Origin of the sequence: Bradyrhizobium sp. USDA 223 (genome assembly GCF_044909005.1) — a bacterium.
GTDB classification, from domain to species: Bacteria; Pseudomonadota; Alphaproteobacteria; order Rhizobiales; family Xanthobacteraceae; genus Bradyrhizobium; species Bradyrhizobium yuanmingense.
On sequence record NZ_JBIYDR010000001.1, the window covers coordinates 2,835,246 to 2,889,615 of the forward strand.

Consider the following 54,370-nt stretch of genomic DNA (forward strand, 5'->3'; position numbering starts at 1 on the left):
TCCCTGCAACAGCGAGACATTCTGCTTTACATAGTGATGAGTATAGCCTGCCATGACTGCTGCGCCCGTCTCTCAGCTTGCCGGCGAGTAGCGCTCTCTGGAACGGCTCCTGCACCGCATAGAGCGCCTTCCCTTTTGCCTTCGGCAGGTCACCCGCGAAATCCCGCAGGAAGGCCTCTTCGGAAAGGCCTCCCTCGTCGCCGTCAAACACGATTCCAGCCCATGCCGGTGGAGTCGGATAGGTCTTAGCGAGCGTGGTGTAGTCTTCGCCAGCGTCCGCCGCGCGCGCCGCTACATAGACCAGCGCGAGACGTTCGGATGAACGCCAGCTTTGGTGACGATCATGCCGGAAAAGGAATGACCGGCCAGAACCGTTAGGCCAGCGGCCGCGCAAGCACGCGCTCGCCCGCAGCCACCGCCTCAGGAAGTGTGGTCAGCGGGTTTTGCACGGAGGTGACGTTCAACCCTACCGCCTGTAAGCGCGGAATGACTTCCGACCAGCTGGAGCCGTCGGCGAACGAACTTGATCGCGGCTCAGTCGGTGATGTGCAGTAGAGCATCGACGTCAGGCGAACGGACGATGGTGCCGTCGCGTACAAATGCTTCGTGATTGGTCTCAATGCTGTTGTGGTCATAAAGATAGTTGACCATGATCCCGAAGGATTCTTGAATCGCACGCAGAGCGGTATTGCCGAGCCAATTGATGCGCTCGAGCCGTGCGCCGTTGCCGAGGTGAAAACGCGCCACGGGGTCGATGCGTATCGAGGGCTTCCGTGTCAGATAGCTAGCGCAGAGCCGCAGCAAGGGCACGCGCAGCTTCTCGCTCTGCGCCGGGTCATTCCACCAGCTATCGCTCTCCAGTTGCGATAACAGCGCCGCATCGGGATCACTTGCATTTGCAAGCCGATTAGCGAGCCATTGCCGAAATCCCGGTACCGGCGATAGGGTGGAAAAACGCTTCAGCTGCGGAAACTCCGACTGCAGCTCTTCAACGACCTGCTTGATCAGGAAATTGCCGAACGCCACGCCGCGCAGTCCGTCCTGACAATTGGAGATCGAATAGAAGATCGCGGTGTCGGCGCGGGCGGCGCGCTGCCGCGCGATGGCTTCACCGTCGTCCTGCGACAACAACGGCTGCACGGCCGTGGCCAGTCCTTCCACCAAAGCAACCTCGACGAAAATCAGTGGCTCGCCTGGAAGTGCGGGATGAAAGAAGCCAAAGCAGCGCCGATCGGGTGCAAGGCGCCGGCGCAGGTCGTCCCAGCCCTTGATTTCGTGCACGGCTTCGTAGGCGATCAGCTTTTCCAGCACCGCGGCCGGTGTCTGCCAGTCGATGCGCCGCAACTCGATGAAGCCGCGGTTGAACCACGAGGCGAACAAATGCTTGAGGTCCGCGTCGAGCAACTTCAGTTCGAGGTCAGTGCGCATGTATGAAGCAATTTCGCTGCGCATTGCGATCAGCGCGCTGATCCCGCCGGGTGCCATGTTGATTCGCCGCAGCACTTCCTGGCGCGGCGGCTCGGCAGCACGCGCGAGTGCGGCCGCGGCTTCTGCGGTGCCTTCGGCGAGGTAGCGCTGCGCCGCCGCGCGCAAAGCGGGGCCGTGAGGATGAAATTCCGTGGCGAGATAGCGCTGAAAGCAGCGGCGATCGTTGTCGTGGAGTGCGCCAAGCAGCTCGCGCAATTGCCGCGCGACCAGCGCTCCTGAGGCCTGGCTGCGCTCGGAGAGCAGCGATGCTGCGAGCTGCTTCGCGCGATCGAGGGGCGGCATTGTCGTGCTGGATGGATCGTTGAAAGTTCGGCGGATTGCGGACATGACTATTCCTCCTCAAGCTTGGGCGGTGACGGCGCGGCGGAACTTGGCCGGTGGCATGTAGAGTCCGCTCGAGGCGGCCACGAGATCATCGATCGTCTTGGCGGCGAGCAGATCGCGCGTCGCCGTGCCGACGTCGATGCCAAGGTCTGCCGGAAACATCACGATGCCGCGACGGCGAAGGCTCTCGGTTGTGTCAGGCGATTGGCGCTTGCCAAATTCGGTGTCGCCGGCGATCGCGCGCAATGCCGCCTCGCGATCTTGCGGTGATCGGCAGCGCAACAGGTTCGCAACGGCCTTCTCGGTGATGACATGACTCACGTCGTCGCCATAGATCATCACCGGCGGCAATGCGAAGCCGGCGGAGGCGGCCAGATCGAACGCGTCCAGACGCTCGACAAAACTGGGCGTGCCGTTTGGCTGATGGGTCTGCACCATCTGCACCACAAGCTTGCGCCCGCGTAAGGGATCGCCTGCTTCCTGACCGGCGCGAAGCCAGGTGGGGCTGTCGTGGCGACGACCGCGTGCATCCGCACCCATGTTCGGCGCGCCGCCGAAGCCTGCGATCCGGTCTTTCGTGGCCGTCGAACTGTTGCCTCGCGCGTCGATTTGCAGCGTGGCGCCAACAAACATGTCGCAGGCATATTGTCCGGCGACCTGCGCCAGTGCCCGGTTCGACCGCAGGCTGCCGTCGGCGCCGATCGGGAATATATCGGCGTGCTTTGCGACGTAGCGCTCCATACCGAGCTCGGAGCCGAAGCAATAGACGCCGTCGACGAAGCCGGCTTCGATCGCCGGGATCAGGGTCGGGTGCGGGTTGAGCACGAATTGGCTCGCGATCTTGCCCTTCAGGCCACGCCGGGCGGCAAATGTCGGGAGGATCAGCTCGATCGCCGCGGTGGCGTAACCGATGCCGTGGTTGAGCCGCCGGACCTCAAATGACTCATAGACCGCAGCAATCGCCATCATCGCCATCAGCACGTTCTCGTCCCTTACCTTGGCGGGGTCGCGCGTGAACAGAGGCTCGATCGCGTAAGGCTTTGGGCTCGGTATGACGAAATCGACCCAGTCGCCGGGGACGTCTACTCGCGGCAACCGGTCAACGATCTCGTTGACTTGCGCCACGACAATGCCGCCGCGAAAGGCCGCGGCTTCGGCGATGGTCGGCGTGTCTTCGGTGTTGGGACCGGTGTAGAGATTGCCGTTGCGGTCGGCCTTGTCGGCGACGATCAGCGCCACGTGCGGCGTCAGGTCCACCAACATCCGAGCATAGAGCTCGAGATAGGTATGGATTGCGCCGATCTTCACCGTGCCGATGCCGACCAGTTCGGCAAGCTTGCGGCTCTGCGGACCTGCGAAGGCAAAATCGAGCCGATTGGCGACACCGCGCTCGAACACGGCGAGATGATCGGGCAGCGCCAGCACCGACTGCACCATGTGCAGATCGTGAATCTGCGCCGGATTCACGCTCGTCAGGGCGGCGGCAAGAAAATCGGCCTGCTTCTGATTGTCGCCCTCGATGGCAACGCGGTCGCCCGGCTCGATGATCGCTTCGAGCAACTCGGTCGCGCGCTCGGCAGGGCAGAGCTTTTCAGAGCAGATCGTGGCGGCCCGAGCTAGCCTCGCGGAGCGATCCGCTCCCCGTCGTGATGTGGCGTGCATGATGAACCTCCTTCGCTCGACGCTGTCTTCGATGCAGAAGTTAGGTGACCAGCATTGATTATAGAAACGATATTTTGTAATGTTATTGATTATGGATTTGGATCAATTGACATGCTGGAATTCGAGCTTTTGCGTTCCTTTGTTGCCGTCGCGGATTGCGGCGGCTTCCACCGCGCCGCCGAACGGCTCAATCTGACGCAGTCGACCATCAGCCAGCAGATCAAGCGATTGGAGCTTGAAACCAAACGTCCGCTGTTCCGGCGCACGACCCGCAGCGTCGCGCTGACCGACGATGGAGAGATGCTGCTGGGTGACGCCCGTCGTCTGTTGCAACTCGAGGAGGCGGCCCGCCATCGCCTGTCAGCGCCGCGTTTGTCAGGAACCGTGCGTCTTGGAGTGGTCGAGGAAGTCGCCGGCGGCTCGCTGCCATCGGCGCTGGGACGCTTCGCCATGTTGCACGCGAGCGTGAAGCTCGAGGTGCAGATCGGCGTTAGTGCGGAATTGATTGAGCAGTTGAACAAGGGACGACTCGACGTCGTGTTCGCTAAGCGTCCGCTCGGTACGTCGCGTGGGCGCCTAGTCTGGCGCGAACCCATGGTTTGGGCCGCCGCCGACGCGTTTGATCTGGTTCCGGGCGCGGTGCTGCCGCTGGCGCTCTATCGCGAGCGGTCAGTATCGCGTGAGGCAGCGCTCGCCGCGCTAAATGACAGCGAACTGACGTGGGAGATCATCTATACCAGCCCCAGCCTGACAGGTGTGCGCGCGGCGGCGCTCGCTGGTCTCGCCATCACGCCGCTTCCCGCGAGCGCGGTCATTGCAGGTTTGCGCATTCTGGGATCGCAAGAGGGCCTGCCGCGCCTTCCTGACCTTGAGTTCGCAATCTATGAGAAAGCCCGGCCCGAAAAGGCCGCGGCGGCGCTGGCCGCAGCGCTTCTGGCACTTGGGCAATCGCCAGCGCGCCCGACGATTTAGCGCCATACGTTCCGTTGCGGGTCCAACCCCAGGGTGCAGATTGGTTCATCTCGCAATGATGAGGATCCGTCAGGCGGTATTGAGCGCATCGGTCTCATGACGGCTCTGGGTCCACAAGCAGTAATGCTCTGGCAGATCAGAGTATCTCCGCTCGTCCTCAGGAGCGAACATTGCCTTTATGAGTACACCCCCTAGCCCGTATGAGCACGCGCTAGCCCGTGAGTTGCCGAAGGCGCTGCAGTCACACCATATATGAGGTCGAGGACACTGGCTCCGGACGTGAGTTCCGGTTGTCCTTGTGAGACGCCGTAGCTCGCCCGTATCCGCGCCGGAGGTGTTCCGACACCGCGCGATGCCGGGAATAAGGCCGTTTTGATCTCGATCGGTCAGTCTCAAGCAAAAATCAAGCGCATCTCAAGGACAAAGCGTCTCACCAACCCAGTCTCTGAGCATGCTCTCGGCGACAAATGTTGGAGTCGGTGTCGCGAGAGTCCGCTTGCGGAGCGCGATACCAAGCGCAGTCACCAGATGCACGGCTCGGATCTTGGTCTGCGGCCGGAACTGCCGGCCCAGTTTCGACAGGTGCTCGCATGAAGAGACGAGAGTTCATCTTATTGATTGGTGGAGGACTGGCCTGGCCTGCGATCGCACGGGCGCAGGGCGGAACCAAGCTGCATCGTATCTTCTGGGTCTCGACTGAGTCCGAACCGGATCCCTTCCTGGACGGCTTTCGCGAGGGAATGCGCGCGCTGGGATACGTCGAGGGCAGGAACGTAACCTTCGAGACGCATTATGCTCCTGGAAATCCGCAGGCACTGCGCAAGATCGTCTCCGAGTTGCAGCGAGCGGATATCGACCTCGTGGTCTCGAGCGGTCCGGCGACACGCGCCATGACTGCGGTCACCGACGTCCCCGTGCTGTTTGCATTGAGCGGTGACCCCGTCGCTTTGGGTGTGGTGAAGAGCCTTTCTCATCCCGGCACCAATTTCACCGGCAGCACATTCCTGTCGCTCGAGCTGGCAGGAAAGCGCGTTGAGCTGCTCAAGGACATCTATCCAAAGCTGCGAAAACTGGCGGTGTTCTCGAACACGGATCATCCGGGAGAGCCGCTGGAATGGCGCGCGACCTTGGAGTCGTGCCGAAATCTCGGCATTGAGGCAACCTACGTTCCGTTCTCCGGCGCTCGCGAAATCGAGAACGGGTTGATGGCTGCCGGCAAGGTGGACGCGGATGCTCTCCTCGTGTTTCCCGATGCTGTGACGCTGGTGCATCGTGCGAAGATTGCGGAGCTTGCAATCGCGCGCCGGCTTCCCTCGATGTTTGGCTGGTCTGAATATTGTGACGCTGGAGGTCTCCTGAGCTACGGCGCAAACCAGCGCACGACCTATTTTCGGCTTGCCAATTACGCCGATCGCATCCTGCGCGGTGAAGATCCGTCAGATCTTCCGGTGATACGTCCCGAGAAGTTTGAACTGGCAGTCAATATGAAGACAGCCAGGCTTCTGGGTATGGATCTGGATGTGTCGTCGATCCTGTTTCGCGCCAGCAAGGTGATCTCCTGAGCGTAGTTATGACGGACGGTGCTGCGCAGCCCTCTTCGTGTACGATGCCCCCGCGTCGCTCGCTGTTCTGCAAGTACTTCGCAACGTTGTTTGTCGCTGCGGTCGTGCCTCTGATACTCGGCGCGGCCGTCGAGGCTTCTTTCGGTTACCGAGACCAGCGCCGCCAGATCAGCGCGGTGCTGCAGGCCGATGCTCGCTCGGCGTCCGACAGGATCGAGGCGTTCAGCGAAGGCATCCGCGATCAGCTGGGTTGGATGGTGCAGCTTCCCTGGGCTGCCGGAGACGATGCGCAACATAAGATCGATGCCTTGCGTCTCCTCCAGCAGGTGCCTGCGATACTTTCGGTTTCGCTTCTGGATGAGACCGGCACCGAACGGGTCTTTGTTTCGAGGCTGCTTCTGAACAGGACCGGGCGCGGCATCGATATGTCTGCGGATCCCGCTATTCTGGGCGCACGCGGCAACAAAGTCTGGTACGGACCGGTTGAGTACCGGCAAGATTCAGAGCCCTATATGAGGATCGCGGTTGCCGGGAGCCTGCCGGAAGCGGGGGTTGCGATCGCCGAGGTCAATCTGAAGCTGATCTGGGATGTCATCGCAGCTATCAGAATTGGCGAGACCGGCTACGCCATTGTTGTCGATAACTCCGGTCATCTGATCGCACATCCCGATATCAGTCTGGTTCTGCGCGGTCGCGCCAGCTCGGGCAGTTTCGGCCGGATCAAGCATCTCGTTGGCGAGACGAGCGGAGCGGCGGTGATAACCGGGGAGCGAGGCAACCCGGTGGTGGCGCTATCCGTTCGGGCCGCCGATGTGGGATGGACGGTGATCGCGATGCTGCCGACCTCGGAAGCCTTTGCATCAATTCGCGCAGCGTTGTGGCGATCGTCGATCCTCATTGCCTTCGGTGTGCTTGTCGCGCTGGCGCTCGCCTATTGGCGCGCGCACAGAATGTCCGGTCCGATCAAGCAACTGGAAGAGGGCGTGGAGCGGATCAGAACCGGACAATTCGAGCATCGCATCAAAATCTTCAGCGGTGACGAGTTGCAGCAGCTGGCGTTGCGTTTCAATGAAATGGCTTCTGAACTGGCGATCTCGCAGCAGAAATCTGCGCGGATCGAACGGCTGAAGCAGTTCCTGCCATCGCAGGTCGCCGAATTGGTCGAACATTCTCACGAACTGCTCGAAGGGCAGCGACGTGAAGTGGCTGTCATTTTTGGCGACTTGCGCGGCTTCACGGCGTTCTCCACGCGCAATGAACCCGATGTCATCATGGCCGTCATGCGAGAGTACTACGAGGCCGTCGGCGCCGTGACGACTCGTCACGAGGCAACGCTCATCGGCTTTGATGGCGACGGAGTCATGCTGCTGGTCAATGCCCCGATCGCATGCGAACAGCCGGCAACTCAAGCGGTCCGCCTCGCGATCGACCTGCAAATGACGGTTCAGTCCCTTGCCGGCAAATGGTGTGACGCCGGCCACGCGATCGGCTTTGGTGTGGGCGTTGCCATGGGACCGGCAACGGTAGGAACGGTCGGTTATAACGGTCGGCTGGACTACACGGCGATGGGAGCCGTGGTGAATTTGGCCTCGCGGCTCTGCAATCTCGCGAAGGACGCGCAGATCCTGGCTGATCCCACGATCGCTGGAAGGGTAAGCAATGGCGTTCCCTTGGCGTCGCTCGGACAGCGGACCATCAAGGGCTATGACCAGGCTCTCGAAGTCTTTGCTGTCGCACCTGCTGGCCTGCCGTTGAAACCGCGGGGCCCGGCACAACGCCGGCGAGAGAAAGAACCTCAGGACCACTGATACCCCGGCGTCCGGACGGCTACCCCCGTGTCGCCAGCACCACCGCGGCCAGCGTAAACACCAGCCCCGCGATCTGCCCTGGCCCGAGCGGCTCGCCAAGCGCGACCGCCGAGGCCACGACGCCGATCACCGGCACCGCCATGGTGCCGATCGCGGCGACCGAGGCCGGCAGGCGCGCCAGCGCTGCGAACCAGCTGACATAGGCGATGCAGAACTGCCCGACGACCGAATAGACCAGCAGCCACCAGCCAAGCGGCGTCACATGCGACAAATGCGTGGTCTCGATCAGGAGGCCAATGATCGAGATCGGCAGGCAGCCGATCCCGATCTGCCAGGCTGCCGCCGTGAGCGGCGGCAGGTGAATCGGGTACTTCTTCGAGAGCACGGTGCCGAGGGCAAAGCCGAACGCACCGACGAGTACCATGATGATGCCCGGCAGCTTTTCCGTGCTGGCGGCAAGGCCGTTGCCCCCCATGATCGAGGCAAGCCCTGCGAAAGCCAGCACCAGCCCAAGCGTGCGCAAGACCGTCGGCCGCTCCCCAAGCACCGGCCAGGCGATGATCGACGCCCAGACCGGCATCGTATAGGCGATCAGCGCCGCCTCGCTCGCCGGCAGCCAGAGCAGCGCCAGCCCCATCAGCACCATCCAGCCCGTGACGTTGAGCGCGGCTGCGGTGAGCAGGCGCGGCCAGATCACACCCTCTACGTGCAGGCTTTGCCGCCGGATCACCGCAAGCAGCGCCAGCAGCAGCGCGCCGAGCACGCCGGTGACCCCGCGCAGCGTCAGAGGCGGCAGCTCGGCGAGCAGGAATTTCGTCACCGGCCAGTTGAAGCCCCAGCCGATCGACGTGATCGCAAGGAACATCAGGCCGGCCGGGGCGATGCGCGGCCGCACGCCCGGCGTCGTCGAATCAAGCATGTCGGCTAGTCCGGCAAATCTGGCGGTCAGCTTGGCCCGGATTCGCGGGTCCCACCACCGCTTTGGCGGGCATGCCTGCCCTCACCGTCCGTAGGGCTACGTGAGTCCTGCTGACGCAATCCCATTGCTCAAAAATATACCTGCCCTGTGAACAGCGGGATGAAGGCCCCGCGTCATCACGGCATGCAAATTTTTTCAGTTGGGAATCCCTGAGGACTCACTGATACTTGGGTCCACGACAGGCGCGGCGAAGACCCTGTTATCCCCCACAATCCACCATATTTAGTATTTGATTCAGGAACTCGCACTAGTTCTTGACGGGCGCAACGGAGAGTCCTAGCTTTCGGTCCGTTCGGCGCGAGTGAGTTTGCGTCCCGCCGGCACTCCCCCAAAGGGTCTCGCAAATTTCAGCTCCGCCAGCCGGCCAAAGGCTGCGGATGAGGGCTTGTCTGCCCTCGGAATGCAGGCTCTTCGGGGCGCCAGAACGGGCCGGCAACAGGCTCGGATGGCATCGATGACGAAGTGACGTTGTGGGGCGTTGAACGCATGTCGCGCACATCCCCTTGGGGGCGGATGGGTGTGGACATGCCGGCGGGATGATCGATGCGACGCATCGAGCTCGCGCCGGGAAAAAACAGGGCCGGATCCACCGGCTGAACTGCGGAGCCCCGAGGCCGAACGGCTGAAGGCGCCGCGAATGCAATGACGACCCGGCACGCCCACAACGAGGGGCGGGACCGGTCAAAGAAAAGGACGGGGCAAGACCATGCGGATTGAGCGGCGCCACACCACTGCGGGACAGTCACCTTATGCGGGAATCGAATTCCGCCTGACCACGTCGGAGATTCGCAATCCCGACGGCTCGGTCGTGTTCAAGCTCGACAACGTCGAGGTGCCGACCGAGTGGTCGCAGGTCGCCTCCGACGTGCTCGCCCAGAAGTATTTCCGTAAAGCGGGCGTTGCCGCGCGCCTGAAGAAGGTCGAAGAGGAATCCGTCCCCTCCTTCCTGTGGCGCTCCGTGCCCGACACTGATGCCCTCGCCGCGCTGCCCGAGAAGGAGCGCTATGTCAGCGAGCTCTCGGCCAAGCAGGTGTTCGACCGCCTCGCCGGCTGCTGGACCTATTGGGGCTGGAAGGGCAAGTATTTCTCCACCGACGAGGACGCCCAGGCCTTCTACGACGAGCTCCGCTACATGCTCGCCATGCAGATGGTCGCGCCGAACTCGCCGCAATGGTTCAACACCGGCCTGCATTGGGCCTATGGCATCGACGGCCCCGGCCAGGGCCATTATTACGTCGACCCCTTCACGGGCAAGCTGACCAAGTCCAAGTCGGCCTACGAGCACCCGCAGCCGCATGCCTGCTTCATCCAGGGCGTCGGTGACGACCTCGTCAACGAGGGCGGCATCATGGACCTCTGGGTCCGCGAAGCCCGCCTGTTCAAATACGGCTCCGGCACCGGCTCCAACTTCTCGCGCCTGCGCGGCGAAGGCGAAAAGCTCTCCGGCGGCGGCCGCTCCTCCGGCCTGATGAGCTTCCTCAAGATCGGCGACCGCGCCGCCGGCGCTATCAAGAGCGGCGGCACCACGCGCCGCGCGGCCAAGATGGTCGTCGTCGACGTCGATCACCCCGACATCGAGACCTATATCGACTGGAAGGTGAAGGAGGAGCAGAAGGTCGCCGCCCTCGTCACGGGCTCCAAGATCAACCAGAAGCACCTCAAGGCGGTGCTGAAGGCCTGCGTGAATTGCGAAGGCTCGGGCGACGATTGCTTCGACCCCGAGAAGAACCCTGCCCTGCGCCGGGAAATCAAGCTCGCCCGCCGCAGCCTCGTGCCTGACAATTACATCAAGCGCGTCATCCAGTTCGCCAAGCAGGGCTACAAGGACATCCAGTTCGACACCTACGACACCGACTGGGATAGCGAAGCCTATCTCACGGTCTCGGGGCAGAACTCCAACAACTCGGTCTCGCTCAAGGACGACTTCCTGCGCGCGGTCGAGACCGACGGCGACTGGAATCTGACCGCCCGCACCTCGAAGAAGGTGACGAAGACGCTGAAGGCGCGCGACCTCTGGGAGAAGATCGGCTACGCCGCCTGGGCCTCGGCCGATCCGGGCCTGCACTTCAACACCACCATGAATGACTGGCACACCTGCAAGGCGTCCGGCGACATCCGCGCGTCCAATCCGTGCTCGGAATACATGTTCCTGGACGACACCGCGTGCAACCTCGCCTCCGCCAACCTGCTGACGTTCTACAACACCGAGACCAAGCGCTTCGACGTCGAAGGCTATGAGCACCTCTGCCGGCTCTGGACCATCGTGCTGGAAATCTCCGTCATGATGGCGCAGTTCCCGTCGAAGGCGATCGCCGAGCTCTCCTACGAGTTCCGCACGCTCGGCCTCGGCTACGCCAATATCGGCGGCCTGCTGATGACCATGGGCCTGCCCTATGACTCCAAGGAAGGCCGCGCGATCGCCGGCGCGCTGACCGCGATCATGACCGGCATCACCTACAAGACCTCCGCGGAAATGGCTGCCGAGCTCGGCACCTTCCCCGGCTACAAGAAGAACGCCGCGCACATGCTGCGCGTGATCCGCAACCACCGCCGCGCCGCCCACGGCCAGTCCAACGGCTATGAGGCGCTCAGCGTCAACCCGGTGCCGCTCGACCTCGTCTCCTGCCCGCAAGGAGACCTCGTCAGCCATGCCCAGGCGGCTTGGGATGCGGCGCTCGAGCTCGGCGAGAAGCACGGCTATCGCAACGCCCAGACCACGGTGATCGCGCCGACCGGCACGATCGGCCTCGTCATGGATTGCGACACCACCGGCATCGAGCCGGACTTCGCGCTGGTCAAGTTCAAGAAGCTCGCTGGCGGCGGCTACTTCAAGATCATCAACCGTGCGGTGCCGGCCGCGCTGCGCGCGCTCGGCTATCGCGAGAGCGAGATCGCGGAGATCGAGGCCTACGCCGTCGGCCACGGCTCGCTCTCCAACGCGCCCGGCATCAACGCCTCGACCCTGAAGGCAAAAGGCTTCACCGATGAAGCCATCGCCAAGGTCGAGAAGGCGCTGCCAACCGCGTTCGACATCAAGTTCGCCTTCAACAAGTGGACCTTTGGCGAGGACTTCATCCGCGACCAGCTCGGCATCGGCGCGGAAGCGATCGCAGCCCCCGGCTTCGACCTGCTCCAGGCTGTTGGCTTCACCAAGCGCGAGATCGAGGCGGCCAACGTCCACATCTGCGGCGCGATGACGGTGGAAGGTGCCCCGCACCTCAAGGCCGAGCATTATCCGGTGTTCGACTGCGCCAATCCCTGCGGCAAGATCGGCAAGCGCTATCTGTCGGTCGAGAGCCACATCCGCATGATGGCGGCGGCGCAGCCCTTCATCTCGGGCGCGATCTCCAAGACCATCAACATGCCGAACGACGCCACGGTGGAGGACTGCAAGTCCGCCTACATGCTGTCGTGGAAGCTCGCATTGAAGGCCAACGCGCTCTATCGCGACGGCTCCAAGCTCTCCCAGCCGCTCAACTCGCAGCTCATCTCTGACGATGAGGACGAGGACGATGCGGTCGAGCTGCTGCACGAAAAGCCGATGGCGGCGCGCGCCACGCATGTGGCCGAAAAGGTCGTCGAGAAGCTGGTCGAGCGCATCGTCGTGATGCGCGAGCGCGAGAAGATGCCCGATCGCCGCAAGGGCTACACCCAGAAGGCGGTCGTCGGCGGACATAAGGTGTATCTGCGCACCGGCGAATACGATGACGGCCGTCTCGGCGAGATCTTCATCGACATGCACAAGGAAGGCGCGGCGCTGCGCTCCTTCATCAACAACTTCGCCATCGCGGTGTCGCTCGGCCTGCAATACGGCGTGCCGCTCGACGAATATGTCGACGCCTTCACCTTCACCCGCTTCGAGCCGGCGGGCCCCGTGCAGGGCAACGACAGCATCAAGTACGCGACCTCGATCCTCGACTACGTCTTCCGCGAGCTCGCGGTGAGCTATCTCTCGCGCTTCGACCTCGCCCACGTCGATCCCAACGAGACGGGCTTTGACGCGCTCGGCAAGGGCGTCGAGGAAGGCAAGGAGCCGGACGAGGACGGCGGCCACCACGCCACAAAGCTGGTCTCGCGCGGCCTCACCCGCTCGCGGACCGACAACCTGGTCGTGATGCGCGGCGGCAGCACCGCCATCAGCCAGGGCAACGACAGCGCGCCCTCAGGCGGCAGCAAGGTCACGGCGATGGCGGCGCACGCCACCAGCGCCCGCCTCAGCGACGCCCTCGAAGGCGCCGTCGCCCTGAAGCAGGAAGTCCAGCACGATCTGTCGCCGACGGAGAAGCTGGAGCAGCTGCAGTGGAGCAAGGCCGGCAGCGCCGCGGTTGCGGCACCGACCAAGGCCGAGCGCCGCGCGGAGGCGAAGGCCAAGGGCTACGAGGGCGAGATGTGCTCGGAGTGCGGCAACTTCACGCTGGTGCGGAATGGGACGTGCATGAAGTGCGATACTTGCGGCAGCACGACGGGGTGTTCGTGAGGGGGTAGAGCGCGCCGATAGAAGCAGAACCCGAGCGTTGCAGCGATGGGCATAGTTGGTCCCCTACAAGTTGATCCCCTAATCGGGGCAAAGTAGGTCCCCTAGCCCCAATACGGTCACGGCAAAACGTGTCCCTAGAAAAATGTCCCTCGGCGCCGCCGGCGCCGAGGACTGAGAAAGGTTCGCGGCAGGCTTCGGCTTCGCCGCGAACTGGTTAACCGAACGAATCATGAATCATCTCTCTGAGACGCAGAGATCTCGCTTCTTGGGCGTCTTGGTTCGATGTGAACTGTGAAACCCGTTTGCGTATGTCTGAGCGTCAAGACCCGCCCCAGCTGACAGGGCTTCCTGTCCACCCGCCGTTGCCGTCGTTCAGCGTCACGGCTGGGCAAGAGATTCCAAAGCCGAAAGACTGGCAAGACTTCCAGCGCGGCTGCGTGGCCCTATTTCAAGCCGAGCTGAACGATCCGCACGCGCAGGAATACGGTCGCAATGGTCAAAAGCAGCTCGGGATCGATGTTCTTGGTCGGCGCGATGGGGTTCACGATCATTTCGTTGGCATCCAGTGTCGTCGATACGACAAGCCGCTGAAAAAGGCCGCGATACTGAAGGACTGCAGGGACGCGCTGTCGATCAAGGCAGGGCTCAAGGAAATTATCTTCGCCACGACCTGCCCCAGTGACGCCAGAGCTACGGACGCAGCTCTTGAAGTCGAAGCCGAGCTTCGCGCCGAGGGGCATGACCTAAAGGTCATCCTCTACTCTTGGTCCGACCTAGAGCTCAAGATCTGCCAGCATCAGGCGGCACTCCCGTACTTTTTCCCTGCCGCCATTGCATCGACCGCGGCTCAGTCGATGAAGCTTGATTCTGCGTCTGTCTTGGCAATCGCCGAGGCCGTGGCGCGCGTCCTCCCTGCCGCCCAAGCCCTTGTCCCGGCAGACGTGAAAGCGCCAACCGACAGCTCAGAGGACCCCGCGCTCCATGCCAAAATCGATCTTTGGCGGGACTTGTTCCGCACCAAGAACGCGTTCGTGCATGCGAAGGAAGGTCTGCTGGAGCTGAAGTCGAAGGAGGACCTGTCGGGCAAGCCGTGGGCTGATTTCAGGATCGAAACCAATCTTGGGTCCGTGGCAATCAACCTCGGAAGGCACGACGAGGCGGCTGCCCACTTTGAGAGGGCGTATTCGATCCGCCCTAACGATTGCAACGCCATCGCTAACCTCGCCTTGGCCAGAACGATCATGGGCCGGCACGAAGAAGCAATGGAGTTGGCCAAGGTCGCGTTGGATTCGACGCCCCGGTCCGATCAAGCCGTATCTTACCTGCTCCAGGCGGCCGCGCGCTCGTCATGGCAGGGAGATCCGGAGACGTTGATCCCTGTCGACCTTGTCGGCTCCGTTCACGCGGATTTGGGGCTCGCGGAGTTTCTGCGGAAGCGGAACGCGCCGGACTGGGCCGAGAGGACGAGGGAGTTGGCGCGCAACCATCTCGATCTGCCCGAGTTCAGGCGGCTCGATGCTATCGCCGTTCTTGAACTGGCGCTGGGACCCGACGTCTTTGTCGGGAAGCCGGGGATCGTCAGTCGCACGGATCTTGAGCGTGCCGCGGACGAAACCCTGGCTATGGCAGACGCCTGTCTAGCCAGTGCTTACGCTGATCAATATGACCTGATGGCGTACGTTAACAACGCCGCAGTCTTGCTTCGTTTGACGGGCCGTCAGGCCGATTGCGAAGCTCTCCTCGCCCGTGCGCTGCCGGCGCTCCCGGACCAGCCGCATCTGAGGCGGCTCTTGGCTCTGGCTCAAGCCGCGCAAAACCGGTTCGACGCCGCCGAGGTCACCCTCCGGAATGTTCAGGATCGTGAAAGTCGCTTGCTTGCAGCAGAGATGGTGGCCCGCCGAGACACCAGGGAGGCGATCAAGCTAGTCGAGGATATCGATGCCGCCGGCGAGGATCATCATCTGGCCGAATTGAAATGGCGCATCCTCGGAGACTTGGGCCTTCGGGTTAGGGATTACGCACGCGTAGATTCTGCCATCGCAGGGCTCGCCAGCTTGCCCAACGGAAAACTGCTGGCGGATCTCCTTCAGCTCCGGCGAGACGCCCAGACCGGCACCGATGAGAAGGAAAGGCATGCACGGCTGATTGAGCTTGCCTCCGGCGACTTCACCTTGGCCAACAACGTGTCGCGCTACCTGGTCGCTGACGAAATGCGGAATCAGGGCCTGCCGGCCGAAGCGGCCAAGCTCATCGAGCCAGTCGCTGATTTGCAGGTTCTGAATCCGGCGACCCGCCTGTACCTTAGCTGTCTAGTCGAAGCCCGCCGGGATGAGGCGTTTCGCGATTGTCTTGCGAGCGCCTCATCCGATGTGCGGAACGACCCCGAGATCCTTTGGCTGCTGGCCACCCATTCCTGGAACATCGGCGACTTGCCGGAGTCGCGCCGAGCGGTCGAAACGCTGCTACGCGCCCAGCCTGATAGTGCCGAAGCGCGGCTCCTGAAGATCGAAATCTCGCTGCGATCCGACAACGTCGACGAGGTGCTGCAGGAGCTTGAGCGGCCGATCGAGCGGCTCGCGATCAGCCGACTGAGCGACAAATTCCGGATCGCGAGCCTATTGGGTCATTTCGGCCACACGGAGCGGGCGGTCGCCTATGCCTACAAGCTGTTTCTAGAGAACAGGGAGGTCTCTCAAGCATGGCTTTGCTTCCACGGGCTGGTCCTGCAGGAAGGAACAAAGCTTGGGGAGGTCAAAGGCGCTTGGGACGTCGATGTCGTCGGCGAGAACACCGGCGTCGACATCGAGTACGAAAGCGGCGAGAAGCAGTTCATCGTCGTCGAACCAGACGGCGCGCTGCGTCGGCTCGACGAGGATTCGTGGGAGCCAGATCACCCGTTGGTCCAGGCGATCACTGGCCTGATCGTCGGGGCGCAGTTCACCAACCCGGTGAACGGTAAAGTCGGAACGATTCGGCTTGTCCGGCACAAGTATGTGGCCAAGCACCATTTCGTCCTCAACCACCACGAAGCGCGATTTCCAACGGTCGCCGCCATTCGGTCCATACCGGTCGATGTTTCGACACCTGAGGGCCTGGCGCCGTTGCTTGAGGAGCTCAAGGCAAAGCACGACTGGATCGAGCAGGAGCAGGAAAGCTACAAAAAGGCACCATGGCCACTGGCGGTCCTCGCCCAAAGGACCGGTTGTGACACCATCGATGTCGCAGAAGGTCTGGCGGCTCAAGAGCTCCGCCTGAAGGTGGCTTCCGGCACGCAGCGAGAGCGGAACGCGGCGGTGGCCGCGATTGTCGCAAACCTCGGCCAAGGCTGCGTCTTGGACCTTCATGCGTTCTGGACGTGTTGGCGGCTCGGTGCTCTTGGGTCTGTAGTCGATGTATGCGGCCTGGTTCACATCGCGCAGAGCACCATGGACCAGCTTCTGGCCCGGCGAGAGCGCATCAGTCATTCCGCCGAAAGGGGCTATAAGGGCGCCAGCTACCGCGACGGCAAAATGGCCATCACCGAGGTCGCCCCTGAGCACATCCAGCAGGCGCTTGCGGACATCGACCGGGCTATCGAATGGGCCAGGACGCATGCGGTGGTATGTCCGTTGGTCGTGCCTGAAAAGGCGCCACAGTCTCTTAGGGACTTCCTGCGGGACGGTCCGGGTGGCGTTTTCGACAGCTCTGTCGTCGCCCTGCAAAAGGGGCTCCTGCTGGTCACGGACGATATGCCGACCAGGGGATTCAGTGGTTGCTGCGGGATCGACCGCAACACTTGGCTGCAGCCGGTGTTCATGGTTGCTGCGGACCGCAACAAGATCAACGCCGAGACCTATACGCAGTGGACCGCGCATCTGATCGGCGCCGGGCACAACTACGTATGCGTATCGGGGCAGGTCCTCATACGTGCCGCCTTAATGGATGCGGACGCGGGCAAATGTCCGGGTTATTTCTTTGGGCAGGTCGTCAAAATGCTCGGTGGAGCGACGGCGGAAATGACGTCGCATATCCGGGTGGCAGCCGAATTTCTGCGGTATGCCTGGGGCAATCCATCAGCCCTTTCGTACCGAGAGAGCGCTACCGATATACTGCTTCAGCATCTCGTTCGGGAGCGGCCTCACGATCGCCGCGAAATTTTGCGCGCGGTTAAATATTGCGCGCGCGAATATCCCAGACTGGTCAGGTATCTGACGGCGTGGTCGCAAGGTCGTGGTGCTGACTCGCCTCGCAGTTCGGATTTACTCGAGGGCGCGACAAAAACGGTAAGCGATACGCGAAAGCAGACGTCGAAGAAGGAACTACGAAATCGCGACCGAGCATGGAGGGAAGCTCAGAAGCGGAAGCCGAGACCGGCCTAATGCTGCATGGCGACGATGGGGCTCGCGGTCACGCTAATCTTTCAGCTTGTAGGTGCCGTCCAGCCATCCCTGCAACAGCTCCTCGACCACAGCCGAGACGCTCGTCTTGTCGGGAATCACCTTGAGCTTGGTTTTGATGATCGTTTCTTCGTCGATCAGGACCTGCAAAGGAGCCTTTCCTTCGGGCGCACGCGGTCCGCTCCTGCTCTTACGTACCGTCTTCGGCTTGCCCGCCTTCGCCACCTGCAACCCCTGATTCGCCTGTCTTAACCATGATGCACGCCCCGTCCGACCCGGCAACAGGAGGTGCACATGTGCGCATGCACCCCGTTGACACGGAACCCCTGATAGCTTATTTGGAATTCCATGGAAACGGAAGAAGACGTCGAACTCGTTCAGCTGAATAGCGCCCAGGCGGAGCAATTCGCCCGGATCGAGCAGCTGTGGCCCGAGTTCGGCCACTCGCTGCAGGTGCTGGCCGCCTCCGACGGCGGCGGCATGGCCTGGCGGACCGTGGACGGCATCGAATACCTGACGCGCTACACGCGCCAGGACGGCAAGCAGAAGGTCAAATCCCTCGGACGGCGTAGCCCGGAGACCGAAGCCATTTTCGAGCAATTCGAGAGCACTGTGTTGAAGGCGCGGCGCGTGCGGCGGGAGCTGCGCGAGGACGTCCTGCTGTCCTGCAAGCTCGCGAAGGCCTACGGCGTGGCCCGGCTGCATGGGCGCCTAGCCGAGACCCTTGATTGGCTCTGGTACACGGGGGCCTCCAGCCGGATCTCGGTGTTCGGCGGCACCGCCCTGCTCGCCTACGAAAGCGGATCCGGGATCATAGCGCCGGCGGCGCTCGTCAAGGACAAGCACCTGCAGTTCGTGGCGCGGACCGAGGACCTCGATATCCTCAATCTGGACGAGATCGCGGAGGCCTGCGACGTCGACGACGAGGGCGCTACCTGGAAATACGACGATGACCGCTACCTGATCCGGACCAAGCTCGAGAGGCGGCTGCTGGCCGAGGTCTTCCTGCCGACCTACTTCGTCCGCCGGCTCGACGGCGACGCCCACGACGAGCTCAAGGGCATGCTTCGGGGGCCCGGGACCAAGGCGCTGACGTTCAGCCGGGACACCCGCCCGATCGAGCTAACCGCACTCGACCCGCGGACTTACGCGATCGCGGCCCATTGCATGCGCGACAGCGACCTCTGGGCCGAACGGGCCCAGTTCGCCTGCGAGCTGGTGAGACAGAGGTGGCCCGATGACTTCGATAGGGTTCAGGACATCATTCTCGACGCCGACCCAGACGTGCGCTGGAGCCGGCTCAGGGGGCCATAGTGGAAGCGGAAAGAGACGCAACCGCGTGATCGCTGTGGACGGCGTGTTGAAAACTCGGGGGCGCCGGGCGGGGCTCGGCTGTCGACGATTGCGAACGAGTCCTTGGAAAATTGTCGGGCCCAGAGAGCCGGGTTTTTCGAAAACGCTGATTCCGCGGCCTCGGACGTGATTAACGCGGCTCCCGCCCGGTTCTCGGGATTGCCGCCCGAATAGGTCGTCAAGCGGCAGAGGCGCCGAAAAACAAGATTCTTGCCCCGAGCGATCGTGCACGGTGAAACCAGCGAAAAAGGAGAAACCGACCTCCCAAACGAAAACCGCGGCCCCTGCAAGGACCGCGGCGATCGGGGAAACCAGAGAAGAACCTCGGAAGAGGAAACTCGGACCGGCCACCACCAAGTAACGCCCGCACCAGATCATCTCGGTGACTGGTTGGCAAGGCCGGTCCGAGGCGTCCTCCTCCACAGATCCACGTAATCCACCGCCCACGACCGGAAATCCGTTTTCCGGCGACGGCAGAGCTTTGCCCGGAGGCAAGCCACCGATGTCGACCGCGACGATCCACGAAACGTATTTCATGCCCGATCCGTCGCTGCGGGACCCGCGGCCGGAAGACGACGCGCAGCCGGAGATGCTGCCCAGCCTGTCCAGCCGCCCGATCTCGCTGCATTCGGCGATCTCGGTCCACGGCTGGGATTTCTTCGACGGACGCAAGGTCTGGTACGAAGCCGAACTCGAGCTGAAGTTCGCACTGGTCGCGAAAATGCGTCGCGACGTCCGTGCAGTCGAGGAGCAGCCGCCGCCCGTGATCTTCGTCAACGATCAGGGGGTCCGGCAGCAGCACACGTTCGATTTCAAGCTGCGGATGATGGATGGGACCAGCGGCCTGGTCGCAGTGAAGCCGTTCGCGCTGGTCGAGAAGACCGGTATCCGCCGCGTCGTGGAGCTGACCGCGGAGCAGATCCCGCCCTCGCTCGCCGACTGGACCCTGCTCTTCACCGACCTGGATCTCTCGCTCACCGACCTCTTCAACGCCAAGGTTATCCACCCTCACGTCCGCAACATGAAGGTGATCAAGGTCCTTCGAGCTCGCCCGAGGGCGCCCGCCTCGGAGCAGACCGGCACTAAACGGCGCCCAGATGGCAACGCGACCTGAGACACCACCATGTCATCTTCAGAAAAGCCGTCAGGCGGCGGCAGCCACCTCGGGCAATCGGCTATCGGCCTGGTCACCTCTGACCCGTTGGGCGACCTCCCAGTTGGAGCAAGCATAACTTTCAATCCGATTGTTTTCGGCGGGTCCAACGCAGATGTTCGTCCGCTGTCAGTTAACAACTGGGGGGCCTTCGAGGGCGCAATTTTCAGCGTGGTTCTAAAATCAGCCAGTTCGAGCTCGGTTTTGGGCTCGGCCTTTATGATTGCTCCGGGTATCGCGATTACGGCAAGCCACCTTTTCTCCGACATCCTCGACGACTTGCAGAAAGGAGAGGTCGTTCCGTACTGCCTCGGGATTAGGGGAACGACGGTGGAGATCTGGACAGTCACCAAACTTTCCTACGGTGTGGACGACACGACAATTCTGTCGATAGCTCCGGCATCAAGCCTCCCAAAAGACGGGAAATACTATCGGATGAGCTTGACCACCCGTGCGCCTAAAAATGGAGAGAAACTCCATATCGCAGGCTTTCGAGCGGAAACTCTCAGCCATGGCCCAAACCCAACGTTCTCAGGGCATATGTATACGTCCGTTGGCACTGTTGCAGCCGTCCATCCTAACGGAAGGGACCGCGTACTGATGCCGTACCCTGTAATTGAACTAAACTGCGGCTCGCTCGGCGGTATGAGTGGGGGCGCAGCAATCGACGAGCAAGGGTTCGTGATGGGTATCGTGTCGCGCGGCTTCGAAACGGCGGATGGCGATGGGCCGACATACGTGTCTTGGATAATCAATGCTATGGCGCGACAGCTTGAGGTGGCTTGGCCGCCAGGCGCTTATAGGGCGCCGGTTAGCCTGCTTTCACTGGATGATCATACGATCGTGATAGAAGGTCGTGAAGCGCTCGCCGGGACCACAGAAAAGGCCATGGTGTACAAGCCTTGGTTCGAATGAGTGCATTCGATTGCGTCGTTAATTACCTCGGCGTCGCCATGAACGTCGCCGGCGCCAGCCGAAGCCCGGATTCCAACGGCGGCGCGATGTCGAACATTTTCACCTGATTGCGGAAGTGGAAGACCCTACGGACCCGGTAGATGCCGCCCTGCTCCGCCGCGACGTCGCACTCACGCCTGGTCATCCAGAACGGCGTCCGTTCGTTGCCGCAGGTGGTCTTGATCTCGAGCAGCCGAGGCTCTCCGCTATCGGCGTCGTACGACCGAATGTCGTAGCCGTAGCCGTCCCCGTCGAGGTCGGAGATCCACCGGACATCCTTGGCTAGGTCGGCCCTGCCGGCTTTCTCCAGCCTACGGCGCTCGAAGCCGACCACGAACTCCTCGCCGGCGCGCCCCAGGTCGCGATTGCGAGCATCCCTGGCTGCCGGGTCGAACTTGCCGACTAGACGCCTGATTGCCGCCGGACGGTCTTCCGGCTCGCTGTTTAGGAATGCTGGCGGCGCCACCAGGATGTCGCTCTCATCCCGTACCCGCAGCGGGCCGGCGCCGATCGTGAATAGCTCCGCATGGCGCAGCAGATGCTGCTCGACCACTGCGACCAAGGCGTCTTGATAGTGCGGCAGCGGCTTGTAACCCTGTATCCATGGTACCCCGATCTCGTCGAGGACGGCGGAGACATTCTGGAGCTTCCGCTCGATCGATCCCGGCTTGCGCCCAATCGCGGCTATCACGCCGCGGCGGTAGTCGGACTTGTTGTACTCCCGCCCGGCCCGCTCCTCCGCCAGCATCAGGAAATAGCTGCCGACCAGCACGGCGACTTCATCCGCGGTCCAGTCGGTGCCCTCCTTACTCGGATCGATGCCGTCGACGGTCATGCAAGCGTCCCCTGCCCGCAGGAATCGTACCAGGTCGAACTGCGAGCGCAACTCGTCCGTCGGGCGATCGGGAGCATGCCAACCGCCTCGGCAAGTGAGCCGACGGCAGAGGAGACGCGATTTTGCCTGCTGTTACGCGCTCGCGGCGCTCATTGACCTCTAGGGGACGTACTTTGCCCGTAAACATCGGTTCGTCGGACGTCGAGCAGAAATTGGGTTGAGGGATTTCAGTAATTTGCCGACGCGTTAGCGGACGTCTTATGCCCATCGCCGCAAGCGTGCTCGGGCATGCGAGGGGCGGCCGAGAGGCCGCCCTTCTTTCATTCACATGTTGCAACTTGTGGTTTTCTGACGCTAACTAGGTACTCAGAAAGGCGGCGAATGCAGTCCGTCCATTTCAATCACGTTCATGTTCTGACTTCGGGGGTGTGATGAATAGATTCGACGGGATCGACCTTCCTAGTATCGTTCAACGTCGCTTCGACGTGCGGATGACGGAATCCAAAACAAAACTAGACGTGCTCACTGCACGGCTGGCAAAGGCCCGTCACATCAAAGCGTTTGAACACCTATGGCCCTCGCTCGATAATGCCCTCAAGCCGAAACTTGCGAAGTTACGCACCACGTTGCCCCGTCACGAGCAGAAGAAGCTAGAACACGATCGCATTCTCGAAGAATTACTGTTGCTGGCACGTCAACAAAGTCGTGTTCTGTCTAATCCGGCCGGCCTTATTGGTGAGGAAGTACTTGCCTTACTACTCAGGCTTACCCATGAACCGGAGGGAGCTGCAATACGCTTAGTGCACAAGGAGCGAGATCTCGTCCTTGCGTTGTGTGGGCGATGGGGACGACTGCAGTACGAATTGAACGGCTATATCAGCGTGCTTGACCCGAAAGAGCGGCCGCATGCTCGCGAGATGATCGAGCGCTTCTCTTCTTACGTGAAGGAGCTCCAGTCCATACTTGTCGGAACTGCCACAACACAGTCCATCCAACAGGCATTTGGTTCCAGCTCTCAAATCGGATCGTCGTAGCGAGCGTAGCCGGGGCGGAGTTACGGTGACAGAACACAAATCAGTTCGGTCTGCTGGCTCCGATGCTCATCAATACCCTGCCCCAGAAATTTCCTTTGCTGTCGAGCCTTTCCCTCCTAAACTCCCGACACCACCGGCATAGGTTCCGACAGGCCCGGTTGAAGTGGAGCCAACTTATGCCCAAACCGGAAAGCTTCCCGATCGAGAAGATCTTCGTTCCCACGAAGCAGAAGAGGGCCATCAAGCCTGAGACCGTCGCGGAGATCGCGGAAAGCATTCTGGAGATCGGACAACAGGCCCCGATTTCCGTTCAGCGCGACGGAGACCGCCTCGTTCTGGTCGAGGGACTGCATCGGTTAGAGGCCTGCAAGGCGCTCGGCGAGACGACCATTCTCGGCGTCCTCGTTACGGCCGAGCTTGCTCAGCACAAGCCGCAGCTCGCCGAGCGGCCTGAAGTCGAGGCAGAGCGCATCAAGATGGCGCGGTTGAAACAGTTGCGCCTCGAGAAAGAAGCCGCTGAGGCATCGGCGGCTGCCTTGAAGGGCGTCAGGCAGGCGGAAGCGCCGCGTACCCGTCCGGCGAAAGGTGTCCGCGACAATCCGAAGGCATCACCGGGCCGGACTGTGAAATCGAAACCGAAATCATTGTCGGACTGGATCACGCAGCAAAAGGGCAGCGGCGGCCGCTATTGATGGCGGACGCCGTCATTCCGGGGCGCGCCCGCTTTGGGCGCGAGCCCGGAATCCATCGGGCGGCACGACGCGTTGCACAATGGATTCCGGGCTCGCGCTTCGCGCGCCCCGGAATGACGGGGCGTTCGGCTGCGCTCCACCTCCGCGTGATTGCCACCGCGCGACGGCCGCAATCTCAGCGATCGCGGCCAACTCTTCTCACCAGTCAACCCACCTTCACGCCGCCTTCGCCTGCTCCGGCGAGGCCGTCTCCATTGCGCGCATGTAGAGGTCGAGCAGGCTTTCGCGCTCGTCGCGCTCGTTCTTGTCTTCCTTGCGCAGCTTGATGATCTCCTTGAGGATCTTGACGTCAAAACCCTCGCCCTTGGCTTCTGCGAAGACTTCCTTCTTCTGTTCGCTCAACTCCTGCATTTCGCTGTCGAGGTTCTCGATCCGCTCGACGAAGGAACGGATCTTGCCGCCGGGAATGGTGATGTCGGACATGGTACCTCCTCGCTGATGAGGTCGTGAAAATGCCCGCAAAGAAATGACCAATGTGTTAACCGAGTTGCCGCACCCGATGCCATCGCGCCGCAGCGATACCCGGGACAGGCGGCCACCCTGCAGCTATCTGGATCGGCGACGTCTTGCCCGTATGCCTCGACGATGCAGCGGCAAAATCTCACCACATGGCCGCCACGCAAGCGACAGCCCACAATCGCGATTTCAGCGCAAACGCGACGGAGGCTCGCGGCTTCATCGATATTCGGGAGCCATTTGCAATGTTGAGTGCGGTGGACAACAAGCCAAAGGGAAAATCCGGACGGCGCGGCGGCAAGAAGAAGGCCGGACATCGGACCGGGGCCGGCGAGCAACGCGCAAGTGCAGCGCATCAATTGCCGGATGCCCCGGCGGAGACCAGGCAAGAGACCGAGCACGAGACCGAGCAAGAGCCTGGCCGACAGATCAGTGCGGAGATACCTTCGGCTGCGGCCTTGCCGGACGAGGCTTCCGGGATGGAGCTAGCTGCAAGCCCGCCCGTCGCACCGGTCGAACCCTTCCAGGCCACCACGCAGGCGATTGCCGACGCCTATAGCGACTATATCAGGACCTCGCTTGAGCAAGCCTGGAATTTCCTGGGAAAGCTCGCGACGGCGCGTTCACCCGTCGAGGCCTTTGAGCTTCAGATGGCGTACGCGAAACAGGCGTGCGACTCGTTTGTCGCCGAATCCCAGAAGATCGCCGAGCTGCATGAACAATTGACCAGAGAAAGGGTCATGCATCTTGAGGGGTTCGTGGCCAGGCTCACCCAGACCACGCTCGAAATCCGCACGATACGTCACTGACGACGGGTGCACATTGCGGCGCCGCGGGATGTAGGGTGGGTTAGCTGGCGGTTGCGCGAAGCGCGGTCCGCCGGCGTAACCCACCACCTCTCCGCCGCCGAGATCAAAGAGGTGGGTTGCGCTACCCGACCTGCGCTTTGCGCCGTCGCGGAGCTAACCCGCCCTACGCGCCTGAGGACCGCCGGGAGTTCAGTACCCGGACTTGGTGCCGGTGGTCGACCCGCCGCTCGCGCCCGTGGTTTGACCTGTGGTTTGTCCTGTAGTTCGTCCTGGAGCGTAGCTCGACGCGCCGGGGCTGGTTTTCTTCGAGGACTTCGCCTGCTGCTTCTTCTTATGTCCCGGAGCGTAGCTGGAAGCGCCCGGCTCGCCCTTCTGGGAACCCATTTGCTGCATCTCATGACCTGGCGTCTTGCTCGATACACCCTGAGCAAATACGACCGGGGCTGTAGCCATGACAACGGCAGCCGAAAGCGCGATGATCATTGCTTTCATGTTGTCCTCCTCGAACAATCCCCTCAAAGGAAACGGAATGGACTAGCGCCCGTTCCCGTCAGCGAACGCTCATGGTGAGACCGGCGCTGCTCGACTGGTCCCTGTCGCCGCCGCAACGCGATGAACGTTTTTCGATCAGGATCGGTGCACGTCGTAGGAATACTGGGAAGCTGCTCCCGGCTGCTTCAGCATCAGAAGATTCCAAGCGATCGCACGACAGCGCCGTGTCGCGCATGGTGTGCCGAGCCCGCCATAATTTTTCCTTTGCACACGCGTTGTGTCTGATAGCAGCGAGACCTATTCTTCCCAAAAATCGGACTGCCTCCCATTGACGCCCGACCGGATGGAGAGCGCATCGGTGCCTGAGACGAACGACCCCAAACCCGATACCGACAAGCCTGATGCGGCCAAGCCTGAAACCGCCAAGCCGGACGAGGCGCGCGCCGACGGTGGGCTGGCGCGGGCCTACGACCGGATCAAGAGCGCAGAGGAAGACCTCGCGCGGCTGGACCGGCTGGTTTCTGGAATGGAACGGAGCAGCGAAGCCCCGCGGACCTTCCACGCAAGCGCCGCCTCGACGGCAGCCGCCACCTCGGCAAACAAGGCGCCGACGCCGGATGCCAGGGTTCTAAACACCAAGCCTCGCGATCACGGCCTGAGGGGAGACAGGGCGATGATGCGCGCTCTGGCTATTCTCGTGATGGCGATCGGCCTGCTCGGTGCCGCTGTCGCATCGCAATATGGCGACGAGGCGACATCGATCGGCAAGTCCATCATGGCGCGATGGGCTCCACCCGCGAGCGCACCCCCGCAAGCGACCGCCGCGGAAAGTCCGGAGCAGCCGGCGACGGTGCTGCTGGCGGCCGCGGATGAGCCGAGCCCGGTGCCTGCACCGCCGGGGCCTAAGGACGCGGAAAGCGCCCCGAAGCCCGGCGCCACGGCGGCCGAGCCGGCATCGTCCGAGCTCGCGCAATCGCTCAAGGCCATCACGAGCGAGCTTGCGAATATCAACGGCAAGCTCGAGCAGCTGAAGAGCCGCAGCGAGCAGACCCTGCGCGACCAGGCCGACACTATTCAACAGCTCAAGGCCGCGCAGGAGAAGGATGCGGCGGACAATGCGCGCCTCGCCGCGCAGGTCCAGGCGCTGCAAACGCAACTGAGCGCGTCATCGGCGCCATCCGCCTCTGCAGCCGCCAAGCCCGTCGTGCGCAGCGTGGTGAGCAACGACACGGCTGCGCGTGCCCGGGCGCACGTACCAGACGCCGCGCCACGACGGCCGAGGCCACCGCCGCGAGGCCCCTGGATGCCGCCGCGCTATATGGCCGACCCTTATTATTACGGCGATCCGGATTGGTGAGCCCGTTTCGCGAAGGCGCGATTGGATTTGAAGTGCGTAAGGTGGGTTAGCCTGCGGCGGCGCGAAGCGCAGTCCGCTGGCGTAACCCGCCTCTTTGATTTCCGCGGAGACAGACGTGGTGGGTTACGCTGCGCGAGCTGCGCCTTGCGCAGTCGCGCAGCTAACCCGCCCTACGCACCTACGCTCCCCTCAGCGTATCTCGCTCATCGTCACCTTGGCCGCGATCCCCGTCAGCTCGGGCTCTTGCGGCGCAAGCTCCTCATCGGAAGGGCCGACCGAGACTTCAGCCATTCTGCGTTTGACCTGTTCGCAGGTCTTGCGAACGTCTTCGGTGAACAGCGCGCATTCTTCGATACGCTTGAAGATCTTGCGTCCCTCTTCACGATAGCCTGCCGCCGTTTCTCGCATGAAGGCGATCGCATCATGAACCTGGGCCGTCAGCGCCTCGCATTTTTGCGCGGCGTCGATCAACTCGGTGCCCATGGCCTCGATCTCTTTTGCAGCGGACTCATAGTCGCGAATGACCGCTTCTGCACTGAGCGCACCGACCCGGGACACCCCCGCGGTGTGCTCGACGTAATCAGGCAGATTAACTGAAGTAATGGAGCTTCCCGACCGGATCGAAGTGATGTCCGCTTCGAGTTGGACCAAGTTCACTCCGTCGCGTCTGTGCAATTGTTCGACACTTGCCATGACTGTCCTCCCAATACGCGCCTAGAACCCCAAGCAGCATTGGGTTTATTACGGGGATAAGTGCCGTTCTACCTCTATGTATTCTTGACAGTCTCCACTTTGCCACTTTTGCCCAATCGCCAACACTGCACGCAGAGATAACGAGCCAACAAACTTCAATTTGTCCGCGTATCCGTTCGAAGTGCACTCCCCGCCGCATCGGCGCCGGGCCATGGCGGGCACGATTACGTTCCGGGGGAGCGACGGTCGTCGGCGTCGAAGGCATTCCCGACGGCGGCGGGCGCAGGCTCGCCCCGCCCTGCATCCGCAGCACGATGGCGGCCGGCATCGCCCGCCGCGAAAATATCGTGCACCAGCCCGAGCTTCCCCAGCCCCAGGATGATCAGCCCGTTGATGTCCACCTCGTACCAGGCGTGCGAGAGATACGCATCCCGCGGAAAGCGGTGATGGTTGTTGTGCAGCCCCTCGCCGAACGTCAGCAGCGTGGTCACCAGCTCGTTGGTGGTGCCGTCATGGGTCTCGAAGCGGCGGTAGCCCCAGCGGCCGTCGCTGTGGCAAACCGAGTTCACCAGCGAGGTCGCCATGGTCATGAGGTAGCTGCGGAACAGGCCTGAGAACAGGATGCAGCCGATCATCGTGCGTACGCCGCCAAACGCGTAGCCGATGGCGCCGGGAATGATCAGCGCCGAGAGCGCGTACCAGTACCAGCGCGTCCTGGTGAAGAACATCGCGATCGGGTCGGCCAGGATGTCCTTGGCGTAGTAGCTGGCATCGGTGGTCTCGCGGTCCCACACCCAGCCGCCTTGCGCATGCGTCATGCCCTTGGCGAAGCTGGTGTAGGCGTTGCCGGAGCCGTCATAGTAAGGGCTGTGCACGTCGCCGGGCCGGTCGGAGTGCAGATGGTGCCGCCGGTGGTTGCTCACCCATTTCAGGATCGAGCCCTGCACCGCCATGGTCGCGAGCGCGGCGAAGATCGTCCGCATCACCGGACCGCAGCGAAAGCTGCGGTGCACGAAATAGCGATGCATGAAGCCGATGCCGATCGTGGACATGATGAACGTGCCGGCGAAGACCGAAACCTCCACCCAGCCGATGCCCTGCCAGAACGCCCAGACCAGCGCGGCGATCGAGCCGCCGACCATGATGGCGAAGGAGATGTAGGAATCGCGAAACTTGGCGTCGACCAGCGGACCTTCGGTCAGCACGCCCGGCGGCATCTTCGGCTCCGAAAGCTGTTCGGACACCACGCTCTCAACCACACTCATTCCAGCCGATCCATTTACACTGCATTTTCTGCAGTGCAGCGTACAACCCCTGGTTATCTGAGGCAAGGACCCGAGCGGCCGTAGGAGCACGGGCGGGGCAGCCCGCTTCTCTACAGATAGAGCCTAGCGATTATGACGAAGCAGATGCACGTCGCACATCTGCCCGGCTCACTTACCCTCGCGCGATCAGTTTCGCGTCCGTCGGACTTCACCACCAATACGGCCAGCGCCATCCCTCATAGCGCACGTAGGACGGCACCAGGGGCGGGCCATAGGGATCGACCCGGTCGTGCTCGGGGCGATAGCGATAGCGTGGCACGATGTTGTAATCCCACGGCGTCGGCCTCAGCACGGGCGCCGTGACGATGAGCCTCTCTTGCGGCGCGCGAACGACGACGGCTCTCCGCGTCCGGGCTTCGGCGTCCGAGGTTGCAAGGCCGCTCAGCACCAGGGCAGTTCCGAGCGCGCAGGCGGCGGTCATCTTTGTCATGCGTTGGTCTCCTTCGCGCGGAGAGTGCAAAAGGATGCCAGGCGAGGCAAGCAAATTTCGCGCGAGGTGCGGACATAAGCGCTGTGCGCTTTGGCGCTCCGACCTCTCCCCGTCATTGCGAGGAGCACTTGCGACGAAGCAATCCAGAGTCCTTCCGCGGAGGGAGCCTGGATTGCTTCGCGGAGCCTGTCATCGGGCCGCGCTCCGCGCGGACCCGGTGGCTCGCAATGACGGCGAGTATGACGCAGGAGTGGTCTGGATGAGCAACAGAACTTCCGGACGTCGGCACTGGCTCCTCACTCGCGCGCGCGGCGCAGAGCCTGATCCAGCTTGTGCCTCTGCTTGTCCCAGCGCTCCTGCTCCGCTTCGGCGCGCGCCTCGAGCGCGGCCCGCTCGGCTTCGATCGCCCCCGCCTTCGCTTCGTGCTCGCGTGTTGCCTTGTCGAGCGCTGCTTCCGCCGCGGCAACTGCCTTGTCGCGGCGGGCACGCTCTTTGGCGCGGGCGGCCTCCTCCTTGGCACGCGCTGCCTCGCGGCGTCGCTCCTCCTTCTCGAAAGCTGCTGCGGCCTTGCGCGCGGCCGCATCGTCGATCTCGCGGGATGCATTCCGGGCTGTCCTGGCGGGACGCTTCTTTGACGTCGGCTTACTCTTGGACCTGGTCTTGCTCTTAGTCTTGCTCTCGCCCCCGCCGAGATCGGTGGGCAGCTCCGCGCTCTCGGTGAACGGGCCGTCCGAGCCGACCGGCCGCCTCAGCACCACGCCCGGCTTCGCCATGGTCGCGGCGACGACATCGGGATCGTCGGTCTCCCTGGCGACGCCCTGATGGAACAGATTGGAGCTGGCGCCCCAGGCAGCAAGCGCCGCCTTCATCGAGGGCGCGGCGATCGCCTGATCGTAGAAGCCGAGCGAGGTCTGGTAAGTCTTCAGTTTCTTTGCCATATCGCTCCGATGTTGGCGCAGCTTTCCGCGCGCGAGCGTAGCCCGGATCGAGCAAAGCACAATCCGGGGTCGTGCGGCACGCTCGGCGCTGGACTACGCTTGCGCTCCATCCAGGCTACGAATCTTCAAGCAACGCGTCATAGCCTTGCGCGCTGAACGCCAATAGACAAAAACCGTGCCCGAACGGATCGGCCAGCATCGCGATCCGGCCATAGGGCGCATCACTCGCCGGCACTTCCAGGATCGCCCCGGCAGCGAGCGCACGCGCGACAGCGGCGTCGACATCGTCGACGACGACGTCGATATGCATCGGCGTCCAGTGCCGCTCATAACGGCGGCGGTCGCCGCCGGCGCCGATGGTGCCGGTCTGCTTGGTCAAGAGATACACCGGCGCGGGCCAGCCGTTGAGCTCGACGAAGTCGGCGCCGAAGCGGCGGCCGACCGAGAGGCCAAAGGCTTCGGTGTAGAACGTCGTGGCTTTCGCTACGTCAGGAACGTCGATGTTGAGGAGGAAGCTCATGAGCGGCTCGTCGCAGGTTGCGAAGCGAGTCTAGCCCGGATGGAGCGCCGGCGTAATCCGGGATGGTGCCGCACCGGCGTACCCGATGAATCACCCCGTCAACGGACGAGCGCCACCATGGCATCATGCCATTGTTTTGCCCGACGGGTCAAATCTTGTTCGAAATTACCGAAGTCAGGAAAAACCCCAAGCAATTCCATACGGATGGCTACTGTGCATGGGGTTGTTTTCGCAACACTTGCTTGAGCCGGCCCTCGATTGCCCCTCAGGCTCAGAATCGGCCGCGAGCACCTGCCAGCTTTTGCTTGCTTTCCCGGTTCCCGCCTCTACGGTCGCGCCGCGAACGAAGCGCGAGACAAGACCTGCCATGACCGACACGATGAAATGCCCGACCTGCAATTCCGAACACGCCTATCAGGACCGCGATCTCTGGGTCTGCCCGGAATGCGGCCATGAATGGAGCGGCGCGGCGGACGCGGTCGCGGACACGGCGCAGGATGCGGGCGTGCGCGATGCCAACGGCAATTTGCTCGCCGACGGCGACAGCGTCATCGTGATCAAGGATCTCAAGATCAAGGGCTCGTCCTCGGTCGTCAAGGGCGGCACCAAGGTGCGCAACATCCGCCTGCAGGACGCCAGCGACGGCCACAACATCGCCTGCAAGATCGACGGCATCGGCGCGATGAATCTGAAGTCGGAGTTCGTGAAGAAGGCGTGAGGCCCGCTAGCTTTGCCGCTGCGCCAGGTAGAACCCGCACAGCACCGTCACGAGGCCTGCCATCTGCAGCATCGTCGGCGGCTCGCCGAGCAGCAACCAGCCCGTGAGCAGCGTCAGTGCGGGCACGCAGGCCGGAAACACCGCGGCGCGGGCGACGCCGAGACGCTGGACCGAGACGGCATAGAGATAGAGCGCCGCGGGGCCGGCAAGCACGCCCTGCGCCAGCGCCTGGATGGCGTTCTCGGTCATGCCAATTGATGCAATGTGGGCGAGGCCGACCGTGGCGACGTAGACCGGCACCAGCAGCAGCGACAGCACGTTGATGACGAGCGCAGCCGGCACGGCCGAGACGCGCCATCGGCGCAGCATCGCGCCGAAGCCGGCGAACATGAACCCGGCGAGCACGAAGATCAGATCGCCCTGAATGCCGTCGGCGCCGATGTGGCCGATCGATTCCGCACCGATCACGCCGAGGCCTCCGACGATGACGAGCGCGCCGGTCAGGCGCGAGGCGGAGATCCGCTCCTTCAGCACGACCGCCGCGAGCAGGAGGCCGCCGAGCGTGGCGCAAGAGGGCTGGATCACGCTGCCATGGCCGAGCGGGACGAACAGGAAGCCGCTGTAGGAGATCAGCGACATCACGGGACCGCCGAGCACCATCAGCACGAGCCCCCTGCCCCAGCCGATGCCGCAAAGATCGGAGAGTCCGGCGCGCAACACGAGGGGCAGGAAGGCGATCCCCGACCAGACATAGCGATGCACCAGCAGATCGACCGGCGTGAAGCCGGCCTTGAGGCCATGCCGCGTGGCGGCAAAGCCGAGCGCCCAGAACAGCGCCGCGGCAAGCCCGCAGACCACGCCGAGCAGTGCCGGCGCGGCATCCTTCTTCTGAGCGTCGGCGCCGCTCGTCCGCTGATCCATGGATCTCTCGATATGTCGGCTCGCTGAGCCGCTCAACCCACGCGGCTGCAGGGCTGTCACGCGAGGGCAATGCCGACTGCGCGTGTTACAGCCCCTCGTCGAAGACCATCCGCCATCCCTTGCGCGTATCCATGTATTCCCGCACTTGCCTGATCCGGTCGCCCACCACCTCGAACACGAAGCAATACTCGTTCTCGTACGGCTTGCCGCCGGGCAGCGTGGCGCGCATCCGCTCCTCCACGATCACGACATCGCCGTCGACATACACGCCGCGGAACGCGATATCGATGTTCGAAAACAATCGGTGCATCTCCTGCGCGATGAAGCGGGCGATCTGGTGCGGCCCCTTCATGTGATCGGTGTGGTCGAGCGCGATGGCGGTGGCATTGCCCTTCGGCGCGATCCATTCGGCGTCTTCGGTGAAGAGTGCCGCGATGCGCTCGGGATCGCGTGACGAAAAGGTGTTCCAGGCGTTCAGTACGACGTCTCTCGGGCTGGTCACGATGGGGTCTCCGGCCGTGTTGCGATGAGAACCGCCTTCTAGGCCGCGGTGCGCGCCGCGGCTCGCCGCAATCGGACTCGGTCATCCGGCTGCCCTTCCGCCGCCGACCTCATGCGCTACCATGCGATCATGTTGAGCTTTGATGTCTGCAACGCCGCGCGCCTGCGCCGCGATCCCCGCTATGACGGCCGCTTCTTCACGGCGGTGAAGACCACGGGCATTTATTGCCGGCCGGTCTGTCCGGCCAAGCAGCCGCTGGCGCGCAATGTGGTCTATTATCCGACGGCTGCGGCTGCCGAGGCCGCCGGCTTCCGGCCCTGCCTGCGCTGCCGTCCCGAGACCGCTCCTTTCTGCCCGGCCTGGAACGGCACACGCTCCACGGTGGCCCGGGCCATGAGGCTCATCGATGACGGCGCGCTCGATGAAGGCTCGGTGGTCGATCTCGCGACGCGGCTCGGCATCTCGTCGCGTCACCTGGCGCGCCTGTTCGAGCGCCATGTCGGCGCTACGCCGCAGCAACTCGCCAAGACACTGCGCGTCCAGCGCGCCAAGCGCCTGCTCGATGCCGGCGATGACAGCATGACCGCTATCGCATTCCAGGCCGGGTTCGGCAGCCTGCGCAGGTTCAACGCCGCCTTCGCCGAACTCTACGGCCGCTCGCCGTCAAGCCTGCGCGCGCGGCGAGCTTAGCGGCCCGCGCCAGTGATCACGTCCGCGGTCTTCACCTTGCGCGGGCTGAGCACCTTCGCCTGGTGGACCGAGGCGATTGCGCTTGGCGTTGCGACCCGCTGCTCGACATGTGCGGCACCGAGCACGCGCACCTGCAGCGGGGAAACCGGGAAACCGTTGGCCTCATAGGTCGGCAGCTCGGCGGCGAAAGCCGCGGTACCGCCCGCGATCGTCAGGAAGGCGGCGATCGACAAGGTCTTCTTGTTCATTGGTGATGCTCCGAAGTTTGAGAGTCGGAGCCTATTTAGGCGCATTTTGCTGCAACGCGACATACACCGCCGCATTGCAACATCGCATGCGGTGCATGACGTTATGCCTAAAGCGTCCAGGGATTTGGACGAATCGCGCCCGCTGCGACGCGGCGCCTCCAGAGGAAGTGCTCAGCCGCCGAGCACGTTGCCCCAGCCATCGAAGAGATAGGTCTTCCAGGCCACGGTTCCATCCGCGCCAGGCCGGCTGGCGCGGCGGTAGTCCTCGGCCTGGTCGGCGGTCCAGGTGATGATCGTGTCGGAGAGACGATCGTGCAGGATGGCGGGCTCGGTGGGGTCGAAGGCGTCCATGGGACGAAGCGAGGGATGCGTCATGGCGCCTCCAACGCACCAGCCGCAACAAAGTTGCGGCAGCGTCAAATGGAACCGGGCGTTGCACTTCGGCCACAGTTGCCCCGAAAAGCCCGCACGCCCCGATTTGCGCCATTGCGCCGCCACACCGTGGCCCGAACAATCGACGTGCTGCGTGCCTTTCCGTGCGACTGTTTCGTCAGACTGTTTGCATCATCACTGTTCGGGCAGGATTGTTCGAGCAGACCGTTTGGAGGCAGGGATCATGAACGATCGGCGGTCTCTTCTGGTGGCGTTATCGTGTCCCTCGGCGGTTGTCGCCGGCTGGCTGGCATTGTCTCTCTCCGCCTATGCGCCTGCGCTCATCGAGAATAGCGGCGCCAATGTAGCTGCGATCTCGCACGCCAAGGATCTCGGCCGCATCGACCTCGCCGACGTGCCGCGCGCTGCGACCCTTGAGGACCGCTTCGCCTTGACCGCCGACATCGCCGCCGCCGTCGCTGCGGCCCCTGCCGCGCCGGCAGAGGCAACGCCCGAGGAGCCCGCCTCCACCATCAAGCTCGCCTCGGCCGACCCGGCGCTGATCCTGCCGGCGGAAGCCGTACCCGCGCCGCCGATCTTGCCTGAACCGGAGCCCGTCGTCAGCGAGATTGCTCCCGCCCCTGCGCCCGAGCCCGTCAAGCTCGCATCCGCCGATCCCACCGAGATCGTGACGACGGACACATTGTCGGCCGCGGCGAGCGCGAGCGACCCCGTTGCGCCTGCGCGCAAGGCGTCACCGCCTGCCGACAACATCGCCGTGCTCGACGAATGCTTCGTCATGGAAGCCTGCATCGACCGCTACCTCTGGGCGCTCTACCAGCGCACCGCCAAGGAAGACACGATGAAGGTGCAGGAGCGGCGCGCCGTCACCATCAAGCGCAAGGGCAAGACCGTCACGGTGATGCGCAGCTTCACCAAGCTGGTCGATCAGGACTTCACCTGGAAGGATCCGCATGCGGCCGAGCGCGCCGGCATGTCGATGATGGACTACGTTATCGGCGGCATGGACAAGAGCTTCAAGCAGAAGCTGTTCCGCATGATGCTCGCGGCCGAAGCGGCCGGTCTCTCGCCGGGCATCACCAGCGCGTTCCGCGACGACTATCGCCAGTCGATCGCGAGCGGCCTGAAGGCCGCCTCCAACCGCTCCTATCACGGCGGCAGCACGCGCGGCGGCTACGGTCACGGCATGGCGGCCGACATCGTCAGCACGCAAGGCAGCAACCGGGCGCAGCGCTGGGTCTCGACCGAAATCCTGTGGAAGTGGGTCGATGCCAACGGCAAGGCGTACGGCATCGGCCGACCCTATCTCGGCCGCGATCCGCCCCATGTCGGCCCGATCGACGGCCAGGAATATATCTCGAAGCGCGGCACCTCCGACCGCAAGGACGTTGCCGGCGCCAAGCCGAAGAAGACACAAGGCCTCGCGAGCGCCAAGCCGCCGAAGGCTGACGTCGCGCGCGAGCACAAGGGCTCGGCGGCCAAGCCGCAGAAGTCGGCGCAATCGGCCGGCAAGCGCGCGACCTGACGGTTTACGGCTTGCGCTCTGCCGTCGGCAGCGGGACCAGCCGCATCTCGGCCGAGCCGGCGTCCTGCGTGCGTACCAGCACGGCAAAGACCGTGTCGACCGCGCGCCCTACCGCCAACTCCATTGCTTCGCCCTTGGCCAGATGCGCCGCGATCAGCCCGGTAAGGAGATCGCCGGTGCCGTAGGGACGGATCGGCAGGCGCGGCGTCGCAAAGCGCGACAATCGCCCATCAGTGCACAGGATCGTCTCCACCTGCCCCGCCGCCGTGTCAGCGAGGGTGCACCCGGTGGCGACGACGTCGGTGCCTGCCCCAGCCAGCACCGCGCAGGCCGCGCTGAGGCTCTCGGCGTCGGCAATTGCGGCGCCAGAGAGCAGCTCGAGTTCGAACTGGTTCGGCGTCGTCAGGTTCGCCGCCGGCAGCAGCCGGTGGCGGAGCACGTCCAGGATGCCGTCCGCGACATAGACGCGGCCGTCGTCACCGATCACGGGATCGCAGAGATAGACGAGCTTTCCATTCCGCGTGCGCGCCCGTTCGACGAAGTCGGCGATCACGGCGGCATTGCCGGGCGAGCCGAGATAGCCGGTAACGAGCACCGCGGCCTCGTCGACCAGGCCGCGCTCCTCCACGCCCTTGAGGAGATCGGCGACGAGCTCGGTCTCCAGCACCCGCCCGCGCAGGCTCGGATAGCGCGGATGGTTGGACAGCAGCGTCGTCGGCACCGCAGCGACGTTCACGCCCTCCGCCTGCATGGCATAGGCGGCCGCGCTGTTGCCGACATGGCCGTGGACCACCTGGCTCTGGATGGAGATGACGAGCATGAAAGAGGTCCGTACGGACAAACGTGGAGCGATGCAAGTGTCGCCCGGATCTCGCTTCAGCGTCGGCCCAATTCCCCGAGATAGGCGCAGAACATGTCGGCAAGGCCGTCGGCATGATGCGCAATCTCGGCATGACTGCGTGGCGTCTCCGAAAATCGCTTGCCGACCTCGCTGAGCGTGGTCGTGATCAGCTCGCCGGCGAGACCCCGCGTCGCATTGGAAGTTTTGGGCAGCGCCTCTCGCATGAAGGCATCGACGATGCCCTTGCTGGCCGCCCGGACCTCGCGCGCTTCGGGTGCGTCACGATAGAGTGGCGCGGCGTCGTTGAGGGCCGTGCGGATCGCAGCCTCCTCGCACTCGGAGCGGATGAAGGCATGGACCAGCGCGCGCAACCGCGCCGGTGGCGGCTTGGCGCGATCGGCGAGGATATCGCGCAGCAGCTCGCTCGTATGCCGCCACTCGTCGCTCTGGAGACGAAACAGGATTGCGGCCTTGTTTGGAAAATATTGATAGAGCGACCCGACGCTCACCCCGGCCCGCTCAGCCACCCGCGCCGTGGTGAAACGTTGCGCGCCCTCCTTCGCCAAAACCTGAACAGCCGCATCCAGAATGGCCGCCACCAGCTCCATCGAGCGGGCTTGTTGCGGCTGTTTTCGCGAGGAAATTGAACGGCTTCGACGGTCGGCCATGGGTCGCTCCGGCAATGCGAATAGGAAATGCGACGAATTAGTCGTATTTCAAACGACGCGCAAGCACGCGCTTCTTTCGCCAACTCTGGAGACTTCGAATGACCACCCCGACCATCGCTTCGCTTGCGCCGCTACTGGATCGCCTGTTCAGCGAAGCCGAGGCAGCAAGCGAAGCAACGGAAGCCGCAGTCGCAGACCTGTCCGACGCAGAGCGGGAGCGGATGATGCGGAGCATGACCGAATATCGCGATCTCTATGGACGCCTGAAGGACGCACCGCTCGCGGTCTCGCGCGCGACCGGAGCGCTGCTCTACATGCTGGCGCGCAGCTCCCACGCCCGATCCATCGTCGAGTTCGGCACCTCGTTCGGCATCTCGACACTGCACCTTGCCGCGGGCCTGCGCGACAACGGTGGGGGGCACCTCATCACCAGCGAGTTCGAGCCGTCCAAGGTAGCCCGGGCGAGAGACAACCTCTCGGCCGGCGGCTTGATCGATCTCGTCGACATCCGCGAAGGCGACGCGCTGAAGACGCTCAGCACCGATCTGCCCGAAACGATCGATCTAGTGTTGCTCGACGGTGCCAAGGCGCTCTACCCCGGGATCCTCGATCTGGTCGAAGGCCGTCTCCGGCCGGGGGCGATTATCGTCGCTGACAACGCCGACGATAGCCCTGACTATCTGGCGCGGGTGCGCGCACCCGGCAGCGGCTACATGTCCACGCCCTTTGCCGAAGATGTCGAACTCTCGGTCCGGATCAATTAAGATCGCATCGAAGGATCGGGACATCTCGAGCCGCCGCACGCCCGTCGCGCGGCGGCTTCGCGTCGACTGGAGCGGAAGTCACCGGACACCGTCGGCAATGTCGCAGGTTCGTCATTCGCACGTGATATTCGCGACCCGCGCGGTATCTTCCTCACGCCGAGAGGCTCATGACCTCCGCCTTCAACGCCTATGCGGCTCTCGCCCTCGCCATCGTGTTCGAGGTCACCGCGTCGGCGTTCCTGCAGCAGTCCGCGCAGTTCACCCGTCCCTGGCCGACGCTGGCGATGGTGCTGTTCTACGTCGCCTCGTTCTACGCGCTCTCGGTGGCGATCCGGGTGATTCCGTTGAGCATCGCCTATGCGATCTGGGGCGGGGTCGGCATCATCCTGACCGCCACCGTCTCCTTCGTGCTGTTCCGTCAGATCCTGGACGCCGCAGCCTTCGTCGGCATCGCGTTGATCGTATCAGGGGTGGTGATCATCAACCTGTTCTCGGAGACCACCGTGCGTTGATGCGCGCGGCACCGGCTCTGAAGGTCCAGGCCGCGCTCCACCATCACGCTGCGGACAGCTGATCGAGCTCGGACGGCGCGTAGGCCTTGCCATCCTGGTCGGTGACGACCACCCGCCACCCCTCGCTCGCCCACACTTTCGCCTTCGCTACGATGAGCAATCGGCTCTCGCGGGCGAAACTGTACTTTTCGTTGTCGCGTTCTGCGACCATCTTGTAGGCCAATTCGCATCCCCTTGCGTCGCCCTGCACCCGGCCTTCTCGTGGCAGCGGGCTTTGGCGGCAATTCGCCGGGAGCGTGGCAATTTCGTGCCATCCACGAGGCCTGTGGCCGGCCCCGTGCCGTCGCAACAGAGCGATCTCGTTGCCTCGGATCGGCGCTAGTGCACGCGGATAATGTGCGGGCGGCCGAGATTGATGAGGCCCTGCACCGCCGAAAGACGGTCATTGAGGGCTGCGATGGTGAGCAGCAGATTGTTGCGACGCTCATCGAGTAGTCCCATTTCTGCGCCCGACAGCTTGGTGCCCGCCCGCTCCTTGTGGATCTCCTCGAGGGATTCGCGCAGTCCGGCAATCAGGCCGGCCAGCTGCTTGGCCTCCTTGGTCATCGACCGCTTCGCGACATTTTGCTGACGGCGCGTCTCCGCTTGGTTCTGTCTCATCGTCATCCTCCGGTGCCCCGCTGCCCCGAGTGGATGCTTACAGCTTTGGATAGACATATTACGATCGATGAAATCTGCCCGCGAAGAACTTTCTTAAATTGTACGCGCACGGAACCGGAGGGCGCGCGCAAGCGGTAAGCCCGGCACGAGGGCCGGGCTTTCGTTGCAGCCAGTGCTAGCTCGGCTGCGCCGCATGCGGCATCGCGGGCGGCACGGCCCACGCGGCGCTTTCGGCGTCAGCTCGCCGGCAGCATGAAGGCATCGAAGAACGATGCGAGCCCGGCAAAATCGTCGAGCGGCAGCACGGTCGCGACATACTGGTCGGGCCGCACCACGACCATGCAGCCGGCAGCCCGATCGATGCCGCGCATCGTGAAGACGTCGTGGCCGCTCTTGAGATCCGGGCAGAACATCTTCTCGTAGTCGTACAAGCCGTAACGGCCTTTGCTCGGGAGCAACATCGGCGGCATTGCCTCGATGGCGAGCTCGCGATGGTCCTGCTGAAACACCGCGCGCAGATCGATCACGCTGTCGATGTCAGCTCCAACAGGCGTATATCGACGGATAGGTGACTTCCGGGATTCCGCGAGGAAATTGCACAAGGCACGAATGGCCGAGCCCGACGCTGCGGGGTTCTCAGCGGGCGAGAACGCGTAGATGCGGAAGCGGCCATCAGCCCGTGCGGCATGGCCGAGATGCACCGGCTTGGCGTCCGCCAGCCGGATCACCGGCGCGGAATGGAAGCGCGTGCCGATAATGAGGCCCTGCGCAAGGTGCTGATGCGTGGCCGCGCCGGTGAGTATCGACGGCTTGTAATGCGTTGCCGTGCCCGCGGTAAAACGTCCGTGCCGGACGAAATAGTCCTGCGTTTTGGCGGCATCGGCGCCGCCGGCCTTGGCGGCGGAGGCGAGGATATCAGCCCATTCGCGATCGAAATCGATCAGCTCCTTCGCGACTGCCCGGCGCTCGGCCGAGTAGGAATGCAACAGGCTTTGCGCACATTGCCTCCGCAGCACGGCGGCGAGCTTCCAGCCGAGATTGAAGGCATCCTGCATCGAAACGTTCATGCCCTGCCCGGCCTTCGGGCTGTGGGTGTGGCAGGCATCGCCGGCGATGAAGATGCGCGGCAGGCGCGTCTCGATCTCGCCCTCCGGCACGTCGTCGAACTTGTCGGTGAGGCGCTGGCCGATCTCGTAGACCGACCACCAGGCGATCTCCTTCACCTCAAGCCGATGCGGCTTCAGGACCCGCTGCGCTTTCGCAATCACGTCATCGGCGGTGATGTTGCGATTGGCGACGCGTTCGCCGACATCGAGCTTGGCGAGCTCGACATAGATGCGGACCATGTAGCCGCCTTCGCGCGGAATGATCAGCAGGCTGCCGTCCTTGGCCGACTGGATCAGCGACTTGAAGCGGATGTCCGGAAAATCGGTCACCGCCAGCACGTCCATCACGCCCCAGGCGTGGTTGGCGGAATCACCGTGCAGCTCGCGCCCGATCGACTTGCGCACCGTGCTGCGGGCGCCGTCGCAGCCGACGACGTAGCGGGCCTTGATCGTCTCGACCTTGCCCTCGTTCGCGGCATCGACGCGTTCGAGGCGCACGGTCACGGCATGATCGTCGGCACCGGCGGCCGGATCGACATTCACATCAAGCACGCGTCGGCTGTAATACGGCGCGAGCTTCGCCGGCGACTTGCGCATGACGTCGAGAAAGCAATCATGGACGCGCGCCTGGTTCAGGATGAGGTGCGGGAATTCCGACAGCCCGTCCTCGACGTCCTGCACCCGGCCACTGCGGACGATCTTCTCCGGCGCCGCTTCATCCGGCTTCCAGAACGTGGTCTCGTTGACCCAACAGGCCTCCTTCAGCACACGCTCGCTGAAGCCATAGGCGTGGAACATCTCCATGGTGCGGCAGGCGATGCCGTCGGCCTGACCGACCAGCAGGCGGTCCGGCTTCTGCTCGACGATGCAGGTCCTGATGTCGGGGAATTGCGCGAGCTGGGCGGCGAGCGTCAGGCCGGCCGGCCCGCAGCCGACGATGAGGACATCGACCTCGCCAGGCACGGCGCCCGCCGCTCCCGATGCCTGAACGCGCGCGGCAGGATCGGCGATTTCAGGGTCGCCCGGCTGAAATCCATTGAGATGGAACTGCATGAGCACCTCTCCCGCCAAATTCTGTTTGGTTATTGCTCAGTATGCTGACTATCAGTATACTTGTCAAATGATCCGCACCGCTCTGCCCCGGAGGAGATTTCGGTGAAAGACAACAACGACATGCCCGGACATCTGGCACGCCGCTTCCAGCAGATCTCGGTCGCGGTGTTTCTGGCCGAGGTCGGGGATGCCGGCTTCGATCTCACGCCGGTGCAATACGCGGCGCTTGCGACCATCAAGGCCAATCCAGGGCTCGATCAGGTGACGCTCGCCGGATTGATCGCCTACGATCGCACCACCATCACCGGCGTGATCGATCGCCTCGTCCAGAAGGGCCTCGCGGAGCGGCGCCCCTCCAGCCGCGACCGCCGCGCGCGTGAGCTCGAAATCACCGACGAGGGCCGCCGCACGCTGCGCAAGATCACCCCGGCCGTCGAATCCGCGCAGCGCATCATGCTGCGCGGCCTCAGCGCGAAAGAGGGTGAGGAGCTGATGCGGCTGCTGCGCAAGGCGATCGCCGCCGGCAACGAGCTCAGCCGCGCGCCGCTGCGCGATACGCAGCTCTGATCGCGGACCATGTCCGTAATTGTCGCAGCGCACGAAACCAGGAACTAACCTTCGGCTGCTAACGTCGGCCGCATTGGGGCGCTTAACGCGCGATTAACTTTGCGGGGCGGAGTTTCGGATGTTCAGGTTCTTCGTTGTGGCCGCGGCCGTCGCGCTCTCGACCGTTCAGGCGGTCGCAGGGGGCCATGGCGGCGGCGATCCTCCTCCGCCGAAGGTCGAGGCGCCAACGGCTCCCGCGAAGGTGATCCTGACCAAGCAGGGGCCCAAGCTCGTCGATCTCAACGGCATGACGCTCTACTATTACGAGCGCGACACCACGGGAAAGACGTCGAACTGCAACGGCAAATGCATCGAGAGCTGGGTGCCGCTCGCCGCAACGGCCGACGCCAGGGCCGTCGGCGACTTCACCGTGATCAGCCGCAACGACGGCAGCAAGATGTGGGCCTACCGTTATCGCCCGCTCTACACCTCGCCCGCCGACAAGGCGCCGGGCGACGCCAACGGCAACGCCACGACGCTGCAATGGCGGGTCGCCCGGCCTGAGAACTAGAGCGTGACAACGCACCAAAACTCGAACTGACCGGCGCAGACCTCAGCCGCGCCAGCGCCCGCCCGCCGCGGCCTGCGCGCTCTGCCCCGGCGGCAGCACCACGACCATCGAATTGAGCTTCACCCGGTCGTAGAGATCGATGACGTCCTCATTGCGCATCCGGATGCAGCCGGACGAGATCGCTTGCCCGATATATTCGGGCTGGTTGGTGCCGTGGATGCGATAGAGCGTGTCCTTGTTGCCGACATAGAGATAGATGCCCCGCGCGCCCAGCGGATTGGCGGGACCGCCGGGAACGCGCGCGGGATAGGGACCGAGTCGCGCCTGAATATCCGCGGTCGGGACCCAGTCCGGCCATTCCGCCAAACGGCCGACTCGCGCGACGCCGGAGAACGCCATGGCTTCCTCGCCGACCGCAACGCCGTAGCGGATCGCCTTGCCCTCGGGCAGCACGTAATAGAGGTAGCGCGCGTCGGTATCGACCAGGATCGTGCCCGGCAGCTCCTTGCGATGATAATCGACGATGTGACGCAGATATTGCTGGGGCACGTTCGCCTTCGCGTAAGGCGCGTGCGCGAGCAACTGACGGTCGCGCGGCGTCATGCTCGCATCCGTCGATGGCGAAAGTGTCGTCTGCATGCAGCCGCCGAGCGGCAACAGGGCTGCGACGAACAAAACGAGTAGAGATCTTGGCACCGCCGGCCCCCCAATAGCGGAATAACAACGCCCCCAACGTCGTCAGATATTGCCAAAATCGTGCTGAAAACAAGGCGGTGCAGGAACACATGCGCGTGTTCGGCAAATCGGGTTCCATCACCACAAAGGGCGGAAGAGTGTCGCATCATCTCCATCCCCTCGCCTTGCTTTGGTCAAACCCGGCTGGACTCGTGCGGCATGGGGACCGGGGATGGGCTCACCTCGGATCAGCCCCGCGCCAATGCGGATGCCTTAACCTCGAACACTGGGCTTCAAAGGAGCTGCGATGCTCGCGACGCTGAACGCCAAGCAAATCGTCGATGAGATCGTGAAAGACACGGTCAAGGACAACGATCCTCACGACGCGGTCCAGATCTCGCCCGAGATCGTGCGGGCCTCGCGCCCCGCCAGCGTGTCGCCTGAGCTGGCGCCGGAGATCGCGCCGCGTCCGGAGCCCAGGTTTGCCCCGGAACCCAAGTTTGCCCCGCAGCCCAAGGTCGCGCCGAAGTTCACTCTGGAGCCGGCGCGCGCGCCCGAGCCCAGCATCAACGTCGTCTACGGAAAATCCACTGCGGCACCGTCGATCGACACCGCTGTCCGCGTCACGTCCAGCGATGGTCCCGTGATGAAGAAGCGGTCCTCCGTCGGCAAGTGGCTGCGCGGGGCGTTCGTCACGTTCCTGCTCGCCGGCGCCAGCGTGGCCGCCAGCATCGCCTGGGAGAAGCACGGCGACACAGCAAAGCAGTTGCTGGCCGAATGGACCCCGGCGCTGACCTCGCTGCTGCCGACGACCTCGTTGCTGTCTGCGACACCGCAGCAAAGCGCGCCGGTCGCCGCCGCCCAGGCTGCGCCGACCGCAGCGGAAGCCGCGCCCAACCAAACGGTGGATCAAGCTGCTGCGCCGCCCGCAGCTCAGCTTGCTGCGGCTCCGCCCGCGGCACCACAGCCCGTCGACGCGGCGCAGTCGGTGCAATCGATGACACGCGATCTCGCCGCCATGGCGCAGCAGATCGAGCAGCTCAAGGCCAACATCGCCGAGTTGAAGGCCGGACAGGAGCAGATGGCGCGCGAGATGGCGAGGCCACCCGCAGCGAAGCCGGTCACCGAAGCGCGGCCGCCGGTTGATCCGCGCGCACGCGCAGCCGCGGTCCCGTCGCAGCCCGCGGCGCCGCCGGTTCGCAAGCCCAAGCCGCCTGTAACGCGGACCTACATGCCGGCTTCTTCGCCCGCACCGCTCGCACCTCCGCCGCCGTCAACGCAGGCCGCCGCCGCGCCGCCGGCTGCGCCGACCACGACGACGCAAGCCGTTGCCGATGACGACGGACCTATCGTTCGTCCGCCGATGCCGCTGCGTTAGAATAACGCCGACGTCCCGCGCACGCTGTCCGAGTCGATGTGAAGCGTTAACTCCGGGCGATTACGGTGAGCGACGTCTCGCTCAAGAGAAAAGGCCGTCGGGATCTATGCCGGCGGCCTTCTCTTGCAGCTGCCGGTTCCCGGAGCCCGGTTCTGCTGCAATTCCATGCCTTAATGATCGCGCAGGCATATTTAATAAATTCTTAACGAGCCCGCACGCTGCACATCATTTCTGCGCCATAAGCCCAGAGATTGCGCGCTCTGTTCATTCGATAGAGGTCGACTCAGTGGTACCATCCGACATGTGTTGAGACTTGCACTGAAGCTCAGATCGTCACACCGGGGAATTCGGATGCCCTACTATTATTTCGATCTCGTGGTTGGTGAAGAGTTCAAGAACCAGGGTGGAATCATCCTCGAGGACATCGAGGTTGCCTCCGATCGCGCTGATCAATTGGCCTGCGAGCTGTCGCAGGTGAAGCCGGAGCTGCAGCAGAAGGGTTGCGCGGTGCGCGTCACCGATCGCGATCACAACGAGCTCTATCGCACGCCGCTCGATCCGGTGCCGGCCTGGCAGCGCTAGGCTAATCCAGCACTGGTGCTTCGAACCAGTTCGTCAGCGACAATCCGCCGTCGACGACGAAGGCCGCGCCGGTGACGTAAGCGGACAGCTTGTTCGACAGCACCGTGAGCGCCATCGGTGCGAGATCCCCGGCCTCACCGAGGCGTCCGAGCGGAATGTGCCGCGCCAGCGCGGGATCGGCGACGAACCCGCCGGCTGCGATCGCGCCGGGAACTAGAGCGTTGACGCGGATGTCGTAGCGTCCGAGCGTCTTGGCCAGCTCCTTCACCAGCATCGCCATGGCGGCCTTTGCCGTCGAGTAATGCGCCAGGTTGCGCGGCGTGCCCGCATGTAGCGAGGTCAGAAACAGGAACGAGCCCGGCCGCTTCGCCGCGATCAGACCTTTGGCGAGCCCGCGCGCCAGGTGAAAGCCGGCATCGAGATTGACGGCATGCATCTCCTGCCAGATGTTGCGATCGACTGCGAGCAAGTGATCCGCCTCGCGCCGCGGCGGCGAGGCGCTGTGGACGAAATGCGTGACCTCGCCCAGCGCGGAATGTGCTGATGTCAGCAGCTCATCGCAGGCCTCGAGGCTGGCAAGATTGCCGACCCAGGGCACGGCGAGATCTGGCCTCTCGCTCGCGCCGATCGCGGCGCGCACCCGCTCCGCGCTGACATCCGCGAACACGGTACGGATGCCCTCGCCGACCAGGCCGAGCGCGATCGCGCGGCCGATGCCGTTGCCCGCGCCGGTGACGAGCGCGGTGTCGCGGGTGGGATCGAACGGCGTGCTGAACAGGCTCATGTCGCGCTCCGATGCTGGGGAGCGCAGGTTAGCCTACTCGGCCGAGCGGCGACAATTGTGTCCCGATCCCATTGCCGAGCAGCGCGGCGGACGCTAGCCTCTCGAGAAAATGGAGGAGGTCCCAAGGATGCGAACCGGTTTTCTGATGACGGGCCTGTTGCTGTTGGCCGCCCCGGCCCTCGCTGGCGATGCGCCGCCGCGATCGACCTATGTGACGATGGTCTTGCAGGCCTTCGCCGCCAAGGTCGAGTGTCCCAACACCGATCTCGCCTATCAGGACCTCGTGCAGAGGGCGCAGCAGATGCAGCTACCCGACGGCACCACCGAGAAGGTGCGCAAAGCGATCGCCTGGATGCACACCGGCGGCAAGATGGGCGAGAAGCAGGACGATGACCTGATGGCGGAGGTCGCGATCGCGACCAAGGCGACCGACCTGGACCAGCGCCGCCTCGGCATGTCCGGCTGGTGCGAAGCCCAGAAGACCAATCTCGCCGGCCTGATCCGCAGCAAGGGTGGCTAGCGCGCCGGCTTCACCGCGTTAAGCACGCCGCGACGGAATCTCCGCCGCGGCCCAAAATCGTCACAATCCTCGAAAGCATGCGGCCTCTTTTCGGATTCGAACAGGAGGTCCTCATGCGGAGTATCCATTTCGTTTTCGCCGGCGCGATCGCAGCCGCCGCGGTGCTGACTGCGCCCGCATTGGCGAGAAACTCCGACGCCCAGAAGGGCGGGGAAAAGTCCACCTCGCCATCCTGCAGTGCCTATCAGCAGGCGCCGGACGGCTCGTGGGAACCGCTGCCCTGCAAGGAAGCCGGCGAGCGCGGGCAGCCCCAGACACAGAATCGCACGCCGCAGCAAGGCGCCGATCGCGGGGAGCGTTGAAACTCGCGCGTTCGAATGTCAGCTGTGATGCGGGCCGCGCATGATCTTCATGGCGTCCACAATGTGACGCCATTCCCTGGCCTCGTCGACTTCGCCGCGGCCCTCGCAGGCCTGGGCCTGCTCAGCGGCCTTCGCGATCGCAGCAAAGCCGTGCTGTTCGAGCATTTGCCGGGCAAGTGTATGGACCTGGACCTCGGACATCATGGGCGCTCTCCCGTGTGACCAAAGACGGCGCAACGCCGCCGGGGGGTCGCTCACAACGATCGAGGCGTGGGGCGCGTTCCGTCGATGTCAGGTCCAAGACGTCGATGTGAGCGGCAAAGACAAAGGCGGCCCGCCATGCCCGGCGGACCGCCTTTTCACCCACCCCAAAACGTGAAGCTGCGCTCTACGCGACCGCCACCTTCTTGCGCTCGAAGTCGTTGGGCACCTCGATGTCGACCTCGAGGGTCGAGACCTCGTCGCCGCGTTCGAGCCGGACGATGACCTTGGTCGGGTCCAGCGTCACATGCTTGGACACGACAGCGAGAATTTCCTCACGCAGCACACCGAGCAGATCGGGCTGGCCGCGTATTCCACGCTCATGGGCAAGCAGGATCTGCAGCCGTTCGCGTGCGACCGGCGCTGTGGCCTTCTTGCCGCGGAGAAGTCGAAGCAGACCCATGCTCATGCAGCCCTCCGTCGCAGCAGGCGGTCCATAAATCCTCTGCGCTCGGCAGGAACGTGCATCGTCACGTTCTCGCCGCAGAGGCGCTTGGCGGCGTCCATATAGGCTCGTGCCGGCGCTCCATCGGCATTCGACAGAGTCACAGGCGTGCCGACGTTGGAGGCCTTCAACACGTCCTGGCTCTCGGGGATGATGCCGAGCAAGGGCGTGGCAAGGATCTCCAGGATGTCATCGATGGTCAGCATCTCGCCGCGCGCGGCGCGCGAGGGATCGTAGCGGGTGATCAGGATGTGCTTCTCGACGCGTTCACCCTTCTCGGCCCGCACCGTCTTGGAATCGAGCATGCCGATGATGCGGTCGGAATCGCGCACCGAGGAGACTTCCGGATTGGTGACGATCACGGCCTCGTCGGCAAAGCGCATGGCCATGGAGGCACCGCGTTCGATGCCGGCGGGGCTGTCGCAGATCACCCAGTCGAACCGGCTGCGCAACTCGGCGATGACCTTGCCGACGCCCTCCTCCGTCAGCGCGTCCTTGTCGCGGGTTTGGGACGCCGGCAGCAGCCACAAATTCTCCAGCCGCTTGTCCTTGATCAGCGCCTGCGGGAGTTTGGCGACGCCCTGCACCACGTTGATGAGATCGAACACGACGCGGCGTTCGGCGCCCATCACGAGGTCGAGGTTGCGCAGGCCGACGTCGAAATCGACGACGACGACCTTGTCGCCGCGCTGCGCGAGCGCCGCTCCCAGCGCGGCGGTGGTCGTGGTCTTGCCGACCCCGCCCTTCCCTGATGTCACGACCAGTACCTTACTCATTTGAAATGTCTCCTTTGCTGGTCAGTTCAGTGCTGTAATTCGCATGGTATTCCCCTGCAGCCAGGCCTGCGCCGGCTTGCCGCGCAGGGCCTCGTCGATGTCCTCGGCGGTTTGATAAAACCCGTCGATTGCAAGCAGTTCGGCCTCGATCTTCTGGCAATAGATGCGCGCGCTGGTGTGACCGTTGACGCCCGCCATAGCGCGGCCGCGCAGCGCGCCGTAGACGTGGATGGAGCCGCCGGCGACGATCTCGGCGCCCGAGCCGACCGAGCCGAGAATGGTGACGTCGCCTTCTGGGAAGATCACGGTCTGGCCCGAGCGCACCGGGGATTCGAGCAGCAGCGACGTCGGCTTGGTCTCGACCTTCGCTTCGGCCTTCTTCGACGCGCTCGGCTCGACCACGCAGCTGCGTCCGCCCGACAGCAGCGGCGGCATCATCGGCGTCAGCCTTCCCTCCTCCACACCCTCAATGCCGAGCACGCGGATGTTGCGGTCCTGCAGGCTGGTGAGCAGATGGCCGATGCCGGCCTGGCTGAGATCGACCGAGGACAGGTCGATCACCACCGGCCGGCCGGCGAAAAAGCCGGGCGAGCGCGCAATCGTGGCGTCGATCTCGTGCAGCCAGTCCTGCACCGGAACCGTCGGCGTGAACACGAAAGCCACATAGGAGCGCCCGCGCAGGCGCACCATCTGACGTTGGACCTTTGCTGCAGCCTCCATGGCGGCCGACTCGTTCCCTGTTATTGAATGGTTAACGATGCGGCCGATATGGTTAATGGCTGGTTAATGCCTCCGTGCGGTTACGTGAGCGGATGCAAAGTCCTGTACCCTGGATGGAGCCAACGGTCGGCGCGACGCGCCGCCCGTTGGCGCAATCCGGGTCTCGCGCCTCACCCGGCACTCTCCCGGATTGCGCTGCGCTTCATCCGGGCTACGAAGCTGGGCGCGGCGTAAACACCGCCCCCTCGTCTCTTCCGCTCAGGTCTTGCTGCGCGTCTTGCTGAGCAGATAGTTGTCGTAGAAATTCTCCGCGATCTGCGTATAGAACAGCACCTCCTTCATATACGCGTCGTGGCTCTCCTTGGTCCGCTTGAACAGGTCGCTCTTGGCAGCGAGCTCGTTCAGGTGCTCCTGGGTCGCGTTGTAGCAGGCCTCCAGCACCGGTTGCGGGAACGCCTTCAGCTCCGCGCCGCCTGCGATCAGGCGCTTGAGCGCCGCCGGATTCACGCTGTCGTATTTTTCCAGCATCCAGGCGCCGGCCGCCGCGCCCGCCTGGTTGACGATCGCCTGATATTGCTTGGGCAGCGAAGCCCATTTCTCGTCGTTGACGATCATGTGCAGCATGGCGCCGCCTTCCCACCAGCCGGGGAAGTAATAGTACTTGGCGACTTTCTGGAAACCGAGCTTCTCGTCGTCATAGGGACCGACGAACTCGGCGGCATCGATCGTGCCCTTCTCGAGGGCTGGATAGACGTCGCCACCGGCGATCTGCTGCGGCACGACGCCGAGCTTTGCCAGCACGTGGCCGCCCATGCCTGCGATGCGGAATTTGAGACCCTTGAGGTCGTCGACGGTCTTGATCTCCTTGCGGAACCAGCCGCCCATCTGGGTGCCGGAATTGCCGCAGAGGATGGCGTGCGCCTTGAACGGTTTGAGCGCCTCGTTGGTGAGGTCTGCGCCGCCGCCGAAATGCCACCACGATTCCTGGTGGCGATGGTTCATGCCGAACGGCGCGCCGGTGGCATAGGCCAGCGCTGGCTCCTTGCCGATGTAGAAATAGAGCGGGGTCTGCGCCATCTCGACCGATGCCGTGCTGACCGCATCGAGCGCCTGCAGGCCGGGAACGATCTCGCCGGCCGCAAAAGTCTGGATCTGGAATTTGTTGTCGGTGGCCTCGGCAACGTATTTCGCAAAGGTCTGCGCCGTGCCGAAGATGGTATCGAGCGATTTCGGGAAGCTCGACGTCAGGCGCCATTTAATCTCGGGCATGCTCTGCGCGATCGCAGGGGCCGCAACCAGCGTGGTCGCGCCGGCGACCGCACCACCTTGGAGGAATGTACGGCGTTTCATGATGGGTCTCCCTTGAACTCAGCGTCGAATGGATGGCTTGGGCCACGGTTTCTTGTCGAACCGTTTGCCCGTTCCGGGAGCGGAGTTCAAGCGACGGAAAAGACAGGTCGGGCTTGCACCGGATACCGTGGACCAGCTGGACCCAGCATGTCGCGGCGGACCCGCCCGCTCGGCCCGGCCTCGCCTCAGGCGGCCGCTGCTTCCTCGTACAGGCCGGCGATGAAATCGCTAAACGTCGGTGCTAGCGGCAGGACATAGCCCCATTGATCGGACATCGCCTGCGCCAGTGTCCAGGGCTTTTCGTATTCGGCCATCTCGTGGTCCATGAACCAGATCTTGCCGAAATGGGCCTTGTCGATCGTCATGCAGATCGGGTTGCCGCCGTGATCGCTCATGATCCACAGCAGCTCATCGACGGTCGGCCATTGCGGTGTCTGGCGCGTCTGCACCAGCGAGCACTCGTCGGTCCGCAATCCCAGCACCTCCTGCACCGAACCCGCCCAGTCCCCATGCGGCCAGTTGAAGTCGGCGCCCCCCTGATGATAGCCGCCGGCGCAGGCCAGCAGGAAGCGGCGATAGTCGTCCGGCAAGCGACAGCCGATGGACGTCTCGAAGGCGGTGAGCGCGGCTTCGGTTGGTTGCTCCGCGCCAACGTCGATGCCTGCAATGAATTCTGCCAATTTCATATTCCCTCTCCCTGGCGCGGGACGCGCAAGCCTTCGTCGCACCCGCCTTGCAGTGGGTTCGAGGACGACGGATCAGGCCAGAGGGAGAGATTCTCTCAGAGCAGCTTCGCGCTGACGAACAGCGCGCGCACGGCGTTGGTTGCCTGCACTGCCAGCATGGCGTTACCGGCGGCGCCTTCCAGGGCCGCGACGGCGTCCTCATGCAGCGAGCGAAATTCCATCCACTCGACCGACTTGAAGTTGGTCAGGAATTGATAGGCCTGACCGACGGTCGCGATCGCCAACGTGTCGCCGTTCAGCTTGATCTTGAACGTCGTACGCAGCGGGGTCTCGGAACTGGATGGATCACTCATGGGCTGCTTCTGGACGAGGACGGCTTAACGAAGGGGAAACGGCAGCCCCGCCGTCGCAGGCGAATATCAGGAATCGGTGCTCGCGCGCTGCGAGGCGGTCGTCGCTCCGCGCAGGCTCGGCACCACGACGAGGCGGTTGAACTCGCCATTGTCGTAGGCCTTGATGAACCGATCATAGTCCTTGATCGAGACGCAGCCGTTGGAATCGCCGCGCGGCCCGAGCAAGTAATTGTGCGTGAGCAGCCCGACGCGGCCGAGCGCGCTGGTGCCTTCGACCGGGGTCATGCGCAGCGCACGGACGCCGTGGAATGGCTTTTCGCGCGGCTTCAGATCGTAGATCGCCGGCGGCGTCGCGCCGACCATCCGCCGATCGACATGGTCAGGATTGTCCATCAGCGCGCCCAGGCCGGAATGGGCTTCCAGCGCCACGCCGCTCGGCAGGTAAACCGCCTTGGCCGAGATGTCGTAGACCGCGGTGCGCGAATCGTAGCCGAGAGCGGCGAGGTCCGGCCCCCTGCCGAGCAGGCCGTCGCCGGGCGTCAGCGAGGCCAGCTTGATCTTGTCGGTGAATTTTTCGAAGAAATTGCGGTTGTCGACCCTGAGATTGGTGTCCGCATAGGCCTGGCTGGAGGCGATCTGAGCGGAGAAGTCCGCCTGGACCGGACGCGCGCGCGGCATGGGGATGGCGTCGGCGCGCTGCGAGCGCCTCGCCTCCTCGGTCATGTACCGGTCGTCCTCGGTCAGGATCGAGCGCCAGTCGTCGCCTTGGAGCTTCTGGGCCAGCATCGCCTTGGCATCCCGCAGCTTGAGCTGGGCCGCATTCACCGCGGAGCGCTCCAGCACCCGCAGACCAAGCTCGCGCGGCGACGGGCCGGCCGAGGCCGAGGCGAAACGGTCCTCGAATGAGGGGGCATTGGCCGGCGGCAACGCCGCGGAGACCAGCGGGGTCGAATCGCTGATATCGGCGACCCACGCGGCGGCGCCGAGCGCCAGCGCCATCGCGGCCACAGACAGCAGAATCGTTTCAGCCCGCCCGACACGGCGGCGCGACAACAGCCTCTCGGCGTGTGCTGCGTCGGAAACCATCAGATCCCCAAATCGACCCCCGGGGGCTTACCCACCCCCACCCGGAGAGACTCTATACCAGCTACCACATTGGGAGCCAAAAGTTAGGCATAATCGGGGCCGCCAAGGCCCTCCAAAGGTATCCCCTAAGGTATCCAATGACCGATCCGTTCGATCTCGATCGCTTTGTCCGGGCCCAAGACCCGGTCTACGGCGACATCTTGGGCGAGCTGGCTAGGGGCCGGAAGCAGACTCACTGGATGTGGTTCATCTTCCCCCAGGTCGCAGGTCTCGGGTTCAGCGCCATGTCGCAGCGCTATGCCATCGGCTCCCGCGCGGAGGCCGAGGCTTATCTCGCCCACCCCATCCTCGGCGGTCGCCTGATCGAATGCACCAGGCTGGTGCTCGCGGTCGATGGCCGGACTATCAACGCGATCCTCGGCGCGCCGGATGACGCCAAATTCCGCTCGTCGATGACGCTGTTCGGCGCGGTCTCCGACGAGCCCGTCTTCGATCAGGCGCTCGCCCGATATTTCGCAGGCGAACGCGACGGCGCCACGCTGGAGATCCTCGCAAAGCTCGATCAGGCGCCGCGCTAGTCGGCGCCGATCAGCGCCCCTGGAAGACGGCCGCTCGACGCTCGATGAAGGATTGGATGCCTTCCTTGGCGTCGGCACTGCCGAGCACGCGATCGCGAATTTTCGGGATGTAGGCAATCGCGGCCGCTTCGCCAGCTTCGACATAGTTCGCCGCCGCTTCCTTGGTCACCTGAATGCCGAGTGGCGCATTGCGCGCGATCATGGCGGCGAGCGTCATCGCCCGCTCGATCTGCTCGCCTGCAGGCACGACCTCCTGGACGAGACCGATCGCATGCGCGCGCTGCGCCGAAAACTCGTCGCAGAGGAACAGATGATACATCGCATCGCCCCAGCCGGCCCGCGACAGGAAGCGAAAATGCGCGCCGCCCAGCGGTGCGATGCCGCGCCTCGCCTCCATCTGGCAGAAGCGTGAGTCATCGGCTGCAACCACGATGTCACCGGCGAGCATCAACTCGATGCCGATGGTGTAGACGATACCCTGCACGGCCGTCACGATCGGCTTGCGGCAGCGCTTGTTGAGCCCGAACGGGTCGACATTGCCGTCCTTGGTGTTGCGCTTCTCCGCGGTGGGACCGAAGAATTTGGGCATATCGAGACCTGCAGTGAAATCCCCGCCCTCGGCGCAGACCACGCCGACGCGATAGGCATCGTTGTCGTGCAGTTCGGTGAGTGCATCGGACAATTGCTCCATCATCGCAGGCGTGAACGCGTTCTTCTTCGCGGCGTTGGCGATGATGATCTTGAGGACGTGGCCGTGCACCTCGGTGCGGATCTGACCTTCGCTCATGTGCTCGTCTCCCGATTGTGGTGTTGGCAGCAAGTCAGGCCGGCTGCTGAAGCGCCGCGCGGATCGCCTCGATCCGGGCCGGCGTGAACACGCCGGAATCCAACAGCTGAAGGATCGAGAGCACCCCGCCGCGCGATCCCCAGCTTCCCTCATCGATGATCTCGAAATTGACCCACCAGGTCGGCGACGGCGCCGGCATGCTGCAGGCCTCCGCAAGTCGCGCCAGCACGTTGCGGATCACCTCGGCGCGCACCTCCGGCGGCCAGGCCGCGTTCATGACGGCGATGTTGACGGTGATGATGTCGCGCGGCTTGTCCTGATCGCACAGCAACCGGCCGCCGATCGCCATGCTGTCGGGCGGCAGGTCGTGGAAATGCACCTGGAACCCCATTCGGGCCGCCGGCGCCTTCTGGCCGACCTCCGGCTCGAGCACGGCGTCGGTCAGGCTTTCCGCAAGCTGCCGACGCTGCGGCAGGCCGAGCCGTCCGGCCGGTGCGGTGACGGTGATGATGGTCAAATTAGCATCTCTCCACGAATATGACACTCGACATATTTCAGCG

57 protein-coding genes and 1 pseudogene are annotated in these 54,370 nt (G+C 63.7%); 24 read left to right on the top strand and 34 right to left on the bottom strand.

Features of this window, described 5'->3' with window-relative positions:
- Positions 1–76: 76 nt before the first annotated feature.
- The 3 genes and pseudogenes from ABIA40_RS13035 to mdcA form a co-directional block, all read right to left on the bottom strand.
- A pseudogene (locus tag ABIA40_RS13035) lies at positions 77–635 on the bottom strand (alpha/beta hydrolase); the annotation flags it as partial.
- Complete coding sequence (locus ABIA40_RS13040) at positions 535–1,815, bottom strand: malonyl-CoA decarboxylase domain-containing protein (protein ID WP_404541385.1); 1,281 nt, start codon at positions 1,813–1,815, stop codon at positions 535–537. The pseudogene ABIA40_RS13035 and the gene ABIA40_RS13040, both read right to left, overlap by 101 nt.
- Before the next feature lie 12 nt (positions 1,816–1,827).
- Complete coding sequence (mdcA, locus tag ABIA40_RS13045) at positions 1,828–3,474, bottom strand: malonate decarboxylase subunit alpha (RefSeq protein WP_404541387.1); 1,647 nt, start codon at positions 3,472–3,474, stop codon at positions 1,828–1,830.
- A 111-nt stretch (positions 3,475–3,585) separates the two neighbouring features.
- On the opposite strand from mdcA, the gene ABIA40_RS13050 reads away from it, so the two are divergent.
- The 3 genes from ABIA40_RS13050 (at position 3,586) to ABIA40_RS13060 (ending at position 7,816) form a co-directional block, all read left to right on the top strand.
- Entirely contained in the window at positions 3,586–4,446 is an 861-nt protein-coding gene (locus tag ABIA40_RS13050; protein ID WP_404541389.1) for a LysR substrate-binding domain-containing protein, read from the top strand.
- A 590-nt stretch (positions 4,447–5,036) separates the two neighbouring features.
- The gene (locus ABIA40_RS13055) at positions 5,037–6,008 is read left to right on the top strand and encodes an ABC transporter substrate-binding protein (RefSeq protein ID WP_275509687.1); all 972 of its coding nucleotides are present in this window, start codon (positions 5,037–5,039) and stop codon (positions 6,006–6,008) included.
- An 8-nt stretch (positions 6,009–6,016) separates the two neighbouring features.
- Positions 6,017–7,816: a cache domain-containing protein gene (locus ABIA40_RS13060; RefSeq protein ID WP_404541391.1), complete on the top strand. Its 1,800-nt coding sequence runs from the start codon at positions 6,017–6,019 to the stop codon at positions 7,814–7,816.
- Positions 7,817–7,835: 19 nt separating this feature from the next.
- Here the strand turns inward: ABIA40_RS13060 and ABIA40_RS13065 are convergent, their stop codons facing one another.
- Positions 7,836–8,735 carry a DMT family transporter gene (locus ABIA40_RS13065; protein WP_404541393.1) on the bottom strand — a complete coding sequence of 300 codons (900 nt, stop codon included), beginning with the start codon at positions 8,733–8,735 and terminating at the stop codon, positions 7,836–7,838.
- A gap of 766 nt (positions 8,736–9,501) precedes the next feature.
- Between ABIA40_RS13065 and ABIA40_RS13070 the strand changes: the two genes are divergently transcribed.
- Together ABIA40_RS13070 and ABIA40_RS13075 are read left to right on the top strand one after the other, a co-directional pair.
- Positions 9,502–13,272: a vitamin B12-dependent ribonucleotide reductase gene (locus tag ABIA40_RS13070; protein ID WP_404541395.1), complete on the top strand. Its 3,771-nt coding sequence runs from the start codon at positions 9,502–9,504 to the stop codon at positions 13,270–13,272.
- Between the two features lie 308 nt (positions 13,273–13,580).
- A complete protein-coding gene (locus ABIA40_RS13075; RefSeq protein ID WP_404541397.1) occupies positions 13,581–17,630 on the top strand; it encodes a tetratricopeptide repeat protein in 4,050 nt (1,349 codons plus the stop codon).
- 33 nt (positions 17,631–17,663) lie between these two features.
- On the opposite strand, the gene ABIA40_RS13080 is transcribed toward ABIA40_RS13075, so the two are convergent.
- Positions 17,664–17,873 (bottom strand): hypothetical protein, encoded by a 210-nt coding sequence (locus ABIA40_RS13080; protein WP_404541399.1) that lies wholly within the window; start codon positions 17,871–17,873, stop codon positions 17,664–17,666.
- 123 nt (positions 17,874–17,996) lie between these two features.
- Here ABIA40_RS13080 and ABIA40_RS13085 point away from each other — a divergent pair, with 123 nt between their 5' ends.
- The 3 genes from ABIA40_RS13085 to ABIA40_RS13095 all read left to right on the top strand — a co-directional run bounded on the left by ABIA40_RS13085 (position 17,997) and on the right by ABIA40_RS13095 (position 21,069).
- Complete coding sequence (locus tag ABIA40_RS13085; RefSeq protein WP_404541401.1) at positions 17,997–18,962, top strand: hypothetical protein; 966 nt, start codon at positions 17,997–17,999, stop codon at positions 18,960–18,962.
- Between the two features lie 541 nt (positions 18,963–19,503).
- Positions 19,504–20,115 (top strand): hypothetical protein, encoded by a 612-nt coding sequence (locus tag ABIA40_RS13090; protein ID WP_404541403.1) that lies wholly within the window; start codon positions 19,504–19,506, stop codon positions 20,113–20,115.
- Between the two features lie 9 nt (positions 20,116–20,124).
- The gene (locus ABIA40_RS13095; RefSeq protein ID WP_404541405.1) at positions 20,125–21,069 is read left to right on the top strand and encodes a trypsin-like peptidase domain-containing protein; all 945 of its coding nucleotides are present in this window, start codon (positions 20,125–20,127) and stop codon (positions 21,067–21,069) included.
- Between the two features lie 22 nt (positions 21,070–21,091).
- On the opposite strand, the gene ABIA40_RS13100 is transcribed toward ABIA40_RS13095, so the two are convergent.
- Positions 21,092–21,943, bottom strand: coding sequence for a DUF3883 domain-containing protein (locus ABIA40_RS13100; RefSeq protein WP_404541407.1), 852 nt, complete (start codon positions 21,941–21,943; stop codon positions 21,092–21,094).
- Between the two features lie 431 nt (positions 21,944–22,374).
- Here ABIA40_RS13100 and ABIA40_RS13105 point away from each other — a divergent pair, with 431 nt between their 5' ends.
- Together ABIA40_RS13105 and ABIA40_RS13110 are read left to right on the top strand one after the other, a co-directional pair.
- A complete protein-coding gene (locus tag ABIA40_RS13105; protein WP_404541409.1) occupies positions 22,375–22,977 on the top strand; it encodes a hypothetical protein in 603 nt (200 codons plus the stop codon).
- Positions 22,978–23,153: 176 nt separating this feature from the next.
- A complete protein-coding gene (locus ABIA40_RS13110; protein ID WP_404546227.1) occupies positions 23,154–23,669 on the top strand; it encodes a ParB N-terminal domain-containing protein in 516 nt (171 codons plus the stop codon).
- Between the two features lie 216 nt (positions 23,670–23,885).
- Here ABIA40_RS13110 and ABIA40_RS13115 read toward each other — a convergent pair whose 3' ends face one another.
- The gene (locus ABIA40_RS13115) at positions 23,886–24,152 is read right to left on the bottom strand and encodes a DUF2312 domain-containing protein (protein WP_025575662.1); all 267 of its coding nucleotides are present in this window, start codon (positions 24,150–24,152) and stop codon (positions 23,886–23,888) included.
- 185 nt (positions 24,153–24,337) lie between these two features.
- Here ABIA40_RS13115 and ABIA40_RS13120 point away from each other — a divergent pair, with 185 nt between their 5' ends.
- Complete coding sequence (locus tag ABIA40_RS13120) at positions 24,338–24,994, top strand: phasin family protein (protein WP_271546786.1); 657 nt, start codon at positions 24,338–24,340, stop codon at positions 24,992–24,994.
- A 189-nt stretch (positions 24,995–25,183) separates the two neighbouring features.
- Here ABIA40_RS13120 and ABIA40_RS13125 read toward each other — a convergent pair whose 3' ends face one another.
- A complete protein-coding gene (locus ABIA40_RS13125; RefSeq protein ID WP_404541412.1) occupies positions 25,184–25,486 on the bottom strand; it encodes a hypothetical protein in 303 nt (100 codons plus the stop codon).
- A gap of 343 nt (positions 25,487–25,829) precedes the next feature.
- Here ABIA40_RS13125 and ABIA40_RS13130 point away from each other — a divergent pair, with 343 nt between their 5' ends.
- Positions 25,830–26,843 carry a hypothetical protein gene (locus ABIA40_RS13130; RefSeq protein WP_271547266.1) on the top strand — a complete coding sequence of 338 codons (1,014 nt, stop codon included), beginning with the start codon at positions 25,830–25,832 and terminating at the stop codon, positions 26,841–26,843.
- 189 nt (positions 26,844–27,032) lie between these two features.
- On the opposite strand, the gene ABIA40_RS13135 is transcribed toward ABIA40_RS13130, so the two are convergent.
- From ABIA40_RS13135 to ABIA40_RS13155, 5 genes are all read right to left on the bottom strand, one after another.
- On the bottom strand, positions 27,033–27,536 hold the full coding sequence (locus ABIA40_RS13135; RefSeq protein ID WP_036033716.1) for a hypothetical protein: 504 nt from the start codon (positions 27,534–27,536) through the stop codon (positions 27,033–27,035).
- A gap of 224 nt (positions 27,537–27,760) precedes the next feature.
- Positions 27,761–28,801: an acyl-CoA desaturase gene (locus ABIA40_RS13140; RefSeq protein ID WP_404541414.1), complete on the bottom strand. Its 1,041-nt coding sequence runs from the start codon at positions 28,799–28,801 to the stop codon at positions 27,761–27,763.
- 208 nt (positions 28,802–29,009) lie between these two features.
- Positions 29,010–29,291 carry a hypothetical protein gene (locus ABIA40_RS13145; protein ID WP_036000177.1) on the bottom strand — a complete coding sequence of 94 codons (282 nt, stop codon included), beginning with the start codon at positions 29,289–29,291 and terminating at the stop codon, positions 29,010–29,012.
- A 296-nt stretch (positions 29,292–29,587) separates the two neighbouring features.
- A complete protein-coding gene (locus ABIA40_RS13150; RefSeq protein ID WP_404541415.1) occupies positions 29,588–30,229 on the bottom strand; it encodes a cell envelope biogenesis protein TolA in 642 nt (213 codons plus the stop codon).
- Positions 30,230–30,344: 115 nt separating this feature from the next.
- A complete protein-coding gene (locus tag ABIA40_RS13155) occupies positions 30,345–30,749 on the bottom strand; it encodes a VOC family protein (protein WP_275499225.1) in 405 nt (134 codons plus the stop codon).
- Between the two features lie 367 nt (positions 30,750–31,116).
- Here ABIA40_RS13155 and ABIA40_RS13160 point away from each other — a divergent pair, with 367 nt between their 5' ends.
- The gene (locus tag ABIA40_RS13160) at positions 31,117–31,467 is read left to right on the top strand and encodes a zinc ribbon domain-containing protein YjdM (protein ID WP_404541417.1); all 351 of its coding nucleotides are present in this window, start codon (positions 31,117–31,119) and stop codon (positions 31,465–31,467) included.
- A gap of 6 nt (positions 31,468–31,473) precedes the next feature.
- On the opposite strand, the gene ABIA40_RS13165 is transcribed toward ABIA40_RS13160, so the two are convergent.
- Both ABIA40_RS13165 and ABIA40_RS13170 read right to left on the bottom strand, forming a co-directional pair.
- Positions 31,474–32,388, bottom strand: coding sequence for a DMT family transporter (locus tag ABIA40_RS13165; protein ID WP_404541419.1), 915 nt, complete (start codon positions 32,386–32,388; stop codon positions 31,474–31,476).
- 85 nt (positions 32,389–32,473) lie between these two features.
- Positions 32,474–32,890, bottom strand: a complete 417-nt coding sequence (locus ABIA40_RS13170) for a nuclear transport factor 2 family protein (protein WP_404541421.1) — start codon at positions 32,888–32,890, stop codon at positions 32,474–32,476.
- Between the two features lie 129 nt (positions 32,891–33,019).
- On the opposite strand from ABIA40_RS13170, the gene ABIA40_RS13175 reads away from it, so the two are divergent.
- Positions 33,020–33,580, top strand: a complete 561-nt coding sequence (locus ABIA40_RS13175) for a bifunctional transcriptional activator/DNA repair enzyme AdaA (protein ID WP_074447944.1) — start codon at positions 33,020–33,022, stop codon at positions 33,578–33,580.
- On the opposite strand, the gene ABIA40_RS13180 is transcribed toward ABIA40_RS13175, so the two are convergent.
- Positions 33,577–33,828 (bottom strand): hypothetical protein, encoded by a 252-nt coding sequence (locus tag ABIA40_RS13180; protein ID WP_275499232.1) that lies wholly within the window; start codon positions 33,826–33,828, stop codon positions 33,577–33,579. The genes ABIA40_RS13175 and ABIA40_RS13180 overlap by 4 nt on opposite strands.
- A gap of 171 nt (positions 33,829–33,999) precedes the next feature.
- Positions 34,000–34,203 (bottom strand): hypothetical protein, encoded by a 204-nt coding sequence (locus ABIA40_RS13185; RefSeq protein ID WP_025035973.1) that lies wholly within the window; start codon positions 34,201–34,203, stop codon positions 34,000–34,002.
- A 241-nt stretch (positions 34,204–34,444) separates the two neighbouring features.
- Between ABIA40_RS13185 and ABIA40_RS13190 the strand changes: the two genes are divergently transcribed.
- Complete coding sequence (locus tag ABIA40_RS13190; protein ID WP_404541423.1) at positions 34,445–35,746, top strand: hypothetical protein; 1,302 nt, start codon at positions 34,445–34,447, stop codon at positions 35,744–35,746.
- Between the two features lie 4 nt (positions 35,747–35,750).
- Here the strand turns inward: ABIA40_RS13190 and pdxY are convergent, their stop codons facing one another.
- Together pdxY and ABIA40_RS13200 are read right to left on the bottom strand one after the other, a co-directional pair.
- Positions 35,751–36,566: a pyridoxal kinase gene (gene pdxY, locus ABIA40_RS13195; protein ID WP_275499235.1), complete on the bottom strand. Its 816-nt coding sequence runs from the start codon at positions 36,564–36,566 to the stop codon at positions 35,751–35,753.
- Between the two features lie 56 nt (positions 36,567–36,622).
- Entirely contained in the window at positions 36,623–37,255 is a 633-nt protein-coding gene (locus tag ABIA40_RS13200; protein ID WP_404541425.1) for a TetR family transcriptional regulator, read from the bottom strand.
- A gap of 98 nt (positions 37,256–37,353) precedes the next feature.
- Here ABIA40_RS13200 and ABIA40_RS13205 point away from each other — a divergent pair, with 98 nt between their 5' ends.
- Together ABIA40_RS13205 and ABIA40_RS13210 are read left to right on the top strand one after the other, a co-directional pair.
- On the top strand, positions 37,354–38,019 hold the full coding sequence (locus ABIA40_RS13205; RefSeq protein ID WP_404541427.1) for an O-methyltransferase: 666 nt from the start codon (positions 37,354–37,356) through the stop codon (positions 38,017–38,019).
- A 167-nt stretch (positions 38,020–38,186) separates the two neighbouring features.
- Complete coding sequence (locus tag ABIA40_RS13210; protein WP_157287445.1) at positions 38,187–38,531, top strand: multidrug efflux SMR transporter; 345 nt, start codon at positions 38,187–38,189, stop codon at positions 38,529–38,531.
- A 43-nt stretch (positions 38,532–38,574) separates the two neighbouring features.
- Here the strand turns inward: ABIA40_RS13210 and ABIA40_RS13215 are convergent, their stop codons facing one another.
- From ABIA40_RS13215 to ABIA40_RS13225, 3 genes are all read right to left on the bottom strand, one after another.
- Positions 38,575–38,781 carry a hypothetical protein gene (locus tag ABIA40_RS13215; RefSeq protein WP_036000235.1) on the bottom strand — a complete coding sequence of 69 codons (207 nt, stop codon included), beginning with the start codon at positions 38,779–38,781 and terminating at the stop codon, positions 38,575–38,577.
- A gap of 128 nt (positions 38,782–38,909) precedes the next feature.
- A complete protein-coding gene (locus tag ABIA40_RS13220) occupies positions 38,910–39,191 on the bottom strand; it encodes a hypothetical protein (protein WP_036000293.1) in 282 nt (93 codons plus the stop codon).
- A 236-nt stretch (positions 39,192–39,427) separates the two neighbouring features.
- Complete coding sequence (locus ABIA40_RS13225; RefSeq protein WP_404541430.1) at positions 39,428–41,350, bottom strand: FAD-binding monooxygenase; 1,923 nt, start codon at positions 41,348–41,350, stop codon at positions 39,428–39,430.
- Positions 41,351–41,452: 102 nt separating this feature from the next.
- Between ABIA40_RS13225 and ABIA40_RS13230 the strand changes: the two genes are divergently transcribed.
- Together ABIA40_RS13230 and ABIA40_RS13235 are read left to right on the top strand one after the other, a co-directional pair.
- Positions 41,453–41,917: a MarR family winged helix-turn-helix transcriptional regulator gene (locus tag ABIA40_RS13230; RefSeq protein ID WP_271546818.1), complete on the top strand. Its 465-nt coding sequence runs from the start codon at positions 41,453–41,455 to the stop codon at positions 41,915–41,917.
- A gap of 118 nt (positions 41,918–42,035) precedes the next feature.
- Positions 42,036–42,467 (top strand): hypothetical protein, encoded by a 432-nt coding sequence (locus tag ABIA40_RS13235; RefSeq protein WP_404541432.1) that lies wholly within the window; start codon positions 42,036–42,038, stop codon positions 42,465–42,467.
- A 42-nt stretch (positions 42,468–42,509) separates the two neighbouring features.
- Here the strand turns inward: ABIA40_RS13235 and ABIA40_RS13240 are convergent, their stop codons facing one another.
- Positions 42,510–43,106 carry a L,D-transpeptidase gene (locus ABIA40_RS13240; protein WP_404541434.1) on the bottom strand — a complete coding sequence of 199 codons (597 nt, stop codon included), beginning with the start codon at positions 43,104–43,106 and terminating at the stop codon, positions 42,510–42,512.
- 343 nt (positions 43,107–43,449) lie between these two features.
- On the opposite strand from ABIA40_RS13240, the gene ABIA40_RS13245 reads away from it, so the two are divergent.
- Entirely contained in the window at positions 43,450–44,520 is a 1,071-nt protein-coding gene (locus ABIA40_RS13245; protein ID WP_404541436.1) for a hypothetical protein, read from the top strand.
- A 351-nt stretch (positions 44,521–44,871) separates the two neighbouring features.
- Positions 44,872–45,102, top strand: a complete 231-nt coding sequence (locus tag ABIA40_RS13250; RefSeq protein ID WP_025035960.1) for a DUF6894 family protein — start codon at positions 44,872–44,874, stop codon at positions 45,100–45,102.
- A 1-nt stretch (position 45,103) separates the two neighbouring features.
- Here ABIA40_RS13250 and ABIA40_RS13255 read toward each other — a convergent pair whose 3' ends face one another.
- Positions 45,104–45,886 carry an SDR family NAD(P)-dependent oxidoreductase gene (locus ABIA40_RS13255; protein WP_271546824.1) on the bottom strand — a complete coding sequence of 261 codons (783 nt, stop codon included), beginning with the start codon at positions 45,884–45,886 and terminating at the stop codon, positions 45,104–45,106.
- Between the two features lie 127 nt (positions 45,887–46,013).
- On the opposite strand from ABIA40_RS13255, the gene ABIA40_RS13260 reads away from it, so the two are divergent.
- Together ABIA40_RS13260 and ABIA40_RS13265 are read left to right on the top strand one after the other, a co-directional pair.
- Positions 46,014–46,406: a hypothetical protein gene (locus ABIA40_RS13260; protein ID WP_271546826.1), complete on the top strand. Its 393-nt coding sequence runs from the start codon at positions 46,014–46,016 to the stop codon at positions 46,404–46,406.
- A gap of 113 nt (positions 46,407–46,519) precedes the next feature.
- A complete protein-coding gene (locus tag ABIA40_RS13265) occupies positions 46,520–46,768 on the top strand; it encodes a hypothetical protein (RefSeq protein ID WP_404541438.1) in 249 nt (82 codons plus the stop codon).
- Between the two features lie 18 nt (positions 46,769–46,786).
- Here the strand turns inward: ABIA40_RS13265 and ABIA40_RS13270 are convergent, their stop codons facing one another.
- The 8 genes from ABIA40_RS13270 to ABIA40_RS13305 form a co-directional block, all read right to left on the bottom strand.
- On the bottom strand, positions 46,787–46,972 hold the full coding sequence (locus ABIA40_RS13270; RefSeq protein WP_271546830.1) for a hypothetical protein: 186 nt from the start codon (positions 46,970–46,972) through the stop codon (positions 46,787–46,789).
- Between the two features lie 184 nt (positions 46,973–47,156).
- Positions 47,157–47,438 carry a cell division topological specificity factor MinE gene (minE, locus tag ABIA40_RS13275; RefSeq protein ID WP_157287460.1) on the bottom strand — a complete coding sequence of 94 codons (282 nt, stop codon included), beginning with the start codon at positions 47,436–47,438 and terminating at the stop codon, positions 47,157–47,159.
- Positions 47,435–48,250: a septum site-determining protein MinD gene (gene minD / locus ABIA40_RS13280; RefSeq protein WP_036022837.1), complete on the bottom strand. Its 816-nt coding sequence runs from the start codon at positions 48,248–48,250 to the stop codon at positions 47,435–47,437. The genes minE and minD overlap by 4 nt, the downstream gene beginning before the upstream one ends.
- Before the next feature lie 21 nt (positions 48,251–48,271).
- Positions 48,272–48,970: a septum site-determining protein MinC gene (gene minC / locus ABIA40_RS13285; RefSeq protein WP_275499248.1), complete on the bottom strand. Its 699-nt coding sequence runs from the start codon at positions 48,968–48,970 to the stop codon at positions 48,272–48,274.
- A gap of 258 nt (positions 48,971–49,228) precedes the next feature.
- Entirely contained in the window at positions 49,229–50,320 is a 1,092-nt protein-coding gene (locus ABIA40_RS13290; RefSeq protein WP_157287464.1) for a TRAP transporter substrate-binding protein, read from the bottom strand.
- Between the two features lie 185 nt (positions 50,321–50,505).
- A complete protein-coding gene (locus tag ABIA40_RS13295) occupies positions 50,506–51,006 on the bottom strand; it encodes an SMI1/KNR4 family protein (RefSeq protein WP_404541440.1) in 501 nt (166 codons plus the stop codon).
- A gap of 95 nt (positions 51,007–51,101) precedes the next feature.
- Entirely contained in the window at positions 51,102–51,359 is a 258-nt protein-coding gene (locus ABIA40_RS13300) for a hypothetical protein (RefSeq protein ID WP_024338019.1), read from the bottom strand.
- Between the two features lie 66 nt (positions 51,360–51,425).
- Positions 51,426–52,376 (bottom strand): DUF2778 domain-containing protein, encoded by a 951-nt coding sequence (locus tag ABIA40_RS13305; protein ID WP_157287478.1) that lies wholly within the window; start codon positions 52,374–52,376, stop codon positions 51,426–51,428.
- Between the two features lie 206 nt (positions 52,377–52,582).
- On the opposite strand from ABIA40_RS13305, the gene ABIA40_RS13310 reads away from it, so the two are divergent.
- Positions 52,583–53,023 (top strand): DUF1810 domain-containing protein, encoded by a 441-nt coding sequence (locus tag ABIA40_RS13310; RefSeq protein ID WP_275499253.1) that lies wholly within the window; start codon positions 52,583–52,585, stop codon positions 53,021–53,023.
- A 10-nt stretch (positions 53,024–53,033) separates the two neighbouring features.
- Here the strand turns inward: ABIA40_RS13310 and ABIA40_RS13315 are convergent, their stop codons facing one another.
- Together ABIA40_RS13315 and ABIA40_RS13320 are read right to left on the bottom strand one after the other, a co-directional pair.
- Complete coding sequence (locus ABIA40_RS13315) at positions 53,034–53,810, bottom strand: crotonase/enoyl-CoA hydratase family protein (RefSeq protein ID WP_404541442.1); 777 nt, start codon at positions 53,808–53,810, stop codon at positions 53,034–53,036.
- Positions 53,811–53,844: 34 nt separating this feature from the next.
- Positions 53,845–54,327: a 4-oxalocrotonate tautomerase family protein gene (locus tag ABIA40_RS13320; protein ID WP_404541444.1), complete on the bottom strand. Its 483-nt coding sequence runs from the start codon at positions 54,325–54,327 to the stop codon at positions 53,845–53,847.
- Positions 54,328–54,370: the final 43 nt, after the last annotated feature.

Excerpts from the sequence above, each read along its gene's own strand:
- ABIA40_RS13040 (WP_404541385.1), bottom strand. The coding sequence starts at position 1,815 with ATGTCCGCAATCCGCCGAACTTTCAACGATCCATCCAGCACGACAATG.
- mdcA (WP_404541387.1), bottom strand. The coding sequence starts at position 3,474 with ATGCACGCCACATCACGACGGGGAGCGGATCGCTCCGCGAGGCTAGCT.
- ABIA40_RS13050 (WP_404541389.1), top strand. The coding sequence starts at position 3,586 with ATGCTGGAATTCGAGCTTTTGCGTTCCTTTGTTGCCGTCGCGGATTGC.
- ABIA40_RS13055 (WP_275509687.1), top strand. The coding sequence starts at position 5,037 with ATGAAGAGACGAGAGTTCATCTTATTGATTGGTGGAGGACTGGCCTGG.
- ABIA40_RS13060 (WP_404541391.1), top strand. The coding sequence starts at position 6,017 with ATGACGGACGGTGCTGCGCAGCCCTCTTCGTGTACGATGCCCCCGCGT.
- ABIA40_RS13065 (WP_404541393.1), bottom strand. The coding sequence starts at position 8,735 with ATGCTTGATTCGACGACGCCGGGCGTGCGGCCGCGCATCGCCCCGGCC.
- ABIA40_RS13070 (WP_404541395.1), top strand. The coding sequence starts at position 9,502 with ATGCGGATTGAGCGGCGCCACACCACTGCGGGACAGTCACCTTATGCG.
- ABIA40_RS13075 (WP_404541397.1), top strand. The coding sequence starts at position 13,581 with ATGTCTGAGCGTCAAGACCCGCCCCAGCTGACAGGGCTTCCTGTCCAC.
- ABIA40_RS13085 (WP_404541401.1), top strand. The coding sequence starts at position 17,997 with ATGGAAACGGAAGAAGACGTCGAACTCGTTCAGCTGAATAGCGCCCAG.
- ABIA40_RS13090 (WP_404541403.1), top strand. The coding sequence starts at position 19,504 with ATGTCGACCGCGACGATCCACGAAACGTATTTCATGCCCGATCCGTCG.
- ABIA40_RS13095 (WP_404541405.1), top strand. The coding sequence starts at position 20,125 with ATGTCATCTTCAGAAAAGCCGTCAGGCGGCGGCAGCCACCTCGGGCAA.
- ABIA40_RS13100 (WP_404541407.1), bottom strand. The coding sequence starts at position 21,943 with ATGACCGTCGACGGCATCGATCCGAGTAAGGAGGGCACCGACTGGACC.
- ABIA40_RS13105 (WP_404541409.1), top strand. The coding sequence starts at position 22,375 with ATGAATAGATTCGACGGGATCGACCTTCCTAGTATCGTTCAACGTCGC.
- ABIA40_RS13110 (WP_404546227.1), top strand. The coding sequence starts at position 23,154 with ATGCCCAAACCGGAAAGCTTCCCGATCGAGAAGATCTTCGTTCCCACG.
- ABIA40_RS13115 (WP_025575662.1), bottom strand. The coding sequence starts at position 24,152 with ATGTCCGACATCACCATTCCCGGCGGCAAGATCCGTTCCTTCGTCGAG.
- ABIA40_RS13120 (WP_271546786.1), top strand. The coding sequence starts at position 24,338 with ATGGCCGCCACGCAAGCGACAGCCCACAATCGCGATTTCAGCGCAAAC.
- ABIA40_RS13125 (WP_404541412.1), bottom strand. The coding sequence starts at position 25,486 with ATGAAAGCAATGATCATCGCGCTTTCGGCTGCCGTTGTCATGGCTACA.
- ABIA40_RS13130 (WP_271547266.1), top strand. The coding sequence starts at position 25,830 with ATGGAGAGCGCATCGGTGCCTGAGACGAACGACCCCAAACCCGATACC.
- ABIA40_RS13135 (WP_036033716.1), bottom strand. The coding sequence starts at position 27,536 with ATGGCAAGTGTCGAACAATTGCACAGACGCGACGGAGTGAACTTGGTC.
- ABIA40_RS13140 (WP_404541414.1), bottom strand. The coding sequence starts at position 28,801 with ATGAGTGTGGTTGAGAGCGTGGTGTCCGAACAGCTTTCGGAGCCGAAG.
- ABIA40_RS13145 (WP_036000177.1), bottom strand. The coding sequence starts at position 29,291 with ATGACAAAGATGACCGCCGCCTGCGCGCTCGGAACTGCCCTGGTGCTG.
- ABIA40_RS13150 (WP_404541415.1), bottom strand. The coding sequence starts at position 30,229 with ATGGCAAAGAAACTGAAGACTTACCAGACCTCGCTCGGCTTCTACGAT.
- ABIA40_RS13155 (WP_275499225.1), bottom strand. The coding sequence starts at position 30,749 with ATGAGCTTCCTCCTCAACATCGACGTTCCTGACGTAGCGAAAGCCACG.
- ABIA40_RS13160 (WP_404541417.1), top strand. The coding sequence starts at position 31,117 with ATGACCGACACGATGAAATGCCCGACCTGCAATTCCGAACACGCCTAT.
- ABIA40_RS13165 (WP_404541419.1), bottom strand. The coding sequence starts at position 32,388 with ATGGATCAGCGGACGAGCGGCGCCGACGCTCAGAAGAAGGATGCCGCG.
- ABIA40_RS13175 (WP_074447944.1), top strand. The coding sequence starts at position 33,020 with ATGTTGAGCTTTGATGTCTGCAACGCCGCGCGCCTGCGCCGCGATCCC.
- ABIA40_RS13180 (WP_275499232.1), bottom strand. The coding sequence starts at position 33,828 with ATGAACAAGAAGACCTTGTCGATCGCCGCCTTCCTGACGATCGCGGGC.
- ABIA40_RS13185 (WP_025035973.1), bottom strand. The coding sequence starts at position 34,203 with ATGACGCATCCCTCGCTTCGTCCCATGGACGCCTTCGACCCCACCGAG.
- ABIA40_RS13190 (WP_404541423.1), top strand. The coding sequence starts at position 34,445 with ATGAACGATCGGCGGTCTCTTCTGGTGGCGTTATCGTGTCCCTCGGCG.
- pdxY (WP_275499235.1), bottom strand. The coding sequence starts at position 36,566 with ATGCTCGTCATCTCCATCCAGAGCCAGGTGGTCCACGGCCATGTCGGC.
- ABIA40_RS13200 (WP_404541425.1), bottom strand. The coding sequence starts at position 37,255 with ATGGCCGACCGTCGAAGCCGTTCAATTTCCTCGCGAAAACAGCCGCAA.
- ABIA40_RS13205 (WP_404541427.1), top strand. The coding sequence starts at position 37,354 with ATGACCACCCCGACCATCGCTTCGCTTGCGCCGCTACTGGATCGCCTG.
- ABIA40_RS13210 (WP_157287445.1), top strand. The coding sequence starts at position 38,187 with ATGACCTCCGCCTTCAACGCCTATGCGGCTCTCGCCCTCGCCATCGTG.
- ABIA40_RS13220 (WP_036000293.1), bottom strand. The coding sequence starts at position 39,191 with ATGAGACAGAACCAAGCGGAGACGCGCCGTCAGCAAAATGTCGCGAAG.
- ABIA40_RS13225 (WP_404541430.1), bottom strand. The coding sequence starts at position 41,350 with ATGCAGTTCCATCTCAATGGATTTCAGCCGGGCGACCCTGAAATCGCC.
- ABIA40_RS13235 (WP_404541432.1), top strand. The coding sequence starts at position 42,036 with ATGTTCAGGTTCTTCGTTGTGGCCGCGGCCGTCGCGCTCTCGACCGTT.
- ABIA40_RS13240 (WP_404541434.1), bottom strand. The coding sequence starts at position 43,106 with ATGCAGACGACACTTTCGCCATCGACGGATGCGAGCATGACGCCGCGC.
- ABIA40_RS13245 (WP_404541436.1), top strand. The coding sequence starts at position 43,450 with ATGCTCGCGACGCTGAACGCCAAGCAAATCGTCGATGAGATCGTGAAA.
- ABIA40_RS13250 (WP_025035960.1), top strand. The coding sequence starts at position 44,872 with ATGCCCTACTATTATTTCGATCTCGTGGTTGGTGAAGAGTTCAAGAAC.
- ABIA40_RS13255 (WP_271546824.1), bottom strand. The coding sequence starts at position 45,886 with ATGAGCCTGTTCAGCACGCCGTTCGATCCCACCCGCGACACCGCGCTC.
- ABIA40_RS13260 (WP_271546826.1), top strand. The coding sequence starts at position 46,014 with ATGCGAACCGGTTTTCTGATGACGGGCCTGTTGCTGTTGGCCGCCCCG.
- ABIA40_RS13265 (WP_404541438.1), top strand. The coding sequence starts at position 46,520 with ATGCGGAGTATCCATTTCGTTTTCGCCGGCGCGATCGCAGCCGCCGCG.
- ABIA40_RS13270 (WP_271546830.1), bottom strand. The coding sequence starts at position 46,972 with ATGATGTCCGAGGTCCAGGTCCATACACTTGCCCGGCAAATGCTCGAA.
- minE (WP_157287460.1), bottom strand. The coding sequence starts at position 47,438 with ATGAGCATGGGTCTGCTTCGACTTCTCCGCGGCAAGAAGGCCACAGCG.
- minD (WP_036022837.1), bottom strand. The coding sequence starts at position 48,250 with ATGAGTAAGGTACTGGTCGTGACATCAGGGAAGGGCGGGGTCGGCAAG.
- minC (WP_275499248.1), bottom strand. The coding sequence starts at position 48,970 with ATGGAGGCTGCAGCAAAGGTCCAACGTCAGATGGTGCGCCTGCGCGGG.
- ABIA40_RS13290 (WP_157287464.1), bottom strand. The coding sequence starts at position 50,320 with ATGAAACGCCGTACATTCCTCCAAGGTGGTGCGGTCGCCGGCGCGACC.
- ABIA40_RS13295 (WP_404541440.1), bottom strand. The coding sequence starts at position 51,006 with ATGAAATTGGCAGAATTCATTGCAGGCATCGACGTTGGCGCGGAGCAA.
- ABIA40_RS13300 (WP_024338019.1), bottom strand. The coding sequence starts at position 51,359 with ATGAGTGATCCATCCAGTTCCGAGACCCCGCTGCGTACGACGTTCAAG.
- ABIA40_RS13310 (WP_275499253.1), top strand. The coding sequence starts at position 52,583 with ATGACCGATCCGTTCGATCTCGATCGCTTTGTCCGGGCCCAAGACCCG.
- ABIA40_RS13315 (WP_404541442.1), bottom strand. The coding sequence starts at position 53,810 with ATGAGCGAAGGTCAGATCCGCACCGAGGTGCACGGCCACGTCCTCAAG.